This window comes from Ruegeria discodermiae (genome assembly GCF_030758345.1).
Lineage (GTDB): Bacteria > Pseudomonadota > Alphaproteobacteria > Rhodobacterales > Rhodobacteraceae > Ruegeria_C.
In genome coordinates, this window is record NZ_JAVAMO010000020.1 from 1 (window position 1) to 56,207 (window position 56,207).

Consider the following 56,207-nt stretch of genomic DNA (forward strand, 5'->3'; position numbering starts at 1 on the left):
AGACCAACCATCTTTCGGGAAGCGCAGATGCGGTGATCGGCGATGGCGAGGACAACACGATGACGTTCTTGGGCGTGGCCGAAGGGTCACTTGACGCTAGCGACTTCATCTTCTGACTCGGAACTTCCGATTTGATCGTCAGCATCGTCAGAAACCCAATCACTGGCGTTGCTGCCGATGGATCAGGTACTTTCCACCTTGAGAATGCGCTCACCCGCATGGCACTGCCGTTCGAAGGCGATGGATACACCCATGCGACGCAGGGGCTTTTGCACCGGAGAGGCGGCTGACCTGGCGCGGGAAGCTTTCGCCCGCGACCAGGCGCGTTGGAGGCTTGCGATCCGACGCACTGGGCAAGCAAGAGCCGCGCCCCAAGGTCGCCCGCGCGGCAAGGACAAGCTTGCCTAAATCGCTCCTTTCTTGTCGAACGTGTTGAGCAGGATGGCGACATGACCATGCCTGAGTTGGACAGAGCGTTGTTCGATACGAGCGGCCTTAAGGCGCACTCTGATGCAATTGGCCGACTCCTGTGCAAGCCTGGTTTCACGCATAAAATTGAGGAGGATCAGAAAACGATCCAGTGAATCGTTTTCCCGACGAACACGCTGGTCGCGACCGAGCGGCGACGCTCAGGTATAAGAAACGGCGCTACGACTGGCTCACTCACCGCCTGCCAGCCGTATCGGCGCGGCCAGCGCGTGGTGCCTTCATTCCCTTTCGTGACATTACCGCGCAATGTCCTGTCGGGCAGTGGACGAAACCTCCGTCAAAACGAACCTGACCCGCCAGCCTGGGTGGTCGTGATGTTGGGAACCGCTCGTCATGGATGCTCCCTTCGGATCCTGGGGAACGCAGACCTTTATCGCGGGTCTCAGCGCCGACGCCTTGGTTGCGCCATGGGTTATCAAAGGTGCTCTGGATGGCGAAGCCTTCGCAGCCTATGTCGAACAGATGCTGGTGCCAGAACTGGCGCCGGGATCAGCGGTCATCCTGGACAATCTCGACACTCACAGGAATGCTGCCGCATCCAAAGCAATGAGAGTTGCAGGCTGTTGGTTTCTCTTCTTGCCACCCTATGGCCCCGATCTGAACCCGATTGAGATGGCGTTCTCGAAGCTCAAGGCGCACCTGCGGGGCATCGGGACCCGAACATTCAGTAACATGTTCAGCGCCCTCTCAGACATCTGCAATCTCTATTCGCCATAAGAATGCTGGAATTACTTCAAGGCTGCCGGATACCCCTCAGGTTAAAAGTCGGAAGCTCTAAACGCATGTACTCGGCTAGCTCTTCACCTTCTAAGTGCTGTGCGGCGTCAATCAGCGTTGATACGTTCAGGGTTGCGCGACTAAGCCTTTGCCGCCGGGCTGATACCGTCCAGCACCTGCTTTGTCTCGTCCTGTGGGTCATGAAGGATAATGCGACCGGCAATTCTGCTTCAGGCGTGCATATTAACTCAAACTTAATCCGCGCCCCATTTGAGCCCAATGTGCCGCTCCAATCTTGTCGCGCAGGGAACGGGTTGCATACAGGGAGTGGGTGTTATGAGAGACCTACGCCGTTGGATCTGTGCGTTTGGGCTGGCGCTACCAATTGGTGCGGCTGCTCAAACTGACGAGTCGTTTGTCGGGTGCGGGCAAACCGAACTGAGGTTCAGCAATACTCTAATCGAGTTTGTCGGGGTCAATCCGGCCAGCGCCGGTGTTGGCGACCGCCGGATTTCTCACTGGTACCTGGAAGACCTGGGCGGGCTTTATGTTGGCGCGTTTGATGTCATCACAACCGTTTTGGGCGGTCACCAGGATATGGGGCATTACGTGAGGGTAGATGGCTCACTCGCGTTTCCAAACGGGGACATCTTTGTTGCCACCACCACGTCAATTGCTGATGCGGCAGATACCTATCGTTCGGGTGAAGCCCAGCAAGTGTACGATTGGGCCGTGACCGGCGGAACTGGTGACTTTGCGAACGCAAGCGGGATGGTGTCCGTGACGGTCCCGGAGAAGCACCAAGCCCATTTGGACAACCGGCCAATCAAGCTGGATGTTCGCTGCTAGGTCAGTTGTCATGCGCTCCAAACTGCTTGCTAGCACTTTATCGCCGCACCGATGGGCCGCTCAACCTGCTGCTGGACAGCACCGGTATCAAGTTCTTGAGCGACGGCGCCCTTTCGGCAGATTGCTTCGCAATCGCCTGCCGGGCAATGGACGGGGCCTGGGACACCCGCAGATGCCACGCCGCGATCATCGAATATAAGGACACGGCGATCACTCCGATTCGCCTCTGGAAAGAGGACTGCCCAGCGGCACGGGTCAGAAACGAATCCCTGCACGCCACACGGCACTATGGTCGTGCGCTCTGCAAAAGATGGACCAGCTACCACGCCCGCAGTCGGATCGAGGCGACCCCTTCATGGTTTGCAAGCGAACCACTGCCGGGCAGTGGTTGCGGTGCCTCAGGGCTTTCGGTGATCGTATCAGCGCAAAAGACCCCGACCGACAAACTGCAGAAATCCACATCCGCATCGCGCTTATGAACCGCTTCCCCGCCCTCGGCACCGCCGAGATCGCTCGCGTGGCTCAAAGCCAATGGGGAAAGAGGCAATCACGCCTCAAGACGGAGTTCTGCAAGTATACCCCGTGATGACCATCTTCGTTTTGGTTAAACCTCACTCTTTGTTGGGTAATACTTCAATTCTGAACATCGAAGGACCGATGCTTATGAAACGCACCGGCCCTGCAAATGGAGTTCGCTACAGAACTTCTGTTTGGCTGAACCCAAACAGGTCTCACAGCTTGTTGTAATCGCCCGATTTGCAGTGGCTAGCGCGCCCACGCGCTGGCCACGTTTGTGTTCGTCAGATAAACAGCAGGCTGTTTTCTTCGGTGTGGAAGATCGTGACAACGCCAAATGTTTCCGCGCCGTCGACTGTAATCACCAGATCGCCGTCAACGTTCTGAACGGAAATGTCGTTGTCATCGACATTCTTGAAGACCAGCTGATCCAGACCTATGCCGTCTCCGAAAATTTCATCGGCACCGAAATCGTCGACGAACTCGAAGCTGTTACCGCGTTGTGCGTTGATGAAAGTGTCGTCGCCTTCGCCGCCGAGCAACGTGTCGCGGCCACGGCCACCGTCGATGACATCATTCCCGGCGCCGCCGGCGATAATATCGCGACCCCGGCCACCCGAGAGAATGTCATCGCCATCGCCGCCGTCGATCTCGTCGCGACCCCGACCGCCGAAGATGATGTCATCCCCCCCTTTGCCGAGCAGCGTGTCACGCCCCTTGAACCCCAGGATGATGTCGTCGCCGTCATCGCCCGTCAGTTCATCGCGACGCCGGGTTCCGATCAGGAACTGACCCTCGACCTCTTCCGGGGCCTCCAGCGCAAAGCTGGCGACAATTGGTTCGTGATCCGACGCCGCATCTGCGAAGTCCACGTTGACGTGAACAAAGTCGACATTGGTGCCTTCCAACAGACTGTCGGTTACGAAGATGTGGTCCAGCGCCTGAGAGTTGCCCTGGAAGTTGAAGGTGTAGGCTTCGTCCCCTTCCAACTGGCCGATCAGGTTGGTCAGAACCATCTCATCACCGACACCCGGCAGGTCTTCGGTCAACTCGTCGGTGAAGTCGAAGGTGTTCAGGTCACCCAATACCGCGATGTTTGCCTCGGGGTCGTTGGCCAACAGGCCGTCCACCACTTCGTTAATCGCCAGCGCCTGTGCCTCGCGCTCATCCTCACCGCCCTGATTGAAGGGCTGAGGTCCGCCAAAGACCGGTTCCGAGCCGAAGCGGGACGAGAAGTGGTTGTTGATCAGCGTGATTTCCTGATCGTTGAAGGTGAAGACGCCCAGAAGCGGATCGCGTGAGCCTTCAAAGGCATCGGGGTTCGTGACGCCCATATCCGTCAGCACGTTGCTCTCCAGTGTCAGGAAGCTGTTCGCCTCAACCCGCTCTTCGTTATAGAGGAACGCGTTGCGGATATTGCCGCCCGGCACGCCGCCATTTTCACCGTCTTCGTCCACAACCGCGCTCTGGAAGCTGTAGACCGGACCACCCGCTTCCGCGATCGCATCAACGATGGCCTGAAGCGTTTCATCCGCGTCCAGAGTGCCGTCATCCGTCACACCCGAGTTGTCCTGGATTTCCTGCAAGGCGAGGATATCCGGGCTGCCCAAATTGTTGACAATCTGCTGCGCCAGCAGTGCGATCTGGTCCGCATCACCATCCGCCTCGTTCGAGGTAACGTTGAGCACGTTGTAGGTTGCAACAGTCAGTTCGCTGTCCGATCCCGCTATCTCGGTGACCTCCGCCGTGTTCGAGGTCGCCTCTTCGACGGTGAACGCTTCGGTGACGTTGATCTCGAAGTTTCCAAAGCCGTAGCCGACAACACCGGTGACGTTGCTGAGGTCGTCGCCGACATTCAAATCTGGGCCCGTGAAGCCTTCCGGCAGCAGGCCGCTGTCGTACTGGATCTGGATCCGTTCGGGGTTGAGATCACCCAAACCATCCGCATTGGCGTTCAGGTTAAGACCGCCACGGTCGTTCAGACCCGGAGTGGTGTTGACACCATCATCCGCAACAACCCAACTCTCGCCGAACCGGTTTGTGGCCGAAATGGCAAGCGGGTTGTCCACCGTGACCAGCATACCTTCGAGGCTCTCATAGAAGTCGATGCCGTCGGTTTCGGGATTGAACGTACCGGGGTCGTCCTGAAGGTTCACAGGTGTTTCATCTTCGGAAATCACAACCTCGGTCGGGATCGGACGTCCGTTTGCCCCCAGCACCAGAGCTTCCACTGTATTACCCGAGGACAGAACCTCTTCGGTATTGGCGCTGATCTGCGTGATCGACAGGTTGCCGGTTCCGGCACCGCCGGGGATGAACTCGGACACATCGCCCGAAACGGTGACCTCATCCCCCACGGCAACGGTCGGGGCCGCGCCGGTGAAGATGAAGATACCGTCCGAGGTGGCGTCATTGCCGTCACCTTCTGCGTCCTGCAGGTAGTAGCCGTTGGTATCGACTGCGGTGACGATACCGGTGGTTGTGACGGTGCGGCCCTCGAACTCCGAAATATGGCCTTCGCCCTGAATATCCATAATCGTGACGATCGGGTTAATCGAGGTCAGATCATAGACAGCCGTGGTGCCAGAGACTTCGTAGGAAACCGCAATCTGGGCATTGCCCGTGCCGCTTTCGTCTTCCGAGATGAAGGCGATCACCTCGGGTGAGTGCAGCGCCGGTTCACCCTCAGCCGCATTGTCCACATGCAGTGGCGGGATGTAATTCACGAAGAACGCATTCTCCGGCTCCGAGATGTCGTAGATCATGATGCCGCTGTCCCGCTCCAGCCCGATGAATGCATAGAGGCGGCCGCCGACTTCACCGACAGCGATGGCTTCGGGCTCGGGCCCTTTGGCGTCTGAGCGATCCTCGCCATCGTCGCCGTCGTCGTCGTTGAACCGCTCGGGCGCCAGATCGGCGATGATCTGTTCGAACTGAGACCCGGAGTCAAAGACCAGATTGCCATCCGCATCAAAGATCGAGAAGGACCGCGACGAGAAGGTGTGCAGCACGTCGATGTCACCATCGCCATCCGTGTCACCATCGATGGTCGAAACCTCCAGACGCTCCAGCCCGGTGATGTCGACGCTGGGGTCGATCAGGCCAGCTTCGGCCAGATCACCCACGCGATCTTCGTCAAAGTCGCGGCTGTCGCCTTCGTTCGCCGTGGCGATGAAGGTTTGACCGTTCACCTCGAACGAGGTGATCGCATCTGCCATTCGGAACCCGACCAGATTGTCGAAGTTGGTGATGTTGATCTTACCATTGTCGTCGGCATCCAGCGCGCTTTCGCTGCTGAAATCGACCCTGCCCAGAGAGAAGATATCAACGACCTCATTGGACACCAGATCGATCTTGGCGATGGCATTGTTTTCCTGCAGCGAAACAAAGGCCGTGCTGCCGTCAGGGCTGATCGCGATGTATTCCGGCTCGACATCCTCGGCAAAGCTGACGCCGTCCTGAATGCGGATACCGGCATCGCGAGCCAGATCTTCCAGACCATTGAACTGCGTGAAGTCCAGAATTTCGGCGCTTGGTGCAGTCGGATCGGTGGTATCGATTACCGCAACAGTGCCCAGCGGGTTGTTGTCGTTGTCGCTGTCATCGTTCTTTTCACCTTCGCCAGCAACCAGCAGCTGCGTGCCGTCTGCGTTGAAGGTTAACTGATCGGGCAGGTTGCCGACCTCGACCGTTGACAGCAGATCAAGGCTTTCAGCATCAAACAGCGCGACAAAACCCGGCTGCGCCAGCATACTCGTCTGGCCAAACACGGTCTCTTCCACCGCCGCGACCGAAATCGCAACCGCGACAACGCCGTTGCGAACCGCCACGGACTGGACGCCGTCATAGCCTTCGAGCCCGCTCAGATCGATGGTTTCGACCAGATCGGTTACAGCGCCCACTTCGTCGGGGATGGTGAAGATGTCTATCCGATCCTGGGCGCCATTGGTCACATAGAGTTTGCCGCCGTCATGGGCGACGGACTCTGCGGCGCCGTCTCCGTCGCCGGGTTCTTCGCCTTCGCCCTGGAAGATGGCGACCTGTTCAAAAACCACCTCGCCGGTCGCTTCCGGTGCTGGCTCAGACTCATCTTCAAAGATGGTGTCTTCGGTAAAGGTCAGGTTCTGGATTCGCAGATCCCCTTCCGGGCCGACATCGGCCTGATCAAAGGCGTTGTCCGCATCGCCGAAATTGTCATCGAGATACTCGGCCAGGGCATCCTGTTCGCTGCCATCGGCTGCAAATATCGCGTCACCGGTGAAGTTTTCATCATCGACACCGTCTGCATCCAGATCGATCAGATCCACCCGGTTCGGATTTGACAGGTTTGACAGGACCTCGTCACCCGAATTTGCAAGGAAGTTGAGCGTCACAACGCGGAAGGTATCAGAGTCGTCGCCAACGACCTCTCCGTCGCGCACGACCTCGGCGATGAGGTCGTCATTCTCATCGAAGATACCGGCATTAACCACACGCTCACCAGCGACCAGAATGTTGCCATCGACATCATAAGTCTGCGCGGTCTGCGTTTCATCAAACGAGAATTTGAGCCCCGAGATCTGAGGGAAGCCGCCCGAAACACCCGTTGGCAACGCCGAGACCGCGCCTTCGAGGAAGTCCTTCAGCTCTTGCGCGGTAATGTCGAGCAGGGTCAGCCCGTTGTTGAATGCAAGCGTCGTCGCGATATCGTTCTGGCTGATCCCGCCTTCCGGCTTCACCTCGACACCATTTTCATCAAGCACTGCAGAGTTCGGTTGACGCACCGCCTCGGTGCCGCCGGCTGGAACAACGATCTCGCCAATATTGGCGCGGATGCCGCCGCCGTTTTTGATCGAGATGACAACGGTGTCGTCAAAACTCTTGGCATATTCCAGATTTGCATCGGCAGTCAGGTTACCCAGGTTCGTCTCCTGGGTGCGCACGCCATCCGGATCGTCCGCCGCGAAGGTGCCTGAGCGGTTGCCGTTCAGAAACACGTTCGAGACACCAAACACATTGCTTTCGGTTGCGACGATCTGTGCCTGGATCGCATCAGTGATCGCATCGATTTCCGGATCGATCAGTCCTTCGGCGTTCAGGTCCGCAACACCCTGATCATCGGTTGCATAAGCGCCCGAGACATCTGCGTCATAGCTGGTCGGAATGATGTTGCCATCCGCGTCAAAGTCGATGACCAGCCGCCCGACATATTTGTAGTTTCCGTCCGTGTTGACAACCGCAGTGGTGGTGCCACCGGCATTGGTGATGAACTGCGGGTACTGACCCTGATCGCTGTCACCGTCACGGATGCGATCATTGTCGTCAAAGAGGCGGGTGTTCGAGCCGCCCGCAACGATGATATCAACACTCTCCAGCCGCGCAGCAAGCTCCTGCTCGATCGAGATTTGCTGCATATGCGACAACAGCACAACCTTATCCATGGTCGGATTGTCACTAAGCAACTGGTCAACTTCTGCCTGCAGAATTGCGGCAAGCGCATCCAGTTCTTCACTTGTCGGGCTGCCACTGGCCCAGTCCGGCAAGATCCCCAGATCGTCGCCGGGGCTGGAGATCGACCGGATTGTCGGGACCGTCGCGCCAACAATGCCAATGAGTTCGCCATTCACATCCGACACGCTGGATGATGTCACGACATTGCTCAGTGTCGCGGTGTCCTGACCGCCAGCCGTTTCCAGCGGCGCCAGATTCGGATCGGTCGAGAAATCCAGGTTCGCCGAAAGATATGGGAACGCCGCACCGGTGAAGTCGAGGCCGTCAAGTGCCGTACCTGTTGTCAGGGCCGAAAAATCGCCGATTGCTGAACCGTCGATCAGACCAGCCAGAAGTCCGGTGCCCAGATCGAATTCGTGGTTGCCCAATGCAATGGCCTGCACGCCCAGCTCGTTCTGGATCTGGATATCCGCGATACCCTGTGACCCGAAGACGGCCTCGGACGCATCGAAGAACAGACCCGGAATAATCGCGTCACCCGACGACAGCGTCAGGGTATTGTCGGCCATGCCATCGCCACCCAAATCCTCGGCGCGAAGCGCATTCAACACACCGGACAGGTTGTCGATATTGTCTATCGTCGCAGCGTTGGCTTCCTGATCCGCAAAATGCAGAAGTTCCAGCGTAAAGGCTGCTGCCGGAACAATAAGGGAGGCGTTAACCTCACCGAAATTCGTCGCATCAGCCGGGTTTTCGGAGAATTCGGTTACGCTGATCGAGTTGCCATTGGTATCGAACACTTCGGTGTCACCGATCACGTTGACGGCGTAGAAATCCCCGTCCGATCCGCTGCGGAAAACACGTTCCGGTTCCGCGCCTGTGAAACTAAAGTCAACCCCGCCCAGCTGTGCGCCATAGACGTAGCTCTCGTCTGATTCAGCGTCCGGGATTCCGACAGCATCAAATACCTCGGTAACGCCCAGAAGCGATAGATCAACATCCAGAACACCATCATCGTTGGTGTCAAAATCATCGCCGACGGACCCGATGAAATTATCAACCAAAACATAGGTAAAGCTGGGGTTTTCCAGATCTGGAACCTCGACCGTCAGCAAACCCGATGCATCGAAAGTGCCGTTGACTTGGAATGCGCGATCAACAGTTCCCGCCGAACCGCCCTCGTCGCTCTCAACACTTAGAAGCCACGCAGAGAAAGCCTCACCTGCGGGGCCAAAAAGTTCGATAGTCTGAGTTGAGGGGTCGGAACCAGCCGGGTTCGGTTGGAATTCACTGATCAGCGCATTCATAGCGGTGCCTTTCAAAGCCAAGAAACAAATCTTCTGTTCTGGTGGAACGTTCGGATTGCCGGACGACAACCAGCCGGAACGTTGCATCACTTTCTGAGGGTCAGGCTTCATATTTTTGACAAATTTATTGCAAAAAAATGACAAAAATGTGCATGGGTAGTGGCCGACCGGTAAGGGCGAAATACGGTTTTGAAGATGTAGACGCTCCCACTGGCCTCGAAGGGCCATTGTGCGATTGCAAACAATCTTAAGCCTCTTGTTGACGTCGTCGGATCAGCAAAAATCTCAAAAGGCAGACTACTGTTCCGATGTAGCCCATCGAACAACACCCTGCTTGGGGGAGGGTCACGCAGTTGTCACACGACCTGATTAATCCGAGGGCAAATTGACCTGTGGTTGGTGGCAGATGCTGTTCAGAACCCTCTTCCTTTCGGACATTCACCTGGGCACACGAGGGTGTCGTGCGGATTTGCTTGTTTCATTTCTGCGCAGTCACGACGCGGGCACCATCTACCTTGTTGGCGACATCTTTGACGGATGGGCCATCAAAAAACGGGGCTGGCACTGGCCGCAAACCCATAACAACGTTGTTCAAACGTTGCTTGATAAAGCGCGGCGAGGAACCCGGATCATCTTCGTACCCGGCAATCATGATGAAGTGATGCGAAACTATCTGGGTACACATTTTGGCGGGATTGAGGTCATGCAGTCCGCCGATTTCACCGGGATGGATGGAAAACGATATCTGGTCACCCACGGCGATCAGTTTGATGTGGTGGTGATGAATGCCAAGCGGCTCGCCCATTTTGGCGACACGGCCTATGACTTTCTGATTTGGCTCAACCCCAAGATCAATTGGGTCAAGTCATTGTGGGGTGGCCAATATTGGTCCTTGTCGAAATGGGCGAAACAGCAGGTCAAGTCGGCAGTCAACTTTATTGGTCAGTACGAGCACGTCCTGGCAGAAGAGGCAAAACGTGGCGGGTATGATGGTGTGATTTGTGGCCATATCCATCATGCCAACATCCGCCAGGTAAACGGCATCTCCTATATCAACACCGGCGATTGGGTCGAAAGCTGCACGGCGATAGCCGAGCACCCCACAGGCGAAATGCAATTGATCGACTGGGAGGAAAGAGCGGCGGCCACGGTGGGCGGCAAACAGCGCTTCAAGTCCCGCAGACACCTTGAAAAGTTGGATACCTGAGCAGGATAGAGACATGGCATCTGTCACCGAGCAGCTGAGCGCAGCTGTCAACCAAAACGCAACCATGACGCGCGAAGGGATGCTGGAGCGCGCCTTTGCCCGCCTGTTTCACGGGCTGGTTTATACACAGATTTGGGAAGATCCAGTCGTCGACATGGAGGCGCTTAAGATACGGCGCGACAGCAATATCGTGTGCATCGCGTCCGGCGGCTGCAACATGCTGTCTTATCTCACGCAGCATCCCGCATCCATTACGGCTGTGGATTTGTCGCCCGCTCATGTGATGCTGAACAAGCTAAAGCTTGCTGCGGTCCAACATGTACCGGATCACGCTACCCTGTTTGCGTTGCTGGGCCGGGGCGACACAGCGGCAAACATCGCGGTGTTTGACACATATATCGCACCATATCTGGACGATAAGACGCGCAGCTATTGGAATGCTCGAACCCTGACAGGGCCGCGCAAGCGCATTTTGGCGCAAGGTCTATACCATCACGGTGCTCTCGGTCGCTTTCTTGGCGTGGTCCACTTTGTCGCCAGAATGGCAGGCGTGGATTTTACCCCTCTGCTCGCCGCGCAATCGCGTGCAGATCAGGCGGACTTTTTCGAGACCCAGATTGCCCCTTTGTATGACCGCCCGCTGGTCAGGTTTTTGGCCACCCGTCGGGCATCATTATTCGGGTTGGGCATTCCGCCTGCGCAATATGACAAACTTGCAGCAGATGCGGATGGTGACATTGTTGCGATCCTTAAAGAGCGCACACGCAAGCTGTTTTGTGACTTTCCCATCCATGACAACTATTTTGCATGGCAAGCGGCTTATCGCGGATACGAACCTGTCGAAAACCCTGCCGTGCCACCTTACCTGGCGCCCGAGAATTTTCAGACGGTACGTGCAAATGCGGCGCGCGTGACGGTTCTGAACCGGTCACTGACGGACCTTCTCACGGAGCAACCGAGCGCCTCAAGGCATGGCTATGTTCTGCTCGATGCGCAGGACTGGATGAATGATGACCAATTGAACGCGTTATGGTCTGAAATCACGCGTACAGCGGCGCAGGATGCCCGGGTCATTTTCCGTAATGGCGGCAGCAGCGATATTCTTCCTGGTCGTGTAAATGACGCGATCCTTTCACGTTGGTCATATCAGGCTGATGCCTCGGACCGGGGATTCCGTAACGACCGCTCCGCGATTTACGGCGGCTTCCATGTCTATCAGTTCAAGGGGTAGGCCCGATGGCAGACACGCATAGCGTTCTGATGAACCGGGTCTATCGCAGGCAACGGTTCGTCTATGATGCGACTCGAAAATACTACCTGCTTGGTCGTGATTACGCCCTGGATCAGCTCCAACCCCCTGCCGACGCCCATATTTTAGAGGTCGCTTGCGGGACTGGTCGCAATCTGGATCAGATTGATGCACGTTACCCTGGCAGGAATCTCTATGGGCTTGATATCTCGTCAGAAATGTTGCGGTCTGCCCGAGCGAAGCTGGGCGATCGGGCCATGCTGGCACAAGGGGATGCTTGTGACTTAGATCCATCAAAACTGTTCGGATGCGCCAAGTTTGACCGCATCTTGATGTCATACTGCATCTCGATGATGCCGCTCTGGCAGTCCGCAATCAGAGAGGCCGTAAGTCATCTTTCGCCTTGTGGCGAACTGCATATAGTAGATTTCGGCGACCAATCGCAGATGCCGCATTGGTTCGACAAACGGCTCCGCAATTGGCTCGGCCGGTTTCACGTCACACCTCGCGATAACTTGGCCATGGCGCTCTGCGATATGGTCGAGTTCAACGTGACCCATAAGCCGCTGATGCACAGCTATGCGCAATACGCGTGCGTGCGTAACCGCGAGGATGCGCGCGCACCTTGAAGGTATTGCCAAACTATCCGACGTGACGCGCAAAGTGTTGTCTCGCAGGATTCAGCTTGCCATTTCAGTGGTAAATTCGTCCCCGAGGTTGGACGCATCAGAATGTGCGTATCGGTAGGAATTTGCGGTGAATTGATTCCAGCGAGGACGGTATTGCGCTGCTGATTACGAAAGTCACCGTTGGCCGGGTCACGCTCAGGGTCTCATTGACCGGGCTGTCCCCGGGGCTCGAACCGATGGCGAACGGAACGCATCTGTCCCAAAGCCCCTGACGATGGGCAAACTTGCTACCATTAAAATCTGCTCGTCGGATGAACGCTCCCCGCAAACAACGGCGGACAGGCTGTTTTGCTGGGGATTAGTCTCTAGCCACTCCAAAGAAAAAGGGCCGCCGGATGGCAGCCCTCGATAGCACGTGCTGTCGGATATCAGCCGTTCACGCTGTCTTTCAGCGCTTTTGCGATGGTCATTTTGACAACCTTGTCGGCTTCCTTGGTGAAGGTCTCACCGGTGGCCGGGTTGCGGACCTGACGCTCGGGGCGTTCGCGGCAGTAGATTTTGCCAACGCCCGGCAGGGTCACGGCGCCACCGCCCGACACTTCGCGGGTGATCAGGCCGGTGATAGCCTCCAGCGCGGCGCCGGCGGATTTCTTGTCAGTACCCATTTCTTCAGCAAGTGCTGTGACGAGCTGGGTTTTGGTCATAGGCTTTGCCATTTCTTGGTCTCCTTACAGTGCCCGAACGCTTGGGCCTCACTGCGTAACAATAACGGCATCTAGTAGGACAACACAACGAATAGTAGCGTGGAAAACCATAAAAATAGGCGATTTCTGGGGTTTTTTTGCATCACAGAAAGGCCGTTTCGTCAAATGAGCGCAATTTCCGGCTGTGTAAACGCTCTAGCGGCATCCCGCGCAGCATTTCCATGGCTCGGATTCCGATCGCAAGATGGCGCTGAACCTGGGTCGTATAGAACTCTGACGCCATGCCGGGCAGCTTCAACTCGCCATGCAGCGGCTTGTCGGAGACACAGAGCAGCGTGCCATAGGGCACCCGGAAGCGGTAGCCGTTTGCAGCTATGGTGGCGCTTTCCATATCCAGCGCGATGGCACGTGACTGGCTCAACCGATGCACCGGGCCGGACTGATCGCGCAGTTCCCAGTTGCGGTTGTCGATGGTGGCCACAGTGCCGGTGCGCATGATGCGTTTCAGGTCATAGCCTTCCAGTTGGGTAATCTGCTCCACCGCCTGTTCCAGCGCGATCTGAATCTCGGCCAGGGCGGGGATCGGCATCCAGACCGGCAGGTCGTCATCCAGCACGTGATCCTCACGCAGATACCCATGGGCCAGCACGAAATCCCCCAATGCCTGCGTGTTGCGCAGCCCCGCACAATGGCCGACCATCAGCCAGGCATGCGGACGCAGCACGGCGATGTGATCGGTGGCGGTTTTGGCGTTGGATGGTCCGACGCCGATATTGACCAGCGTGATGCCCGCCCCGTCAGGGCGTTTCAGGTGATAGGTCGGCATTTGCGGCAGTTTCAGCACCTGCTCCAGCGGAGCGTCTGCCTGCGTGATCTCGACATTCCCGGTGCTGACGAAACTGGTATAGCCGCTATCGGGATCGGCAAGCTGGGCCCTTGCATAGGTCTCGAATTCGGACACGTAGAACTGGTAGTTGGTGAACAGAACATGGTTCTGGAAATGCTCGGGATTGGTTGCGGTGTAATGGGACAGCCGCGCCAGTGAATAATCGACCCGCTGCGCGGTGAACAGCGCCAGAGGTCCGGTGTCATCCGGTGCGGTATAGGTGCCGTTGACGATATCATCATTGGTGGTTGCCAGATCGGGCACATCGAACACGTCGCGCAGGGTAAACCCCGCCGCGCCTTCCTGCGGCACCATCATGTCAGAGCGGTTGGCCACGGCAAAATGTACCGGCATTGGCGTGTCCGAGCAGCCGATTGTCACAGGTTGCCCGTGGTTGCGGATCAGCAACCCGATCTGTTGCGTCAGGTAAGAGCGGAACAGGTCGGGCCGGGTGATCGTCGTCGCATGCATTCCGGGGTGCGAGACATGGCCATAGCTGAGCCGACTGTCGACTTGCGCGTAGCTGCGGGTTTTGATCCGGATTTCGGGGTAGAAGGCGCGGTGATGCATACCCGTAGCGCCATGGCGCATCACTTCGGCAAAGCGGTCACAGAGGAACCCCGTTGCCTGATCATAGAGCTCTTCCAGCCGCTGAACGGCGGCGGCGGGGTCGGTGAATTCTTCGGGCTCCGGGGCGTCCGGTGTTATTGTTCTTGTCATCTGGTCGCTTTCAGGGGGTCTTTGACGCGCCTGCCAAGGGCTGCTTCCCCACCGACGCGGCAGAGGCGGCGTGCCCAGGTGCATCTATCGCTCGGACACAAGAAGGGGCGGCAAGGTGGGTCTTCATGGCTTACACTTTCTCAAAGCCCGCAGCTACGCAACCCCGCACGGGCCGCGTCATCAAAGTTTCACCGCATCAGATCGTGCTTGACCAGCAGGTGTAGCGTACGGAAGCTGTGCCCATGGACTATGACAAGATAGATGCGGATGGGTTCGGGCGTGCGTTGCGCGGCATTGGGTTGAACCTGCTGGTGCGTGACGTAAAGGCCGAATGCGCCTTTTTAGAGGCTGTTTTTAACATGACGGCCCATCAGATGACGGCCGATTTTGCCATCGTCACCTACGGGGATCAGGTGTTTCAGCTGCATAGTGATGGCACCTACCATTCCAACCCGCTTCTGGGGCTTTTGCCCGAGTCGCCGCCACGCGGTGCGGGTGTGGAAATCCGCCTATATGACACCGACCCCGATGCGGCCGCCGCACGTGCCGAGGTGCTGGGCGCGATGGTTCTGCAACAAGCCACCGACAAACCGCATGGGCTGCGCGAGGCCTATATCCTGTGTGAGAACGGATATGCCTGGGTTCCGAGTCGGCCGAAATAGCTTGATAAACTGAATAAGTTCTGACTCAATAAGATGAGGCCCATCGGCGTTTCTTAGCTAAGCGCCAACCTAGCAGCCCTTCTTGGGCTTAGAGCGTCGATGTGGCTTCACTGGAACCGTTTTGGGTCCCGGTTTCTTGCCCGGTCGTACAGTCCGTTTCACGGTCTTGCACTTGCTCATGCGATCACCTCCTTCCTCTGCTCAGTAGAGCAGATGTAGTAGGTGCCGATGGGCCTCAAACAAGATCGTGACTCGGTTTTGGAATCATTTCAAGTTGTTATGTGTTCTCTCTGCGTTCTTTTTTGTACGCGTGAGAAGGAATTGGGTGTTCGTAATTTCCAGATTCAACGCCATGTAATGCATCCAAAATGGTTCTACGCCAGCCTGCGGCGGTGCTCAGGTCTGGGTTGCCCCATCTTCGATTATTTCGTTACGGAGCCAGTCGGCAAAGGCAACCGCACCCGGTGTCTGCTCGGCTTGGGGTGAGAGCAGCAGGTAGTAGGCCTCTGGCATCGCTTCGCGATGTCCAAAAGGGGCAACAAGGCGGCCGTCTTCGATCAGGTGCCGGGCAATCGTGTCATGGGCCAGGCACAGGCCGCCGCCCGCCATGGCAACCGACAAGCTGACCAGATAGGTGGTGGAATAGGTGATGGGCGGGTCGGGCCAATGAAGGCCGCACGCCTCAGCCCAGTTTGCCCAGTTCGACAAAAGGTTCGAGCAATCATAGAGCGGCTGATCGGCCAGCGTGCCCAGCGTCACCTGATAACCCGGCGCGCAGACAGGGTAGTAGTGATCAGTGCGCAGCAACTCGGTGCGCACGGTATCGGCGGGGCGCAGGGAATAGCGGATTTCGACCGAGGCCCCCTCGGCCATCTCGCGAGGCTCCCACAGCTCAGTCGAGATGGTCAGCCGGATATCGGGGTGCCGGGTCTGAAATCGGGGCAGGCGCGGCGCCAGCCAGTTGGCCGCGAAGGTGATGTTGCTTTGCACCTGCACTGTGTTGCGCTGATCGCCGGTCACCGCGCGGGTCCCCTGTAGCAGCGTGCGAAACGCTTCGCGCACCACCGGCAGATAGGTGATCCCCGCCTCAGTCAGTTCCAGCGCGCGGGGTCTGCGGTGAAACAGGGGCTGGCCCAGATACCCTTCCAGCGACTTGATCTGCTGGCTGACCGCACTTTGTGTCATGTTCAGATCGCGCGCGGCACCGGTAAAAGACAGATGTCGCGCCGCAGCCTCGAAGGTGCGCAGCCAGCCGAGCGGAGGGAGGGCGTTCTTCATCGCATAACCCTGCCATAAGTTTTACTACTGCAATAGGCTCGATTTTTTCGTTGGTCAAATCTGCGCGCCGCGGTCAGGCTTTCTGACAACACAGGGAGAGCTGCCATGAGCGTTACCAATCTGCGACCAAACATGGATCACTGGGCCGGGCGTGTGGATCTGGCCGCCGCGTTCCGCTGGACCGTGCGGCTGGACATGCATGAAGGTGTGGCCAACCATTTCAGCCTTGCGGTGAACGAGGACGGCACGCAGTTCCTGATGAACCCTAACCAGATGCATTTCGACCGCATCCGCGCCTCGGACCTGCTGCTGCTGGATGCCAATGACACAGAAACGATGGAGATGCCCGGAGCGCCGGACCCGACCGCCTGGGGTCTGCATGGCTCGATCCACCGTCACTGCCCGCATGCGCGCTGCGTGATGCATGTGCATTCGATCTTTGCCACCGTGCTGGCCTCGCTGGCCGACAGCACCTTGCCCCCAATCGATCAGAACACGGCGACCTTCTACAACCGCTATGTGGTGGATGAGGAATTTGGCGGGTTGGCTTTTGAGAGCGAGGGCGAACGTTGTGCCTCGATGCTTGGCGATCCGAAAAAGCAGGTCATGATCATGGGCAATCACGGTGTGCTGGTAATCGGTCGGGACGTAGCGGACGCCTTTAACAGGCTCTATTATTTCGAACGCGCGGCCGAGACCTATATCCGCGCGCTGCAGACCGGGCAGACGCTGCGGGTGCTGTCCGACGAGATTGCCGAGAAGACCGCGAAAGAGCTGGAGGATTATCCCGATCAGGCCGAAGCGCATCTGCGCGAGATCAAAGCCATCCTTGATAGCGAAAGCTCCACCTACGCGAGTTGACCACCATGACGGGCACGCCTCAGCAGGAAGAGATGAGTCGCGAGTGGAACTACCATCCCGACTTGCCGCTGCAAAACCCCTCGATCTTTCGCTGGCCGTCTGATCCGAGCTTTCTGGCGCGTTGGCTGGTCAAGAACTGGCTGACGCTGAGCGAGCGGGTGCTGATGCTGGCCCTGGCCATCGCGCTCTGGGCTTTTTTCTATCCTTCGCTCGAGACCGCGCGCAGCTTTGCCTTTGGCTGGATTTTTCAGGTCTGGCTGGTGAACCTCGCGATGATCTTTGCCGTCGCGGGTGGGCTGCACTGGTATTTCTACATGCGCAGGGCACAGGGCAAAAAGCTCAAGTTCGAGCGTCGCGACATGGGGACCAGGAACAAGCTGTGGGACTTCAACGATCAGGTGCATGACAATATGTTCTGGTCGCTCGGATCAGGCGTGCTGCAACTGACCGGCTTACAGGTCGTGACCATGTGGCTGATGGCAAATGGCTATGCGCCTGTCATCAGTTTTACCGAACATCCGATCTGGTTCGTGCTGTGGCTGATCCTGCTGCCGATCTGGTCGGCCTTTCATTTCTACTGGGTGCACCGGCTGCTGCATCAGCCCTTCCTCTACCGCAGGGTCCACAGCCTGCATCACCGCAACGTCAATATCGGCCCGTGGTCGGGATTTTCGATGCATCCGGTTGAGCATCTGCTCTATCTATCGTCGCTTTGCATCCACTGGATCGTGCCAAGCCACCCCATCCACCTCTATTTCCATATCGTGTTTCAGGGGCCGGGCGCAGCGATGACCCATACGGGCTATGAAGACCTGCTGATCAGGGACAAACGCAGGCTGGCGCTGGGCACGTTCTATCATCAACTGCATCACCGGTATTACGAGTGCAACTACGGCAATCAGGAAATGCCCTGGGATCGCTGGTTCGGCACTTTCCACGATGGCTCGACCGAGGCCACCGCCGAGACCCGCGCCCGCAAGAAACGGATGTTTGGATAAATACCCTTATTAGAGCCTTTTTTTGCGCATTTCGCTTGGTGATTGACCGAACTCGTCGCCAAAGGCCCGTGTCATTGCACTGGCATTCTCATAACCCGCGCGTATGGCAATCTCGGATACGGGCAGATCGGTCTCGCTGACCAGTTTGCGCGCCAGATTCAATCGCATCCGACGATAGACTCGTGCGGGGCCCGCGCCCAGCTCAGCTTTCATGCGCGCCTCTAGTGCTTTCTGCGTCAGTCGCGCCTGCGTGGCGATGTTGGGGATCGCCAAGGGCTGTTCCAGGTTGGCCTGCATCGCGGCCAACGCCCGGTTCACCGGCGCGCTTGTGCCGCTGCTGGCATGAGAGCGCGCCGAGTCGCGCGTCATGAACAGTTGCGCCACTTCCAGCGCCAGCGCCTGTCCGTGATCGCGCCCGATCAGATGCATGACCAGATCAAACGCCGCCATCGCGCCGGAACAGGTGATGCGGTTGTCATCGATCACGAAGCGCTCGCGCAGCACCTCGGTTTCCGGAAACCGCTCGGCAAAACCGGTGAGTTCTTCCCAGTGAATGGTGGCTTTGAGGCCGGTCAGCAGGCCTGCCTCGGCCATAAGCCAGCTGCCTGTGTCCAGACCGGCCAGCACGGAAAACCGGCCTGCGGCGCTGCGCAGGGCGGCACCGATGCGCCAGTTCAGATAGTTCCGAAACCCATAAGACGGCATCACCATCAGCATATCGCCACCCTCATCGCTCAACCGCGCGTGCGGCGCGACGCGCAGCCCGCTGGACGAGGTGACCGGACCGGCATCCAGCGACAGGAACCGCCATTCATAGAGCGTCTTGCCCGACAGCATGTTCGCTGCGCGCAACGGCTCGATACTGTTGGCTAGGCAATGGTTGGAGAAGCCATTAAACAGCAGAACGCCGAAAGATTGACAACGCGTCGATGATTTTTGCCATTCCTGCATGATAGACGTCTAACTATGCATGATGTTGGCCGCAAGACGCGCGACTATCCCCGAAACGGATTTTCGGAGCGCGCTATGCAGTTTGGCCTGAGTGACGAACAGGAGATGATCGTCTCGACCGTCCGCAGTTTTGTGGAAAACGAGATCTATCCGCATGAGGCCGAGGTCGAGCTTACCGGGCAGGTGCCGCAGGAACTAGGCGAAGCGATCAAGCAAAAGGTCATCGACCTTGGCTTTTATGCCTGCAACTTCCCCGAAGAAGTCGGCGGCGCGGGCTTGAGCCATCTGGAATTCACGCTGGTCGAACGCGAGCTTGGACGCGGGTCGATGGCGCTGACGCATTTCTTCGGTCGTCCCCAGAACATCCTGATGGCTTGCAACGATGAACAGCGCGACCGCTACCTGCTGCCCGCGGTGCGGGGCGAGCGGATGGACGCATTGGCGATGACCGAGCCTGATGCGGGCTCGGATGTGCGCGGTATGAAATGTCAGGCGCAGCGCGATGGCGGGGATTGGATCATCAATGGCTCGAAACACTTCATTTCCGGCGCGGAACACGCGGATTTCTTCATTGTGTTCATCGCCACCGGGGTGGACGAGACACCGAAAGGGCCGAAGAAGCGGATCACGACCTTCCTCGTGGATCGCGGCACGCCGGGGTTCGAGGTGCGCGAAGGCTACAATTCGGTCAGCCACAAGGGTTACAAGAACTACATCCTCTATTTCGACAATTGCCGCCTCCCGGATGCACAGGTTCTGGGCGAGGTCGATGGTGGCTTTGCGGTGATGAATGAGTGGCTCTATGCAACACGATTGACGGTCGCGGCCTTCAGCGTGGGCCGAGCGCGGCGGTGTTTCGATTATGCGCTGAACTACGCCGCTGAGCGCAAGCAGTTCGGCCAGCCCATAGGCAAGTTCCAGGGCGTGAGTTTCCAGATCGCCGACATGATCACTGAAATCGATGCCGCCGACTGGCTGACGCTTGCCGCCGCTTGGCGGTTGGATCAGGGTCTGCCCTCAAACCGGGAAATCGCCTCGGCCAAGCTTTATGCCTCCGAGGCGCTGGCGCGGGTGACCGACACCACCTTGCAGATCTTTGGTGGCATGGGGCTAATGGATGATTTCCCGATCGAGCGGTTCTGGCGCGATGCCCGGGTCGAGCGGATCTGGGACGGTACCTCGGAAATCCAACGCCACATTATCAGCCGCGATCTGTTGCGGCCTCTGGGGGCATAATGAGCAAACCAAATATCCGCATCACCTATTGCACCGGCTGTAACTGGATGCTGCGTGCCTCCTGGATGGCGCAGGAACTGCTTTCGACCTTTGGCAGCGATCTGGGCTCGGTCACGCTGATCCCCGATGCCTCGGGCGGTGTGTTCGAAATCCACGTCGATGACCATCTGTTGTGGGAGCGCAAGCGCGATGGCGGTTTTCCGGATGCCCGCGAGCTGAAATCCCGCCTGCGTGACAGGATTGCGCCAGAGCGCGATCTGGGTCACCTCGACCGGCGCTAGGGACCGAAATGGCGCGCGATCTGTCACGTTTGCTCAACCCATCGTCGATCGCGGTGATCGGCGGCGGCGCGTGGTGCGCGTCGATCATTGAGGCCGCTCGCCAGATCGGGTTCGAGGGTGCGATCTTTCCCGTGCATCCCGCGGGCAAAGAAATCGCAGGTCTGCCCTCCTATCGCCGGATCGAGGACTGCCCCGGTCCGATTGATTCAGCCTTTGTCGGCGTCAATCGCCATGCAACGATTGACGTCGTGCGGACCCTCAGCGCGGGGGATGCAGGGGGCGCTATCTGTTTCGCCTCGGGCTTTACCGAAGCGATGGCCCAAGATCAGTCGGGCTCCGATCTGCAATCGGCGCTGGTTGCGGCGGCGGCGGGCATGCCGATCCTCGGGCCGAATTGCTATGGTTTCGTCAATGCGCTGGACCGCGTGGCGATCTGGCCCGACCAGCACGGGATGCAACCGGTTGAGCAGGGCGTTGCCATCCTGACCCAAAGTTCGAACATCGCCATCAACCTGACCATGCAGAAACGCGGGTTGCCGCTGGCCTATATGGTCACGGCGGGCAATCAGGCGCAGACCGGATTGGCCGAGATTGCCACGGCTTTGCTGCAGGACGACCGGGTAACCGCGCTGGGCCTGCATATCGAAGGTTTCGGCGATCTGCGCGCGTTCGAGGCGATGGCGGCACGCGCGGAAGAATTGGGCAAGCCGGTGGTAGCGCTCAAGGTTGGCAAATCGGCCCAGGCGCGTGCCGCCACCGTCTCTCATACCGCTTCGCTGGCGGGAGGAGATGCAGGGGCACAGGCCTTGCTGGCGCGTTTGGGCATCCCGCGTCTGAACAGCCTGCCCGCGTTTCTGGAAACGCTGAAGCTGCTGCATGTGACGGGCTGGCTGCCCTCGAACACGATCGCGACCATCAGTTGCTCGGGTGGCGAGGCCAGTCTGGCCGCTGACAGCGCGCTTGGCCGCGATCTGGTCTTCCCGTCGCTCAACGACCGCCAGCGCAGCGATTTGCGGGCCGCGTTGGGGCCAATGGTGGCGCTGGCCAACCCGTTGGATTACCACACCTATGTCTGGCGCGATGTGCCCGCAATGACGGCGGCCTTTGCTGCAATGCTGGACCCAAGCCTGGCGATGACCTTGCTGATCGTGGACTTCCCCCGCGATGATCGTTGTTCGGCAAGGGACTGGGACTGTGCCATCGAAGCGGTGATTGGCGCGCAGGGCCGGACCGGTCTGCCGATTGCCATGGTGGCGACCCTGCCCGAACTGATGCCCGAGGAGGTTGCCGAACGCCTTAGAGCGCATGGGATCGTCGCGTTTCATGGATTGGACGAGGCGCTCGCCGCGTGCGAGGCCGCCAGTCGTCCGCGCCCGACACCGCCTGCCCCCCTCCTGCTGCCCGGCGCTACGCGCGACGCGGTTTTGATCCCGGAGGCCGACGCCAAGCAACGGCTGGCACAGCACGGCTTGCGAGTGCCGAGGTCAGAGCGTTGCGTGGATGCGGCCGCCGCCGCGCAAGCGGCGGGGCGCATCGGCTTTCCAGTTGTCCTGAAGGGCGAAGGCCTAGCGCATAAGACTGAAGCGGGTGCCGTTGCCCTCAACCTCGCAACCCCGGATGCCGTTGCGGGGGCCGCAAACAACATGCCTGCCGATCGTTTTCTGGTTGAGGAAATGATCACCGGAGGTGTCGCAGAACTGCTGGTGGGCGTGCTGCATGATCCGGCGCATGGGATTGTCCTGACCCTTGCCGCCGGGGGTATTCTGACAGAGTTGCTGCAGGACAGAGCTTCGCTGCTGCTGCCCGCAAGTGACGGGATGATTGTCACCGCGTTGGACAGCTTGCGGATCGGGCGCGTGCTCGCAGGCTATCGCGGGCAGATGGGTGCTGATAAACAGGCTCTGATAAGGGCAATTCGTACGATTTGTGACTATGTCGATCTGCACAAGGACGATCTGGAAGAGATCGAGGTCAACCCGCTGATCTGCACGTCGGATGATGCGGTGGCGGCGGATTTATTGCTGCGGCAGAAGGAGTAAGTGATGACTGAGACGCCAATCAGGACCCGCCACGACGGGCCGATCCTGGAGGTCACATTGGACCGTCCCAAAGCCAACGCAATCGACCTGATCACCAGCCGCATCATGGGTGATGTGTTTCGCGATTTTCGCGACGATCCCGAACTGCGTGTCGCCATTCTGACCGGCGGGGGCGAGAAGTTTTTCTGTCCCGGATGGGACCTGAAGGCAGCAGCCGATGGCGACGAGGTAGATGGCGATTATGGCGTCGGCGGTTTTGGCGGGTTGCAGGAGCTGCGGGACATGAACAAACCGGTGATCGCTGCGGTGAACGGTATCGCCTGCGGCGGCGGTTTGGAACTGGCGCTGAGCGCTGACATGATCCTGGCTGCGGATCACGCAAGCTTTGCCCTGCCCGAGATTCGCTCAGGCACCGTTGCGGACGCGGCCAGTGTGAAATTGCCCAAACGCATCCCCTATCACATCGCGATGGAACTGCTGCTGACCGGGCGCTGGTTCGATGCGGAAGAGGCGCATCGCTGGGGATTGGTAAACGAGATCGTTGCCGCCGATCAGTTGATGGATCGCGCCTGGGAATTGGCGCGACTGCTCGCCAGTGGCCCACCGCTGGTCTATGCCGCGATCAAGGAAATCGTGCGTGATGCCGAGGATTCAAAGTTTCAGGACGCGATGAACCGGATCACCCAGCGACAGCTGCGCAGTGTCGATGTGCTTTATGCCTCCGAGGACCAGATGGAAGGGGCGCGCGCCTTTGCCGAAAAGCGTGACCCGGTCTGGAAGGGGCGCTGAGGCGGACCTGAGACGCGCAGGATCAGGATTTCTCGAACAGCGCGATGAACGCAGCATCGTCCTTGTTTTCGCCGGTCGCAAGATCGCCATAGATGCAAACCTCGGGCAGAGACAGATGCTTGATCCGATTGTCCGCCTTGAGCCGGTCCAGCGTCTCGGCAAAGCCTTTGGCCGCAAAATGCTTGGCGTTGATCGACAGGGCAAACATCGCGCCGGGTCGCGCGATGCGCAGCAACTCGTTCAGCGCGCTTGGCCCCACATGCCCATGGGTGAAGGTGCCGGATGAGACGATACCGGAATAGCTGTCGCGCGGCACCGGGACGCCTTCGTTCAGATCGGCCTCGATCGCGTCGCGGTAGATGTCCTTGCGCATCGCGCGCTCCAGCATCTCGGCGCTGATATCAGTGGCGTCCAGCGGTCCAACACCCAAATCGGTCAGCACCTCGCCGCACAGCCCGGTGCCTGCGCCAACATCCAGGGCTGGCCCCTGGCCGCCCGCGTGCACAAAGGCGCGGGCAGTGTGGACATGCAGTTGATAATCCTCGTTCAACGCGAACGCCCGATCATACTCATCCGCCCATTCCGCATAAAGCCGTCGCGAGTCGTCGGGCGTCTCCATGGCGTAGGCACTGTGCAGGTCGGGTGTTTTGCGTGTCATGCCCAATTGAAAGGCGGATGAGGGATTCGAATCAAGAAAAGATGCCAATTACTTGCATCCCGCACGTCTGCAGATCATCAAGGGTCCATGGCAAAGACACTATTTTCCTTCGGACATGGCTATACCGCGCGCGCGCTGGCGCGGGACCTGAATCCGCAACGCTGGACCATGATCGGGACAACCCGCTCGCAAGAGGCGCTGGGCGAGATCGCGGCGCAGGGCGCAACGCCGCTGCTCTGGCCGGGTGATGTGCCTGATCTCAATGGCGTGACCCATCTGCTGATCTCGATCGCGCCAAAGGCAGATGGCGATCCTGTTCTTAACGCGCTGGGGAATGAGATCGCTGCGCGCGCCGGGCAGTTCAACTGGGTCGGGTACCTGTCGACAACGGCTGTCTACGGCGATCATGGCGGCGACTGGGTGGATGAAGCCACGCCACCCAGCCCCACCGCAGAGCGGGGCCGCTGGCGGCTGGCGGCAGAGCGGCAATGGGCGGCGATCCCGGATTTGCCGCTGCACATCTTCCGGCTGGCGGGTATTTACGGCCCTGGGCGCGGGCCGTTTTCCAAGCTGCGCCGGGGTGGGCTGCGGCGGATCATCAAGCCGGGACAGGTTTTTTCACGCATCCATGTGGACGATATCTCGCAGGTGCTACAGGCCTCAATGGCGCGACCCGATCCGGGTGCGGTCTACAATGTCTGCGACGATGAACCGGTGCCACCGCAAGACGTGATCGCCTATGCGGCCGAGTTGCAGGGCCTGCCCTTGCCACCCGCCGTGTCCTTTGACGAGGCCGACCTGACGCCGATGGCGCGCAGTTTCTACTCCGAGAACAAGCGCGTGCGGAATACTCGCATCAAGGAGGAACTGGGCGTGACGCTTCTTTATCCGGATTACCGGGTCGGCCTGAACGCGCTGGCGGGTGGTGGGTTCTAGGCCCGCTGCTCGCCGATTGTCGCGACGCCCAGAACATCCAGCACCTTGGCTTCGATCTGTTCGGCGTTCATAGCGGCGGTGCCGTACATATCCGCTGGGCTCGCCTGGTCGACAAAGATGTCGGGCAGCACCATCGAGCGGTATTTGAGGCCGCTGTCAAACACGCGCTCTTCCGCCAGTAGCTGCGCCACGTGACTGCCAAAGCCTCCAATGGCGCCTTCTTCGATGGTGATCAGCGCTTCGTGACCTGCGGCGAGGTCAAGGATCAGGTCCCGGTCCAGCGGTTTGGCGAAACGGGCATCGGCGATTGTCGGGCGGATGCCGCGCGCCTCCAGCGCTTCGGCGGATTTCTGGACCTCTGACAGGCGGGTGCCAAATGACAGCAGCGCCACACGCGACCCGGTCTGGATCATCCGGCCTTTGCCGATTTCCAGCACCTTGCCGCGTTCGGGCAGGTCAACGCCGACCCCCTCGCCACGCGGATAGCGGAAGGCGATCGGGCCGTCATCATGAGCGGCGGCAGTGGCCACCATATGCATCAGCTCGGCCTCGTCAGCGGCGGCCATGACCACCATGCCGGGCAGGTTGCCCATGTAGGCAATGTCGAAACTGCCCGCATGGGTCGCGCCATCAGCGCCCACCAATCCAGCACGGTCGATTGCAAAACGGACCGGCAGGCGCTGGATCGCCACGTCATGCACGACCTGGTCGTAGCCACGTTGCAGGAAGGTCGAATACATCGCACAAAACGGCTTCATACCGCCCGCCGCCAAGGCGGCAGAGAAGGTCACGCCGTGCTGTTCAGCAATGCCCACATCGAAACAACGCGACGGGAAACGTTCGGCAAACAGGTTCAGCCCGGTGCCATCGGGCATCGCGGCGGTGACCGCCACGATCTTGTCATCACGCCCGGCCTCTTCGACCAGTGTCTTGCCAAAGACCGAGGTGTAGCTGGGGGCGTTCGAGGGCGCTTTTTTCTGCTCGCCGGTGATCACATCGAATTTGGCGGTGGCGTGACCCTTATCGCGGGCAGCTTCGGCGGGGGCGTAACCCTTGCCCTTCTTGGTCAGCGCATGGATCAGGATCGGCCCGGTGGCGCGCGCCTTGACCATGCGCAAAACCGGCAGCAACTGGTCCATGTCGTGGCCATCAATGGGGCCGAGATAGGAAAAGCCCAGCTCTTCGAACATGGTGCCGCCCATGGCCATGCCTTTCAGCATGTCCTTGGCGCGCTTCGCCCCCTCGCGGAAGGGTTCGGGCAATAGCGACACCGCACCTTTGGCAGCGGCTTTCAGATCCTGAAACGGCTCTTCGGTATAAAGCCGCGAGAGATAGCTGGAGAGCGCACCGGTGGGTGGCGCGATGCTCATCTCATTGTCGTTCAGGATGACGATCAGGCGCTTTTTCAGATGGCCTGCGTTGTTCATCGCCTCAAAGGCCATGCCCGCCGACATCGACCCGTCACCAATGACAGCGATAGCGTCGCCCAGCCCTTCGGGCGTCACACCGCCCAGGTCACGGGCCACGGCAAAGCCCAGCGCCGCGCTGATTGAGGTCGAGCTATGCGCCGCGCCAAACGGGTCATAGGGGCTTTCTTTGCGCTTGGTGAACCCGCTCAGGCCGTCTTTCATCCGCAGGGTGCGGATGCGGTCGCGGCGTTCGGTCAGGATCTTGTGCGGGTAACATTGGTGGCCCACATCCCAGACGATCTTGTCGCGCGGCGTGTCGAACACCGCATGCAAGGCCACGGTCAGTTCCACTACGCCCAGGCCCGCGCCCAGATGCCCGCCGGTCACCGAAACCGCCGAGATAGTCTCGGACCGAAGCTCGGAAGCAAGCTGCGTCAGCTGCGTATCGCTGAACCGCTTGAGATCCGCAGGGCGGTTCACAAGATCCAGCAGGGGCGTGTTCGGGCGGTCAGACATGGCGCCTCCAAGCGCGGATTAGCTGTCGCGGGCAATAACGAAGCGCGCGGCCTGCTTCAAGGTCTCGGCGGCAGATCCATAGCCGTCTAACGCGGCGTTGGCCTGTTCGACCAACTCAACCGCGCGAGATCTGGCCTGATCCAGACCCAGCAGCGAGACAAAGGTCGCTTTGCCTGCCGAGTCGTCCTTGTTCAGCCGCTTGCCTGCTTTTTCGGCATCCCCCTCGACATCAAGAATGTCGTCCGCGATCTGAAAAGCAAGCCCAAGCGCCCGGGCATATTGGCGCAGCGGAGCAGGGTCGGACCCTGCCATGACCGCGCCCACGCCGGCCGACCATTCGATCAATGCCCCGGTCTTGCCCGCCTGCAGGCGCGAGATCTGGTCCAGATTGAGCGGCACCGGCGCGGCCTCAGCAGCGATATCCAGCGCCTGTCCCAACACCATGCCTTTGGCGCCGCTGGCCTCGGATAGGCTCTGAACAAGCGAAATTCGGGTCTCTGCCCCCCCTACTTCCGGGCGCGCCACCAGATCAAAGGCAAGCGTTTGCAAGGCGTCTCCCGCAAGAACGGCGGTGGCCTCATCCCATTTCACATGCACCGTGGGCCGTCCGCGCCGCAGATCGTCATCATCCATGCAGGGAAGGTCGTCATGGACAAGGCTGTATGCGTGCAGAGCCTCAATAGCGGTGGCGGGCCATATCGCGCGCGCCGGATCGACGGCCAACAGCCGGGCGCTTTCCAGCACCAGAAACCCACGCAGCCGTTTGCCGCCCCGTGTGGCATAGGCCATCGCCTGTGTAACGGACACATTGTCGTAAGCGGCCAGAACCAGGTCGAAGTGATCCTGTATCCGCGCCGCGTCTTTCGCCAGCTGATCGCGGAACATCACATGCCTTCGACGGGTTTTGTCCCGGTTGGCGTGCCATCGCCATCCAATGTGATGGCGGCGACCTTTTCTTCGGCGCGCTTCAGCTCGTCCTCGCAGCGTTTCTTGAGCAAGGCACCGCGTTCATACAGTGTGATCGACTGATCCAGCGCCACATCGCCACGCTCCAGCTGGCTGACGACGATTTCCAGCTCTTTCATCGCCTGTTCAAAGCTCATCTGATCAACGGGCGTGTCGGTCATTGTGCTGCCTCTATCAATTCTTCCACATGCGCCCTGGTTGAGGCGGCCAGCGCGTTCAGATCATATCCGCCTTCCAGAGTCGAGACGATATGGCCCTCGCAGAGCTCTGCGGCAAGTGTGCAGATCTCGCGCGTCAGCCAGGCGAAATCGGCCGTCGACCAGTTGAGCGAGGCCAGCGGGTCGTCCTGATGCGCATCAAAACCTGCCGAGATGATGATCAGCTCGGGTTTGAAGGCACGCAGGCGTGGGAAGGCCAGCCGCTGATAGGCGTCCCGCATCTCACCCCCACCGCTGCCGGGGTTGAGGGGTATGTTAACGATGGTGTCGAAATCGCCGGTTTCATCCGGGCGACCCGAGCCGGGCCAGAGCGGCATCTGCTGTGATGTGATCACCAGCGCGCGGCGCTCGTCCCATAGCAGGTCCTGCGTGCCATTGCCGTGATGTACGTCGAAATCCACCACTGCGACGCGTGACAGCCCGTGATGGTCCAGCGCATGTTTGGCGGCCAGCGCGGCATTTCCAAACAGGCAGAACCCCATCGCCGTGTCTTTTTCGGCGTGATGACCGGGCGGGCGGATGGCGCAAAAGGCATTTCCCACCTCCCCGGTCAGCACCAGATCAACGGCGCGCGTGACCGCGCCCGCCGCGCGATAGGCTGCATCCACCGATCCCGGCGACATGAAGGTGTCGCCGTCAATCTGCGCAAACCCTTCCGCCGGGCGCGTCGCCCTGATCTGAGCGATGTAATCCGCAGGATGCACCCGAAGCAGGTCATCATCCGCAGCCAAAGGAGCCGTTATGCGTTTCAGATCCAGCGGCTCCAGCGCGTGCAGGATATGCTCCAGCCGCGCCACCCTCTCGGGATGACCGGTTGGCGTCACATGGGCAAGACAATCGGCATGAGTCAAAAGGGCGGTCTTCATCGGGGTCCGTTCTTCATCTGGCCAAAACATCCGCGCCGAAGATATGAAACCACCGCGCCGCGACTTAGTTAATCTGGCGCCAGCATATAACCCGCGCCGCGCACTGTCTGCAGGTAACGCGGCTGCTTCGGATTAGGCTCTATCTTGCGCCTGAGACGCGTGATCTGGACGTCTACGGCACGTTCCTGCGCCTGACCACGGTCGCGGCCCAGATCCTCGACCAGTTTGGTACGGCTCACCGCTTCGCCGGGTTGCGCCGAAAAAATCTTCATCAATTGGCTTTCGGTCGCGGTCAGCCGGACCAGATCCTCACCCTGCCACATCTCACCGCGCTCGATGTCGTAGCGGATTGGTCCCAGATGCAGGATTTTCGGCGCTGTATCTTCGGCGGGGGTTTCCGGCATGCGCCGCAGGATCGCGCTGATCCGCAGCAGCAATTCCTTGGGCTCGAAGGGCTTAGCCAAATAGTCATCAGCTCCGGCCTCAAGCCCTGCGATACGGTGTTCGGTTTCGCCGCGAGCAGTTAGCAGCAGGATCGGCGTGGCATGGGTTTCGCGCAGGCTGCGGGTCAGGCTGACGCCATCCTCGCCCGGCATCATCACATCCAGTACAATCAGATCGAAATCCAGCCCCGACAGCACCCGCCGCGCATGGGCGGCATCGCGCGCGGCGGTGACCAGGAACCCGTTGCGCATCAGGAATTTCTTGAGCAGATCGCGGATGCGTTCATCATCATCAACGATCAGCAGATGCGCGTCCAGATCACTCATGTGGGTCCGTCCTTCAGGTTTCGGTAGGAGCGTTGCATGCTGGTATCCATCATTGCCTCAAGCACCTGTTTAAACCCGGCGACCGCCTCAGGGCCAGCATCCTTGTAAGCCGCCCGCATCCGCGCCCGCTGCGCATCGGACAATTTGGTTTCCAGCGCGCGCCCTGCATCGGTCAGGAACAGATGCCGTTCGCGCTTGTCCACAGTGCCGACCCGGCTTTCCACCAGACCATCCGCGATCAGCGTGCGCAATACACGATTAAGAGACTGCTTGGTGACGCCAAGGATGCTCAGCAGGTTGTTGACGGTGGTGCCCGGAGCGCGGTTGATGAAATGGATCGCGCGGTGATGGGCACGGCCATAGGCCATTTCGGCCAGGATCCGGTCGGGATCAGCGGTAAAGCCACGATAGGCAAAGAACATCGCCTCGATCCCCTGACGCAATTGCTCGTCGGTCAGGAACAACAGGCTTTCGCCGCCATAGACAGGGGCGCTGCGTGCGTCCGACATCAGAGGCCTCCCGGTTGATTTCAGGCAGTTTATGTCAGTCTTGTTGACATTCCAAGAGCAAAGCGGTATCGAGTCGCAGTTTTGGCGCAATATTATGTCCGTAGCGGCCCTAAGTTGCGCAACTTTTTGTAAATTCGTCCTTTTCGGGAGGCACCCCATGGCGGGATATGATGATCGCGACGGCGTGATTTGGATGGATGGCGAACTGACCGACTGGCGAGATGCAAAGGTGCACATTCTGTCGCACGCGATGCATTACGCCTCGTCTGTGTTCGAAGGGGAACGCGCCTATAATGGCAAGATCTTCAAGAGCCGCGAGCATTCCGAGCGCCTGATTGCCTCGGCACAGGCGCTGGATATGCCGATGGAATGGTCCGTCGACGATATCGAGGCAGCCAAGGCCGAGGCGCTGAAGGCAAGCGGACTGGAAGACGCCTATGTGCGTGCTGTTGTCTGGCGCGGCTCGGGCGAGGATATGGGTGTGGCCTCGGCCCGCAATCCGGTGCATATGGCGGTCGCGGTCTGGCCCTGGGGCGCATATTACGGCGACGCCAAGATGCAGGGCGCCAAGCTGGACATCGCGGAATGGAAGCGGCCCAGCCCGGAGACAATACCGGTCCATGCCAAGGCAGCGGGACTTTACATGATCTGCACCATCTCCAAGCACAAGGCCGAGGCCAAGGGGTGTTCGGACGCGCTGTTCATGGATTACCGCGGCTATGTGGCCGAGGCGACCGGGGCCAACGTGTTCTTTGTCAAGGATGGCGAAGTGCATACGCCCAAGCCCGATTGCTTCCTGAACGGCATTACCCGGCAGACGGTGATCCAGATGCTGAAGGATCGCCAGATCCCGGTGCATGAACGCCACATCCTGCCCGAAGAAATGTCAGGGTTCGAGCAGTGCTGGCTGACCGGCACCGCTGCCGAGGTCACCCCGGTGGGCGAGATCGGACCCTACAGGTTCGAAGTGGGTGAGCTGACGCGCGACATCTCCGAAGCCTATGAACAACTCGTGCGCGCCTGATCCGGGCGCGTCAGACTTCCAGATTGGGTCCAGTGCGCCGGGGCGCATTGGACTCGGCCTTTGCACTCGCGATCTGGCGATCAGAAATCGACGCCGCGCTGGGCTTTGATACCGGCCTGGAACGGGTGCTTTACCTCGGTCATTTCGGTGACCAGATCGGCATAGTCGCACAATGCTTGCGGAGCGTCGCGCCCGGTCAGGATGACGCCGGTCTTGTTCGAGCGACCCTCCAGCCCGGCGATAACCTCATCGGCGCTCAGGTATTCATAACGCAGCGCGATGTTGATTTCGTCCAGCACCACCAGATCATAGTCGCCGCTTGCCATCAGGTCGCAGGCCTTGCCGAAGGCGGATTTGGCGGCGGCAATATCGCGGTCGCGATCCTGCGTGTCCCAGGTGAACCCTTCGCCCATCGTGTGCCAGGTGACGCCGCCATGCTCCTCGAAAAACCGCCGCTCGCCGGTCTTCCATTTGCCTTTGATGAACTGAACCACCGCTACCTTCTGGCCCCAGCCCAGTGCGCGGATCACCACCCCGAAGGCGGACGAGGATTTGCCCTTGCCCTTGCCGGTATGCACCAGCACCAGACCCCGGCCCGGGTCCTGTGCCTCGGACACTTTGGCGCGGTGCTTGGCCTGCACCTCTTTCATCTTTTCCTTGTGATCTTGGGCATCTGTCATGATCGGTCCTCGCATCTCGGTTGCGCCACCCTATTGCGCAGGCGCGAAAGGTAAAGCTCAGTTTTTCGGAAGCCGCAGGGCCCGGGTCTTGCTGCGCTCCAGCCCCAGCTGATGTTCGCGCCAGACCACCACGATATTGCCCGCAATGACCAGAGCGGCCCCGATCAGAATGACGCTTGTCGGCCATTCTCCGAACCAGACATAGCCGATCAGCACCGCAAAAAGCATCGAGGCATAGTCGATTGGTGCCAGCATCGAGGCCGGTCCGAACCGATAGGAGGAGGTCACCAGAATTTGCGCAACCCCGCCGATCACCCCGGCGGCAATCAGTTTTGTCAGTTGCTCGGGGTCTGGAGCCGCCCAGCCAAAAAACAATGTGGTCAGCGACAGAAGCGAGGCTGTGACCGAGAAATAGAAGGCAATTGCAGCCGTGTGGTCGGTTGCCACCAATTGCCGAATGTGAATCTGCACGAAAGAGCGCGCGCAGGTCGCGGCAAGGATCAGCAGCGCACCGATCGTCGCGGTATCCTGCAGCGTTCCGCCGCCACCCAACCGAGGCCAGATCATGATCAGAACACCAAGCAGCCCGATCGCTACGGCGGAGATCCGGATCAGCCTGACCCGTTCGCCCAGCATGATTGCGGCAAGGATGATCGTGAAGATCGGCGTCGCATAGCCGATGGCGGTCGCCTCGGGCAGCGGGATCAAAGCCAGCCCGGTGAATGTCAGCCCCATCGCAGTTGTTCCAAGCACCCCGCGCCAGAAATGACCCATCGGGTTTCGGGCGATCAGCCCGTGGCGCAGTTCGCCTTTCAGGATCAGCCAGATGACGATCACCGGGATCGCACAGAAGGACCGAAAGAAGACGGACTGTCCGGGCGGAATTTCCCCGTCCAGGGATTTGATCAGAGCTGCAAGCAGTGTGAACAAAAAGATCGCGCTGGTCTTCAGACCGACCGCCAACAGCGGTCGATGCGATGTTAAGGATGTCGCCATGGGCCGGACACTGCGCCTTTGGATGAAAAAGATCAATTGCTTGATTTTCCGCGACCGCTTCCGCAACTCTGCGCCAGACACATCGAAGGAGGCCGCCATGAGCGCTGAGAACCATCTGATATCTGCCCTTCACGCGGCGAGCGTGGGTCGTGGCGTGGATGTATTTGCGATGGTTCCGGGGGGCGAAGACCTAAGTTTCGGCGCGCTGTTTGCCGGGGCCGAGCGGATGGCTGCGGCCCTTGTCGCGCTTGGCGTGCAGCCGGGCGACCGCGTGGCGGTGCAGGTGAGCAAGACCGTGGAGGCGATCGAGCTCTATCTCGGGACAGTCATGGCGGGAGCCGTGTTTTTGCCCTTGAACACCGCCTATACCGGGGCCGAGGTAGGGTATTTCGTCGGCGATGCCGCACCGGCACTTGTCGTCTGTGATCCCGCTCGCAAGGCTGAGATCGACGCCATCGCAGGGGACGCACGCGTTCACACTCTGGATTCGGCTGGCGAAGGAACGCTGCGAAGCCTCGCGGATCGTCAGGACCGGTTTGATCCGGTGCCTCGGGGCGCCGACGATCTGGCGGCGATCCTCTATACTTCAGGCACGACCGGCCGGTCCAAGGGCGCCATGCTGAGCCACGCGAATCTTGTCTCTAATTCGGAGGTTTTGCGAGACTATTGGCGCTTCACGCCCAAGGATGTGCTGATACATGCCTTGCCTATCTTTCACACCCACGGGCTGTTCGTCGCTACCAATGTGGCCCTTCTTGCCGGGGCGCAGGTTGTATTTCTGCCGGGCTTCGACGTGGATGCGATCCTTGACGCAATGCCGGGCGCGACGGCGATGATGGGAGTGCCAACTTTCTACACCCGCCTGCTGGACGATCCACGCCTGACACGGGCGCGCGCCTCCAATATGCGACTCTTCATCTCGGGCTCAGCACCGCTGCTGGTGGACACGCATGAGCAATGGGAGGCGCGAACCGGCCATCGCATTCTGGAACGTTATGGCATGACCGAAACCAATATGAGCACCTCGAACCCCTATGAGGGCGAACGCCGCGCGGGCACTGTCGGCTTCCCGCTGCCCGGTGTCGAGGCGCGGATCATGCAAGACGGGGCTGAGGTCCCGACCGAAGAGATCGGCGTACTGGAAGTACGTGGCCCCAACGTGTTTCAGGGCTATTGGCAAATGCCGGAAAAAACCGCCGAGGAACTGCGCCCAGATGGGTGGTTCATCACCGGCGATCTGGCCCGGAAGGACGTAGATGGCTACATCTCGATCGTCGGTCGGGAAAAAGATCTGATCATCACCGGTGGTTTGAATGTCTATCCCAAAGAGGTGGAAAGCCTAATCGACGATTTACCGGGCGTTCTGGAGAGCGCCGTCATCGGCGTTCCGCATCCAGATTTTGGAGAAGGGGTGGTAGCCGTTGTCGCATGCAAAAACTCCAATTTAGAGCCTGATAGCGTCGCGATGGCCCTGGAAGGACGACTGGCGAAGTTCAAACAACCCAAGCGCGTTTTTCTCACGGATACCCTGCCGCGAAATACGATGGGCAAGGTGCAGAAAAAGGCCTTGCGCGCACAATATGAGGATGTGTTCGATGGCAAAGGTTGAGATTTCAGATTTCGGGCGGTTGGAGTTTGACGTCTCGGCTGGTGCAAGCTGGCGGTCTTGTTTTGCCGTGAGCGAGCTGGCGGTGTTGTCGATGGGGGCGGTGGGCTCAGCCGTCGCGGATTTGATCGCGGCGCTCGGCCTGGGATCACGGCCCACGGTAACGGTTGATCAACGTCTGGCCTCGCTCTGGTTTCAGGGGTCGATCCAGCCGCAGCGGTGGACGATCCCGCCGCTTTGGGACGCGGTCGCGGGTGATTATCCGGCGCAGGACGGGTGGATCAGGCTGCACACCAACGCCCCCCATCATCGGGTGGCAGCCCTGTCGGTTCTGGAGTGCAGGCCCGAGAAGGACGCGGTCGCCGAGGCCGTACGCGGTTGGGCAAAAGACGCGCTTGAAAAGGAGGTCGTGGCCGCAGGGGGCGCCGCCGCCGCCATGCGCAGCCGTGCGGATTGGGTGGCGCATCCGCAAGGTCAGGCGGTTGCTGGCGAACCTCTGGTGCGCTGGGCGCGACGGTCAGGGGAGTGCCGCGACTGGCAGCCCACGAACGACCGCCCCTTGGCGGGATTGCGGGTTCTAGACCTTACGCGGGTGCTGGCTGGCGCCATATCCACGCGCGCCCTGGCGGGTTTCGGCGCCGACGTGCTGCGCGTGGACCCGCCGGACTGGCAAGAGCCTGGCGTTGTGCCGGATGTGACACTGGGCAAAAGGTGCAGTCGGCTGGACCTGAAATCCGCGGAAGGGTTATCGAGGTTCGAGACACTGATCGCCGGGGCGGATGTGCTTGTCCATGGCTACCGCCCCGGCGCGCTGGATTCGATCCTGTCCCCCGCGCGCCGTGCAGCGCTGGCGCCGAATCTGATCGAGGTGTGCCTCGATGCCTATGGCTGGACCGGGCCCTGGGCCGGGCGGCGCGGGTTCGATTCGTTGGTGCAGATGAGCAGCGGGATCGCAGAGGCCGGATCGCGCTGGGCCGGGACCGACCGCCCGCATCCGCTGCCGGTACAGGCCCTGGATCATGCGACGGGGTATCTGATGGCGGCCTCGGTGATCACGGGGCTTAAACACGCTCTGGCGCAACGCGAGGTCGGAACCGCGCATCTGTCGCTCGCCCGCACTGCGGAATTGCTGGTTTCGCTTGATGGTGCAAGCAGTGCGGACTTGACCGGGCCGGTGGAGGCTGATTTCTCGGACCAGATCGAACATACGCCATGGGGACCGGCCAATCGGCTGCGCCCGGCGATCCATGTCACGGACACACCGATGCGCTGGGATCGTCCCGCTTCGAACCTCGGCAGCGTCGATCCTGCTTGGGACTAACCGCCGTTTTCGTGTGTCGCGCTGTCGACCTCAGTTACAAGTCCACGGGTTGTGTCGCAAACTTTGGTTCAGGATTGACGAGCATGTAGATTCCGACGTTTCTAGTCCGCGTATTGTTCTCCAACAGGTTTCAGCGTGATTTCCTTGAAAGGATGCCCTTTCCCCAAGGATTCCGTTTGGTACGCTGTGTCCTTGTACCTGCGGTACACGGTGTCGTATCGGGATTTGGAAGAGATCATGGCTGAATGTGGTGTGCGAATTGACCACGCCACATCGAACAGGTGGGGTGTGAAATACTCGCCGATCCTCGCTGCCCATTCGCAATCAAAGAAGCGCCCAACTTAGAATTCCTGGCGCAGGGACGAAACTTGTCTCCGCGCGCGCGCAAGTGAATGTACTTCTATCGAGCAATCGGCAAAGCGGGGAACACCCTTGATTTCATGCTGCCTGAGCAACGAAATCGCCCAGCAGCCACCAGGGTCTTTGCCAAAGTACTATTGTCAAACGATGTGTACGGCACATGTGTGGGTTCAAGTCGTTCAGATGTATAGTAGCCAAGGTAGGGATTGGCTTGATCGGCGCATCCGTTGCCCGAACGTTAGACTATCGCGGTGTCGTCCTTCGTCCCTGGATCGACCCACCAAAGATAATTGCACTGCAATGCTCCGTAATAGGGGCAGAAGCTTTGTTGGCAAAACTCAACTATACCTGACCGCCCATACCAAACTTCGTGCAGATTGCAGTGGTACCGGAAGACCCGACCGCGATGAAATATCAGAGGATGTCCATTCCATCAGAGCCGCTTCAATCGAACGAGTTGATCAAGCCCTCGCGCCCCAGAAGCGCGCGCTCGCGCTGGGCGGTGGCCTGTACCCTCGCCATCCGGTTGCGCCGATCCGAGCGCGGTGCCTCGCTATCGGTCGCTGCCAGAAACGTATCGGCGTTTTTTTGAAGGGTGGGGATGCGGGTGCTCGCGTCAACAAGGATCTCGATGATGGCGCAGATTGCCATGACCTCATCCGTTGTGCCGCGCAGACGTATGTAGCCCAGCGAGATTGCTTCAGAAACTTCCATATACCCCAGAAGAAGCGCGGTCACTGTTTGCCTGTCGGTCGCGCCGTTGGGGCTTTTCAGTTTGGCTGTTGCGCGCAACCGGGTGACCCGCAGAACCTCGTCGTGAAAACGCACGCTAACCCGGTCGTCATCCAGTACCATACGCGAAATCTGATCACCGGCGAGCTTGCGGATGGCCTGGGCACGGTGCGGCTCGGCCTCTTCCAACGCACCATAGAGCGCGATGATCCAGTCGCGCAGGTGGCTGGGGCTATTCGACATATTCAAACACCCCTACGCCTTCGGCCCGCAATAGTCTATGATCCAGTGTCGCAGCCAGCCTGCATCGACCCGCCAGTTCGTTGATAAACCCCGCGCCCGGACGCATCGGGTCAGACAGCAAAAGCTGCGCCACCGTGCTTGTTTCGAACTCCAGCTCAAAGCGGGCCATCGGACTGTCGGCGCGCAAGGTCACGGATTGCGGCAGATCGGGCGACCGGCGGTCAGGGTAGATGGCAGCCAGAGACCCCGGCAGGCGGCGCATTGTCCGGGTCGGTGCCGCCTGATAGGAAAGCGCGATCTGGTTTGGCATGAAACCGTAGACTCGGCTGCCATGCACGAGAAAGACATGCGGCGGCTGGCGATTGAAATGGGCCTTGTCCGTGCCGCGCGCCGCAACAATCGTGATGTCGTCTCCAAGCACCCATGCGCCCCATTCCCAGGCCACATCCTCGCCCCAGAACCAGCGGCCCCAGTTGTGGTCGTGATAGCCTCGCGCATTTTCAAGAGCGATCACCTCGCCATCGAGTGTCAGAGTGCCCGAGATTGAAAGGACGGGGACCGCGCTCCAGCCGATCCAGCCGCTGCCGAACGCGGCGGTCAGATCGAGGCCTGCGGCAGGCAGGAGCGGCCGGGCGACGATGTCGGCCTCAAACCCGTCCCCGGGCCGGGCGACGCGAGCGTGAAGCGCTGCGCCATCGCGCGTGACGGCGATCGAAAGCGTGCTGAGAAAGATGGCTTGCGTATCAATCGTACTGTCAGCGAAGGCAGCGACCTCGACGCCGCCGATCCAGTCACCATCGGCCGCACTTGTCAGCGCCACGCCAACCACGCGGGCGCGATTGTCCCAGGGCGCGCCGTGCAGTGACAGGTTTATCAGAACGACGCGCCCGCTCTCTGGCAGGAAGATGTTGAGATGGAACCAGTCCTTGTAGGCCGCCGCCGTCGGGTCACCGATTGCCGGTGGCCGGAGCGTATCGAAACGGGTCACCGCAGGATCGGGCCGCGATGCACGGCATCGCCGGGCTCGACCGTGTCCCCGTCCGGCGCGCTGCGGGCAAGCGCCTCGATCGATTGCACGATCTCGCGCGAATGAATCCAGAGACCCATCAGCGTATCGATAAAGGTGATCGCTGCCGGTACAGTCTTGCTGCGATGCACCTTGTTTTCCAGAGGGGCGGGGACGTTTTCGATGGTCTCGGCAAGGTCGTCAGCCAGCAACAGCGCCAGATCGTTGCGGATGTGATCCAGCACCGGTGCTGCTGGCATCCCCTCGGTCCAGCCGGTCACGCGCAGGGCGCTCCACAGCAATTCGCCATTGTCCTTGACCGCGCTGGCCTCAAGCGCGCGGCGGATGCGGGCGCCCTCGGCGGTTTTGGAAATCTCGCGCCCGGCCTCGGCCAGACCGGCGAGGGTCGATCCAATCACGCTGACCCCAGAGGTATAGTGCAGCGTGATCAGACGGCTGGCCAGCGAGGCGAAGAGGCTTGCCGTGGTGCGTCCCGCATCTTCCGGCGGGTCGATGAGGCGAATATTCGCACGGTCGGGCATGGATCAGCTCCTCAAGAGGTTTTGGTGGATTTCGCGGCCTTGCGCGTGGCGGCCTTCTTGGCCGGGGTCTTTTTAGCGGCCGTTTTGGGTTTCGCTGCAGCAGCGCGCGTGGTCTTGGCGACGGTGACTTCCAACGGAACCACTCCTTCGCTGCAGCCATAGATCATCACGGCCCCGCGATAGACCCCCACGGGCATGTCAGCGGGCGCATCCAATGCCAGCGCAAATTCCAGCACCTCATCGGTCGCCAAAAGCGCCGTGGGGGGCGAAAACGCTGTCTGCGCGAACCAGGTCGCGCCGGTATCCGACACCAAGGGCGTGATCATCGGTGTGACCATGCTGTGCACCCGCTGGCGGTTTTCCACATTCACCACCGCCTTGGCCTGCCCACCCGGTATCATTTTCAGATCGATGGTCGTGCCCTCGACCTGCTGCACCACAGTGCCCGGCGTAACCGGCCCCACGATGCCCTGCAACTGGCGCAGATACTGCATCGTGGCCTCGCTGAGGCTTTGTTGAAACGCGCTTTGCAGCTTCATCAGCTCTTCGAACGGGCTGGATGGGACGGTCCCGGGGTCGTGGTCATGTGGCATGTGTCGTCCTCACTTCAGTCTTGCGATTACATATCTGAGCACTTCGCGCAGAAACTGGCGATGGCGGGTTTCGGGCATGAAACTCAGGTTCTCCGCCTCGAATTTCAGCGCCCGCGTGATGAAATCCTGCGCCAGTTCACGCCCGTGATCGATCGAGCCCGCCTCATGCATGGCCTGCAAGAGCCAGCGCACCTCGTCCGGCTCTTTTTCCGCACGCGGCAGGGTCAGCAGCCGGATGGCGCGGCTGCGCTGACGTTTGGGGGCGGTGCGCAGGAAATGCAGCAACATGACAGTGCGCTTTCCTTCATAGAGATCGCCGCTGATCTCTTTGCCATAGAGCACCTCATCGGCGGTGAGGTTCAGCAGGTCGTCCTGCACCTGAAACCCGATCCCGGCCAGATAGCCAAGCTCCATGACATCAATCAGCGCTTCTTCGAGATCGGCGACCATCGATGGGCCAGAGCCCGCCACGATCCCAAGGCGCAAAGGCGCGATCATCGTGTACCAGCAGGTCTTTTTGTAGGCCATGCGCAGATAGTCTTCGGTCTCCAGATCGAAACGCGCATTGCGAATCCAGTCCAGCTCAATCGCCTGCCCCTCGACGGATTCGCGGCTGAGACGTTCGAAATCCTTCAGGATACGCAGCGCCTTGCGCACGCCAAGCTGCTCGACATTGTCCAGGAGCAGCGAGAGGCAGAACACGAAGGTCGCGTCGCCGGTATTGATCGCGATGGGAACGCCGTGGCGGCGGAACAGTGTCTCATCCCCGCGGCGAAAGTCAGAGATATCCTCGATATCGTCATGCACCAGCGCGCCGTTATGGAAAAGCTCGATAGCCGTGGCGGTGTTCTCGGCCTGCGCCTGCGTACCTCCCATGGCCTGACAGGCGGCATAGACCAGCGCCGGGCGCAGGCCCTTGCCCACACGGAACGGATAGTCGCTGATCTGGTCGTAAAGCACATCCATCCCCGTTTCACGGCGCGCGTCAAAAAAGCGGGTCATCGCCTTTTCGGTCCGGGCCCGCGCGGATTTGAGGACCTGCTCGATGAGGTCCCGGTCGTAGCCCGGATCATTCAAACCGGCTTCTGCGCGCAGGCGATTCCGAAACCGGGGACAAGGTCAATCCAGCCCGTGTTTTCGAACCCTGCCGCCTCAAAAAGAGCCATGAATTGTTCTGGCGTGTGGAACCCGATCCAGCCGGGATCGGCCCAGAGCGCCAGCCCTGACGAACGTTTCACGAACCATTCGGGCCCGGCATCGATCACGGTGTAGTACCCGCCGGGCCGCAGGGCGCGGAAAATCTCGCGTGTGGCGGCGGGCGGGTCGGGGTAGTGATGATGCGCGAGGCAGGAATAGACCAGATCGAACCGGTCGGTGAACACCTCGGGCAGCGCGCCCACATCGGACTGGAAAAAGGCGGTATTGTCGAAGGCCTTGGCGCGCGCCGACTTATGGGCGGCGTTGACCATGCCGGCGGCCAGATCGATGCCCACTACCTCACCCTCGGGCACCAGTCGCGACAGGCGGCAGAGCTCGCGCCCAGCGCCGCAACCGGCATCAAGCAGGCAGAAATCGGGCTTGATATAGGCCGATAACTCCTCAACGGCAGCGTTCATGATCGGGGTCGAGAACGGACGCACATAGGCGTCGTAGATTTCGCCCATGCGATCAAATTCTGAAACCAGCGGATCGTTTTCCGTGGCATGGCCCAGCAGGACCGGGCGATCATAGGTCTTGCAGAAATGCTGGCCCAGACCGTCGCGATTCAGCGGGACGGGCAGCGTACCCATGCTCGTCCGCTCGATCAGTCCCGCATTGCGCCCCTGTTCATAGGGTTTCATCACCAGCGCGGAATAGAGGTGCATGGCCTGTACCAGAATGCCTTCGGCCAAGATGCCTCCTGGGGCGCTCATGACTTCTTGGCTTTCGCGGCAGCGGCCCCCGGCAGGCGGCGGAGGACAACCGGGATCTCTCGATTGCCGAAGGGGTGAACGCTGACCGAGCCGTGAATGTCCTGATCCAGCTTCATCTTGCCAGTTGGTTTTCCCTTCAGCGTGAACACCGCCTCTTCGCCATGCGCCACCATGCGACCTGCGGGCTCGACCTTCACGCCCGCTGCGGCGAGAACATCTGAAACGGCGGGGTCCGCAGCGACCTCCTTGCCGGTGTTATTGGTCACCGCAAAGCTGGCCGAGGCGATTTTGTTGGCCTGCGCAGCCAGGATCAGCGGCTGCACTGCGGGGGCTGCAGGCGCGGGTCGCGGCGCGGGCGGCGTATCGGCCGCCGCCCCCTTTTCAGCGAGATCGCGCAATGAGCCCAGATAGTCGCGGGTCACGTCGAACAAGCCGCCGTAATACTTCATATTCAGGCGCATGGCCTGGCCGAACAGCTCCTTGAATTGCGAATTTGACATGGCTTACCCGACCGTATCCTTGCCCGGCGTCGGGCGCGTGGACCGGCCGTAACAAGGGCGGACACAGTAGAAATGGTCGTACCAGTGGTGTTCATAGTCAGGCTGATCGAAGACTTCGACATGATGGCAGCAGGCGCGCGCGGTCTTGCCTACATCCACTGTCCAGCGCAGGTAATGGCTGTGGCAGCCGACGATCCAGATCAGCGCCTCGAACTCCGCGCAATGGACTGAATCGTCCAGTTTCGTGTCAAACTCTGCGCGTATCGTGCGGCGTTCTTTGGGGCCAAGGTTAAAACTGTTGGGGGAAAGCTTGACGCGCCCGGCATCAGGTCCCGCTGCAACGGCAGTAAAATTGCGCGGGCGGAAATCGGTATTGGTCACCCGAATCTCGATGATGCCGGGGCTGCCGGGGCAGAGATCGCAATGGTATTCGCCAAGATCCTTCGGCATCCAGCACGGTTCCGGGATGTCACAGCAATTATGCGTCTTCTGGCCCTGCGTCAGCGACGACAGAAAGCGCTGCGCGGTCCCGGCCAGGCTGTCGACGATCTCTCCGGTCAGGTCCATCTGCCGCAGCATCATATCGGACATGCTGTCCATGGTGTCGCGCATCTCCTGCGCGGTGTCCTTGTGCTTTTTCTTCATCTGCTGTCCCCTTTCTTTTTCGGAGCGCTCAGGGTCACGCGGACCACAAGCCGCAGGTGCTGCATGACCAAAGTGGCGTGGAACCGGCGACCGGTGCCAAGCGGTGTGCCGGGGTTCAGTGGCTCGGGCAGCGTGAACTCTCCGGTGATGTCGCGCGCCTCGCGGGGGGGTAGCGGTTTCTTGCTCTTGGCAGTCAGTTTGACGTGCATCAGCCCCAGATATGACCGGCGCAGGCCCAGAATGAACTCACCAAACACCTCCAGCGGTGCTTCGGTGTTCGAGCCATAAGCGGCGGCAAACGCCCCGGCCAGCCCGTCAGACGCAAAAAGCCCGGCGACACCGCCAGCGGGCACCGTTAGTGCGACATTGCCCGTATTCTTAACCAGAAACGACGCCTTCACGCGGTCGCCCGGACGCCCCGTGATCTCTATCGAGGAGGGGGACAATCGCAGCTTTTTCTTTTCGGGCACATCCACGACAACCGGAAATTCGCCCGCGTCGCTGACCAGCACGGCCTTGTGCGTTCCCGGCGGCGCGTCGGTGCCGATCCGGGCCCTGATCCGTGTCTGACCCTTGCGAGGCAGAAGCCTGGCTTTGACCTCTGCGCCAAGCTCGGACTTCAGATCGCCGTCAAGTTTCAGGACGGCCGATTGCGCGCGCTGCACCTGGAACGGTGCGATGCCCTGGCCCTTGAGCAGGCTGATAGTGTCGCCGAGATCAGCCATCGTCTTCAACGAGGTCTATGCGGTTCACGCTGCCTGCGATGGCCCCCACGCTGTTGGTGCTTCCGACCGGCCCGCAGATTTCGCAGGGGTTGGGCTTGTAATCCTCGGTGATGACCTGGGCCTCGCCACACAGATTGATGCAGAGCAGCTCATTGCCGAGCAGCGAGAGGCCGACCTTAAAGTTCGCAGGCAGATGCGCCCGGATCGCGGGGATTTCCTTAAGCCTGAGCGAGAGGTCAATCGGGTCGACGCCCAGTTGCACTTTGGGTAATTCCGTAACGCCGATTTTGATCTCGGGCAGTTCCAGCACCTTCAATTCGATTGTGGGCAATTCACGAATTCGAAGGTCCGTATCCAGGGACAGATCGCCGTCAATTGTCGTTCCGCCGCTGAGGGTGAGGTCGATCTCATAGTCGTCGGGTATGTCAACGCCCATGGTATTCTCCTTATTCGGGTCGGACCAAGGTATTGACGTTAGGTTAACAGAGATTCGAGATTCTGCGAAGGACGGCGTCAAGATGACCTGCGAGCGGGTTTGTTGTCACCCAATCATCGGAGCTGAAAGTGCATCGTGAATTCGTGCAGCATCTTAGAGACTGCCGTCCCAAAACGCACAATCACGGCCCGCGCTGACCTGTCTGGTCAGGCCAGGACTTATCAGAGCGGCCCGTGAATGAAGATCAGAGCGGGCGTTTCGGCGATGGCGGGCGGATGAGGGTGGCCGCGCTCGGCGAATTGGTAGGCCCCGGCTCCGAAGGTCTGCGATCCAATCCTCAGCGTTCCTTCCAGCACCACGCAATGTTCGTCGACAGGATGTTCGTGCCTCGGGAGCTGACTGCCCTTGGCAAGTTCCACAAAGTAGCTGGCGCGCCCGGCATCGGCATCGATATGCACGATCTTGCGGCGCAAACCGTCACCGAGCGTTTCCCAGATACCATCGTCGCTTTGCACGGTACGGATTCCCGGAGCGATGTCGGTTTGTGTGGCGATCGACTCCCACAATGCCGCAGGCGGTGGTGGTGCATCGCCGGTCTCAAATGCCAGAAAGTGGTCGGCCCAGGCCAATATGTCCGCCTCGGCGGGCTCGTCCCGATCCTGGTTATCGCCATCCAGCCCCAAATATCGCAGCGCTGCGTCCGCATCCGGCGCATCCTTGGGTTTTGTTTCGCGATCACTCATCTGGTCAGGCATTCCTTCAATGCAATCAAGCCACGCCGAAGTTGACTTTTCAATGTCCCAAGCGGCAGGTTCAGACTTTGGCTCAACTCTCTGTGGGTCAGCCCATAGAGATAGGCAAGGCGGATGGCGGAACGGATATGTGGCGCGAGCTCTTTCAGGCACTGCTCCAGCGCCATCCTCTCTTCCGAACCGGTCGCGTGCGACGGGCCAGCCTCATCGGGCTGAAGCGCAATCTCCCTGCGCAGCCAGGGGCTTGCTCTCAACCTGTCCAGTGCACGCCGCCGGACGATGGTGCATATCCACCCCATTGCCGATCCGTTTTCGGGACAAAAGCGCCCGGCACTTTGCCAGATCGATACAAACGCGTCATGCACCGCTTCCTCGGCCAGATCATCGCGACCCAGAATGCGTCTGCAAATGGCGAGTTGAAGTGCCGCGGTCCGGTCGTAGAGCGCCTTGAAAGCGGCCATGTCACCATCTGATGTCAGGCTGAGCAGGTCTTCGAGCGATGGCTCTTCGCGGTGCACAAGCTGGCCCATTCCGGTCTCCGGTCGCTACCTTTATGGTAGGCCAATTCGGGCAAGCTGGCTAGGTCGAGGGCTGCACCCCGACACCTGGTCGGGATGCAGCGTCTTGCGGCCCAATTAGGGCTTTATGCACCGGAACAAGAATCTGCGGGCCGTACGGAACGGATTGACCGCGTCACCTATCAGCGTAGCCCGTTCATTTGTCATTCCAACGATCCGCACGCGGCAGTTGGGTTCGCAGCGTCTCTTGGCTTCCTGCATGGCGTTGGCCATCGCGTCTTTCAGCGCCAGTTGCTCGGTCGCGCCGCTTCCACCGATGATGAAACCCCTGACACCAAGGGCCGCACAAGGATCAACCGGCGGCGCTGGCGGTGCTGGCGGTATGGTTGGCGGCGTGCCCGGGGTCGTCGGCGTGCTCGGCTGGGACGTGCCGCCCGTGCCAGGCAGCTTGAGCCCGCCCTGTCCGCGACGGTCGATGAGGATCAGAACGTTCACAATCGTAATGACAAGGAATTCGGTGTCACGGCGGCGCAGGAACACGACGACCGTCACCAGAATAATGATGATCTTGATCATTGTCGGCGGATGCAGCCCGACCTCAGAAAGCGGAATGCCAAAGGTGGCAAGACATTCGACAAGTTCCGCCCTTTCAGGTGTCGGGCGAACCTGCAACGCGGCGGGTGTCAGTTCCAGCACGCGAAACAACGCCTCCTCGCTTTGCCCGAGAAACCCGGCGAAGACGGCCATGTCATCCATATCCGGAAGCGAGGTCGCCCCGCTCGCAGCGTCCTCGCAAAAGACATCGATGAGTGTTCTCAGCGTGTCTATCGCGGGCGCCACGCGCTCCCCAAGTTCGCCAACGCCCTCATCACCCGGTTTGACCGGAGAACCCAGCCTGCCGTTCAACGACTTGACCGCCAACGTGAGCTTGTCGGCAGCCGTCACGACACCAACATCGCTGTCATCTTCGAAAGGCATCAACTTCACCGCATCCGCAAACCGCTCGGTCTCTGCTGCAAAGGTCAAAAATGGTCTTGGTAGCTCAGGTGTATTGATCTTAGGCATTTGTAATCTCCTAGTGAAAATACGAAGCCTCTGTTGAGTGCTTCACCCACTAAATCGAGCGCGGGGACGAAATGGATGCATTGCGCTTGCAAAAAATCTGAAAGGCGCGCTGCAAAGATGCCGGCGCACCTGAGTATCAACTGGTGAGATTGGCGCTGATTTGTGCTATATTTTGCTTGTTTGTTACTGTCAGCGCTTGGCCGCTGAGGATTTTTATTGACCATATCGGAGGCTTTTTTCATGCCGAAAATTACACTGAACGATCTCCGTCAAATGATTTTGGATGAAACGGTTTCTGATGAGGAAATCGCCCAATACCTGATGGAAGACACAGACGCGCCTCCTGCATTTTCGCCGCGGGTCAGCATCAATCCCGAGATGGTCGACGACCAGGGGCTTGAAGCTGACGTTGCAATGGCCGCCTTTAATTCCTGGTCCAGGCGGCGGAGACAACGGAAATACCGCCGCAAGATTGCAGGTGGTTGGACTGGGTTGAAAATAGTCTCGGAAGGCGACTCGTGGTTTCAGTATCCATTCCTGCTGAAGGACACGATTGATCATCTCTTTGATGACTATGCCATATTCAGTCTCGGGGCAGCAGGAGATCTGGTCTCTGCTATGCTTGCACAGGACGAAATGCACGACGCGATCCGGGCCGAAAATCCGCATGTTTTTCTGCTGAGCGGCGGCGGCAATGATCTTTTGGGCGACGGGCGGCTTGCCACGGCCGTGCACCCGTTCGACCCCGCACGCGAGGCGGAGGATTATCCGAACCAGAATTTTGCCGCGCGCCTCAACGAGGTTCTTGGGATTATGCGCCAGATTTTTGGAAGTCTGACGGCGGAGTTTCCATCGCTGAAAATCCTCTGCCACGGGTACGATTATGCAATACCGGACCGGGGCAAATGGCTCGGGCGACCGATGGCGCAGCTTGGTATTGAAGATAGCGGGCTTCAGGCTGCGATCGTGCGTGTCATGATCGATCGCTTCAATGCCGGTCTTGTTGACCTCAGTGATGAATTTCCCGGCAGGGTCCATCGGGTAAACTGCACCAACGCGGTTGGTGCCGATGAATGGCATGATGAGCTTCATCCCGACCGGGACGGATTTGGAAAGGTTGCGGATCGGTATCGAGACCTGATCAATCATCTTTTCTCGGGGCGAGAGAGCCTGCGCAAACCGGCAGAGCCGCTCTCCCCCGGACGAGAGGCGATGATCGCAACCGCCAAAGATCTCGGCGCATCGGAGTTCCGCGCCCTGGTCGATCACCGCGGCAGGGAACTGTTATCCAAGCCACTTGCGCCAACAGCAAAGGAAGGCACCCGGCGAGAGATCGAACGCGAGATTTCTGATCATTTCGAAAAGATCTCGGGCGGGGCTGATTTCTTACCCGCGCATTTCCTCAGCAGGGGCGATACCCGCGCCCGGGCGGTGTGCAAAATCAACCTGCCTGGCGGCTCCGGATCCGGCTTTCTGATTGGCGAGCGCGGCTTCATCATGACAAACAACCACGTTATCGCATCGATAGATGAAGCCCGGGACGCCATGGCGGAGTTCGACTTTGAAGAGGGATCATCCAGTTTGACGGTAACACTGGAACCTGACCGGTTCTTCGTCACGTCGGTTGAGCTTGATTTCACCATCGTCGGCTGCGACCCCTCGGCGGTATCGGAAATCGAGCCGATCGCTCTGTTGCGAAGCCCGGCAACAATCACGCGGAACGAGAGGGTGAATATCGTCCAGCACCCTCGCGGACGGCAAAAAGAAGTCGCCTTGCATGACAACAAGGTTAAACGCGTCAAAGACAAAGTCGTTTGGTACACCACGGATACCGAGCCGGGATCATCGGGGTCACCGGTTTTCAACAACGAATGGGGTTTGGTCGCCCTGCATCACGCGGGCTGGTTTGAAGCGGATGGAACAACCACCAACGAAGGCGTGCGAATGGCCGCCATCGTCTCGCACCTCATCGCGCTGTCTGCCGCGAATGAAAGCTCGTCAAACGGATTGCGAGACCTGCTTGCAACAATACCTGACACCTCTCCGCATCTCGGTTTCTTCGACATTATGGGTATCACCGGCGCTGGTGTGCATGAGGTCGAGATTCCCGAATACCGCGGATCTCAGGAATTTGCGGATGTGGGGTTCTGGAATATCGAGCATTTCAACGACCGGATTTCAGATGCCAGGGTCGACCAGGTTGCCGAGGTGCTGGCACATCTGTCACTGGACGCCATCGGACTGGTCGAGGTGCAGCGCGACGCGATGGAACGTGTAACCGCCGCGTTGCAGCGCCTGGGCTACAGTTATGATTTCAAATATCTGAACGTACGCGGCAGCCAGGATCTGGCAGTTCTGTTTGACAGTTCGACGACTGAGGTCACGATCGCGCAGGACCTGTTGAACCGCCATCGTGATGCCTGGAATGCAAGAACCGCCTCAGGGCACAGCGCCTTTCCTCGCCGTCCGATGATCGCCCGGGTCAAGATCGAACATAAGGTTGCAACCACTGCGACCAGCGACAACGCCACAGTCGAGTTCATCATGATTGCCGTTCATCTCAAGGCATTCGGAGATCCCCAAAGCCGTTCGCGACGGCGACTGGCCTCGAACATTCTGGCCGAAGTCATAGAGGATATTCGCACAAGCGAGAACCTGCCTGTCGTATTGGGCGGAGACATGAACGAGACACTTAACACAGACGTGCTGAACGCCCTTACCGAGGCGCCCGATCTGATCGCACTTACGAGCGATGATGCCGACGATAATGCCCTTTCTTATGTCGGGCCGCGTCACCGGTCTTTGATTGATCACATTGTTGTCTCTGATGACGTGAAGCTCGCGGAGATCAGCGGCGACGATGCGGCCATCGTTCGACTGGACAAAAGCGTTTCCGATTTCGTTTCCGATATTTCGGATCACGTCCCTCTGGTGATCAGGATGATCAGCCGGGATAGCCCCCTGCAATTCAATTGAAGCGCTTTGTGGCGCGTTCAGCGGAACATGTGGCTGCAGTTCCCGCGGCACAAAGATTTGCTAGGCCCCAGGTCGCGATTGCCATCCGATCAAACTGAAGCAGGCAAACAGAATTGCGGCGACGCAGACGATGGATGGGCCTGCCGGTGTGTCGAACAGGTAAGCTGATCTCAGCCCGGCGACAGCGGAAAACGCGCCAATCGCCGCCGCGATCAAAGCCATCGATTCAGGGGACCGCGCCAAACTACGTGCGGCGGCGGCCGGGATGATCAACATCGCAGCAATCAGCAAAACACCCACGACCTTGATCGCAACCGCCACGGTTACGGCAAGCGACAAGGTCAGGATCAACTGCTCGCGCTTGGGATCAAAGCCACTGGCATAGGCCAATTCTTCGTTCAAGGTGGCCGTCAGCAGTTGCGACCAGCGCCACGCGATCAGAGCCACGACAAGTGATGCCCCGCCCCAGATCACCACTAGGTCAGCACGTGACACGGCCAGAATGTCGCCAAACAGATAAGCCATCAAATCGATGCGCACCCCAGACAGGAACGAGACGGCAACAAGACCAAAGGCCAGTGCAGAATGCGCCAGAACGCCCAGCAGCGTATCCATGGCATAGCCACGGCCAGTCAGCAGTGTCACCGTCAGCGCCATGATCAGCGCAACCGCCAGCGCACCCGCAAATATCGACATTTGAAACGTTAGCGAGAGCGCAACGCCGAGGATCGCCGCATGCGCAGTGGCGTCCCCGAAATAGGCCATGCGCCGCCACACGACAAAGCACCCAAGCGGTGCTGCGGCAAACGCAACACCAACCCCTGCAAGCGTTGCACGCGTCATAAAATCATCAAGCATTATTCTGCGGCTTCCTTGGGGTCTTCACCGTGGTCATGATGGTGATCGTGATGGTGCTGATAAAGAGCAAGCGCGCCGCCCGTGCCGGTTCCAAACAGAGCGCGGTATTCCGGGGCCGAGGCGACGACGGCAGGCGAGCCTTCGCAACACACATGCCCGTTGAGGCAAATGACCCTGTCTGATGCGCTCATGACCACATGCAATTCGTGGCTGATCATCAATATGGCGCAGCCGGTTTCGCGGCGCACCGTTTCAATCTGTTGGTAGAAGGCCGCTGATCCTCGCTGGTCCAGACCTTGCGTCGCCTCGTCCAGCAGCAGAATGTCGGGCTGATTTATCAGCGCCCGCGCCAGCAGAACCCGCTGAAACTGCCCACCCGAAAGCTGTGACATCTGGCGCTTCAGCAGATCGGGGACGCCAGCAGAGTCGAGCGCATCCATGCAGCGTTGCCGCGACACAGGGTTGGTCAGGCGCATGAACCTTTCAACCGTGATCGGCAGCGTCGGATCGATATGCAGTTTTTGCGGAACATACCCGATCTTGAGCCCCGGCTTCTGGATGACGCGCCCTGCATCGGGTTTCGTCGCGCCAATGACCGCGCGCAACAAACTGGTTTTGCCAGACCCGTTTGGCCCGACGATGGTTACGATCTCGCCGGGTTCGATTGTCATGTCGACATGACGCAGAACGGTATTGGCGCCATAGCGGACGCTCAGACCTTCGACGGAAACAAGGGACATCTTCAAGCTTTCTTGGTGCAATCGGGGCAGATGCCTTCGGCTTCCACAACCGTTCGCTCAATCTCAAACCCAACCGCGCGGGCAGCAGCGCCAAGCGCCCCTTTGGCCGGGGCAGATTGCGCCTCGACCACCGCGTCACATTTGCGGCAGATCATGAAGGCAGGTGAATGGGTCGCTCCGGGATGTGCGCAGGCAACAAACGCATTCAGGCGTTCGATCTTATGCACAAACCCGTTCTCGACCAGAAAATCAAGTGCCCGGTAAGCCACCGGTGGCTGCGACCCGAATCCTTCCTCGCGCAAGCGATCAAGGATCGCATAAGCCCCAAGTGCCCGATGCTCCTGAACCAGCATCTCCAACACCTTGCGCCGCACGGGAGTCAAACGCAGCCCTTCTGCCCTGCATCTCTCCTCGGCAGTTGCCAAGGCTGTCTCAACACAGGACTCGTGGTCATGCTTTTGAAACCCGATCAGGGCCGAGTTCTCGACCGGCACGGGCCGCGTATCACTTGTCATGTTATTCCATATCATGTATGCCGCCGATAATGTTATACAATCACATAGAGGGTCTGATGTCCAGAAAGCTGCTTCCAGTTTCAATCACCGCTGCGTTAATGGGTGGAACGGCAATGGCGGATGTTCCGAATGTCGCGGTTGATATCGCGCCGGTGCATTCGCTGGTGGCGCGTGTCATGGATGGGGTTGGAACGCCTGATCTGATTATCCCGCCGGGTGCCTCGCCCCATGAGTACAATCTGCGCCCCTCCGAGGCCGCCGCGCTGCAAGAGGCCAACCTTGTGTTCTGGCTTGGCGAAGATCTGACGCCCTGGATGGAGGGTGCCGTTGAAACCCTCGCTGACGGCGCAACTGTCACGACCCTGCTGGAGTCCGACGGCACCGTACTTCTGGACTTCCGCGAAGGGGCTTTGTTCGAAGCGCACGACCATGATCACGGCGATGACGAGCATGGCCATGATGATCACGATGATCATGACGCGCATGCCGAAGACATAGGACATGACGATCACGATCATGAAGAGCACGCCGAAGACCATGGGCATGACGACCACGATCACGAGGACCACGCCGAAGACAAGGATCATGACCACGGCGACGAGCATGCCGAAGACAAAGAGCACGCGCATGACGACCACGATGGGCATGAAGACCACGCCGGGCACGATGATCATGGCCATGGCGATCACGACCCTCACGCCTGGTTGTCACCTGAAAATGCCAACACCTGGCTGAACCTGATCGCGGCGCAGCTCTCCACTGCCGACCCGGACAATGCAGGGGCGTATTTTGCCAATGCAGCAGCGGCTCGCGCGGAAATGGATGCGCTTTCCGCAGAGGTGACTGCAACACTTGAACCGGTGCGCGGGGGCAGCTTCATCGTGTTCCACGATGCCTATCAGTATTTCGAGGATGCCTTCGATTTCCCGGCCTCGGGTGCGATCTCAATCGGGGACGCGTCTGACCCAAGCCCCGCACGCATTGCCGAGATTCAGGCACGCATCAAGGGTGAGGGCGTTGACTGCGTCCTGACTGAGCCGCAATTCAACCCCGGAATTGTCGAAACCGTACTCGACGGAACCGATGCCAAGACCGGTGTGATCGACCCGCTTGGATCCGATCTGAACCCCGGATCGGACCTGTATCCGCAGGTGATCCGCAACTTGGCAAAGACCCTCGCCGAGTGCCTTTGAACCACGTGATCGGCCCGGTCGAAGTGATCCTTCGGCCGGGCCAAGCAACGTCAGGGACAGCACAGGTTAACGAGTACCGTGCCTAAAGCGTCGCCGTTGTCCCTGACGCCAAATCGCTTGATCACCACCCTTTTCAACTCGAACCACCCCGATGATTTGGCCCACTTGTTTTTTCTTCGCAAGAAATGTGATGATATTACATAATGAGTCGAGGAGAGAGCCGTGATTTCCCAAGCAACAAACAGTGTTGAGGACATAACAGACCGGCGGATACCGGTCACCGTTCTGACGGGCTTCCTCGGGGCTGGAAAGACGACGCTGTTGAACGCGGTGCTGTCCGAATCCTCGACCGGGAAAATCGCTGTGATCGTGAATGAATTCGGCGAAGCCGGGCTGGATCACGACCTGATCGAATCTGTTGAAGACGAGATCGTGCTGATGCAGTCGGGCTGCCTGTGTTGTTCCATTCGCGGCGATCTGTCCGGGACCATCGCAGATCTGATCGAGCGGCGGGATGATGGAATTCTTCGTTTTGAACGGATCGTCATTGAAACGACCGGGCTTGCCGACCCGGGCCCCATTCTGCAGACGCTTCTGGTCGATCCCGAATTGGCGCGCGCCACGCGCATCGACGGGCTGGTCACCGTTGTTGACGCGGCCAACGGGCCAGCAACACTGGACGCGCAGTTCGAGGCCGTTTCCCAAGTTGCGATGGCTGATCTCATCCTGCTCAGCAAGACAGATCTGGTCAAACCTGCCGAAGCGGATGCGCTTGCACTCCGCCTGAGTGGCCTGAACCCCACCGCACGGATCGAACGACCGGTTGGCGGGCGCTTCAAACTCAATAAACTGTGGGGGCTGAGCGGCCTGCGCAAGGACATCAGCCCGAAAGATGCGATTGCGTGGACCACACCTGCGCTACCGCCTGAAATTGACCCGCTTGGCAACCTCTCTGGCCTCTCCGGCCCCAAGGCATCGCCCATGGCCACGCCTCCTCATGACAAACGGATCAGCTCGGCCTCGATCGTGCTGGACGCGCCGCTGAAAGACGCGGCTTTTGACCTTTGGCTGGACTCGCTGATCGCGCTCAAGGGCCCGGACATTCTGCGCGTCAAGGGCATCGTGTTTCTTGAGGGGCTCGAAACGCCCTTCGTGTTCCATGGTGTCCAGCACATTTTCGACCCGCCCATCCCGATGAAAAACTGGGAGGGTAACGACCGCCGCTCACGCATTGTGGTCATCGCCCGTGACCTTGGCCGTCCCGAGTTGCAGCGCAGCCTCGACATGCTGCGCGCCAACCAATCCGATTCCACCACAAAAGATAAGGTGTTTCTGACCCATGACTGATACCCGTCTTCCCGTCACCGTCTTGTCCGGCTTCCTGGGTGCCGGAAAAACTACCTTGCTGAACCGCGTGCTGAACAACCGCGAAGGCAGGCGTGTCGCTGTGATTGTCAACGATATGTCCGAGGTGAATATCGACGCCGATCTTGTGCGCGCCGAAACCGAACTGAGCCGCACCGACGAGACGCTTGTCGAGATGTCGAACGGCTGTATCTGCTGCACCCTGCGGGATGATCTGCTGGCCGAAGTCCGGCGGTTGGCTGTTGAAGGCCGTTTCGATTACCTGTTGATCGAGTCGACTGGCATCTCTGAACCCTTGCCCGTGGCTGCGACCTTTGACTTCCGCGACGAGCATGATGAAAGCCTGTCGGATGTCGCCCGTCTGGACACGATGGTTACGGTCGTGGACGCGGTGAACCTGCTGAACGATTTCTCAAGCCATGATTTCCTGCGCGACCGTGGTGAAACACTCGGGGACGAGGATGAACGCACGCTGGTTCACCTGCTGACGGACCAGATTGAATTTGCCGATGTCGTCATCCTCAACAAGGTGGACGACGCAGGCCCGGGCCGCACCGATGCCGCACGCAAGATCATACGCAGCCTGAATGCCGACGCCCAAATCATCGAGACGAACCATTCCGAAGTTGCAAGTACGGCAATCCTGGATACCGGGCTATTCGACTTCGACGCCGCCCACGAACATCCGATGTGGGCAAAAGAGCTCTATGGCTTTGCCGACCACGTCCCGGAAACGGAAGAATACGGCGTTTCATCTTATGTATACCGCGCGCGCCGTCCGTTTGAGCCCGAGAAAATCCTTGCCGCGCTGAACGACGACATGCCCGGCGTGATCCGCGCCAAAGGTCATTTCTGGATCGCATCCAGACCCGCTTGGGTTGCCGAATTCTCGCTTGCCGGTGCGCTGTCAAGCGTCAAACCGATCGGAACCTGGTGGGCATCGGTGCCAAAGGAACGCTGGCCCGAGCACCCATCGGTGTTGGACTATATTGAGCAGCATTGGATGGCCCCCTGGGGCGATCGGCGGCAGGAGATCGTCTTTATCGGCGCAGATATCGATTGGCTGGCTTTGAAAGCCAGGCTCGACGGTTGCCTGCTGCCCGAAACCCTCGCCTCGGACCCGGAGGGCCTTCCGCAAGATTTGCCGGATCCGTTTCCCCTGTGGCGTCGCGTGGAGGATGCCGCATGAGCTACGCGAGAGCCGAGATCAAGAACCCAGCGGTGGGTGTTGGCGTCACTGACACACCAGATGGGTTGGCACGGATTTCTCAGCCCGGATGCGCGGCAACGCTCTGGCGTCGCCAGCTTGCTTCCGAATTTCAATCTTGGATCAACGCACTGGATCCTTCGAAACTGCCCAAGGCGCGGCTCGTGCTGCGCCCGGACGCCGTGAAAGATGCAGTGCGCCACCTGTGCGATATAAAGGGTATCGAAGATGTCCCGGAACGCGCCTGGCTTGAAGAGGATATCTCTGACCTCACCACGCGTTTTGCTGAGATGATGCGCGCGCCCTATCTGCGCCTTCGTCTGGATGTGATCACCACGGACGCGTGCAGGAAGTTCCATATCGATGCGATTCATGCCCGGTTGATCTGCACCTATCGCGGGACTGGAACCCAATATGGGGTTTCGCCAGATGGTGAAGACCCAAAACGGGTCTTCACCGTCGGCACCGGAGCGCCAATGGTCTTGCGCGGCACGCTTTGGCCGCAAAACCCACCCTCTGGCCTGCTACATCGTTCGCCCCCCATCGCAGGTACGGGCGAAACAAGACTGGTTCTTGTGCTTGATCCGGTTTTTGACACCGATGAGGTCGATTGATGACTCGCAACCTTGGTCAGACAAAACTCCGCAAGCGACGCCGCACAGAAGACCCGATGCGCGAGTTTGACCGGCTCCCACCGGTTTTGCGGAACTGGATCACCCAGGCAGCCTTGCCTTGGCGGCCGCGGTCGGTCCTACGTGCCTACAACAAGGCGCTTGCCCGGACAGGAGATCAGAGCCGGGCATTGGATGAATTGAGGCACCTAGAGGCGGCACACCTGGCAAAAGACAGCCAGTTGGCATAACCAAGAAATCCTGGTTCTGAATCTTTTTTTAAAGGCGTCCCGATCCGGGCACCTAGTGCAGACCCCGCCGACATTTACCGGCAGGGTAAGGGGCAGAAGCCTGTTAGAAATGCACAGACCGGCTCAGGGCGGGTTTCGCCAGCGGCGGTGCGAACTTTGTCAGATCGATACCCTCAACGGCGACCTTG

55 protein-coding genes and 1 pseudogene (1 of these 56 running past the window's edge) are annotated in these 56,207 nt (G+C 59.6%); 25 read left to right on the forward strand and 31 right to left on the reverse strand.

The features are described from left to right. The first annotated feature begins 131 nt into the window (after nt 1-131). The 4 genes and pseudogenes from Q5Y75_RS24820 to Q5Y75_RS24835 all read left to right on the forward strand — a co-directional run. Nucleotides 132-290 (forward strand): hypothetical protein, encoded by a 159-nt coding sequence (locus Q5Y75_RS24820; protein ID WP_306202594.1) that lies wholly within the window; start codon nt 132-134, stop codon nt 288-290. 532 nt (nt 291-822) lie between these two features. Further along, on the forward strand, nt 823-1,206 hold the full coding sequence (locus Q5Y75_RS24825; protein ID WP_306202596.1) for a transposase: 384 nt from the start codon (nt 823-825) through the stop codon (nt 1,204-1,206). Nucleotides 1,207-1,542: 336 nt separating this feature from the next. Beyond that, nucleotides 1,543-2,055: a hypothetical protein gene (locus Q5Y75_RS24830; RefSeq protein WP_306202598.1), complete on the forward strand. Its 513-nt coding sequence runs from the start codon at nt 1,543-1,545 to the stop codon at nt 2,053-2,055. 149 nt (nt 2,056-2,204) lie between these two features. Beyond that, a pseudogene (locus Q5Y75_RS24835) lies at nt 2,205-2,578 on the forward strand (IS5/IS1182 family transposase); the annotation flags it as partial. Nucleotides 2,579-2,855: 277 nt separating this feature from the next. On the opposite strand, the gene Q5Y75_RS24840 reads toward Q5Y75_RS24835, so the two are convergent. Further along, on the reverse strand, nt 2,856-9,308 hold the full coding sequence (locus Q5Y75_RS24840; protein WP_306202600.1) for a choice-of-anchor I family protein: 6,453 nt from the start codon (nt 9,306-9,308) through the stop codon (nt 2,856-2,858). 406 nt (nt 9,309-9,714) lie between these two features. On the opposite strand from Q5Y75_RS24840, the gene Q5Y75_RS24845 reads away from it, so the two are divergent. From Q5Y75_RS24845 to Q5Y75_RS24855, 3 genes are read left to right on the forward strand one after another with little or no spacing between them, the layout of a single operon-like run. Beyond that, nucleotides 9,715-10,515: a UDP-2,3-diacylglucosamine diphosphatase gene (locus tag Q5Y75_RS24845; RefSeq protein WP_306202602.1), complete on the forward strand. Its 801-nt coding sequence runs from the start codon at nt 9,715-9,717 to the stop codon at nt 10,513-10,515. A gap of 13 nt (nt 10,516-10,528) precedes the next feature. Next, the gene (locus tag Q5Y75_RS24850) at nt 10,529-11,746 is read left to right on the forward strand and encodes a BtaA family protein (protein ID WP_306202604.1); all 1,218 of its coding nucleotides are present in this window, start codon (nt 10,529-10,531) and stop codon (nt 11,744-11,746) included. Nucleotides 11,747-11,751: 5 nt separating this feature from the next. Next, nucleotides 11,752-12,393 carry a class I SAM-dependent methyltransferase gene (locus Q5Y75_RS24855; protein ID WP_306202606.1) on the forward strand — a complete coding sequence of 214 codons (642 nt, stop codon included), beginning with the start codon at nt 11,752-11,754 and terminating at the stop codon, nt 12,391-12,393. 428 nt (nt 12,394-12,821) lie between these two features. Here the strand turns inward: Q5Y75_RS24855 and Q5Y75_RS24860 are convergent, their stop codons facing one another. After that, nucleotides 12,822-13,109, reverse strand: a complete 288-nt coding sequence (locus tag Q5Y75_RS24860; protein ID WP_249708941.1) for an HU family DNA-binding protein — start codon at nt 13,107-13,109, stop codon at nt 12,822-12,824. 130 nt (nt 13,110-13,239) lie between these two features. Beyond that, the gene (locus Q5Y75_RS24865; RefSeq protein WP_306202609.1) at nt 13,240-14,703 is read right to left on the reverse strand and encodes an AMP nucleosidase; all 1,464 of its coding nucleotides are present in this window, start codon (nt 14,701-14,703) and stop codon (nt 13,240-13,242) included. A gap of 242 nt (nt 14,704-14,945) precedes the next feature. On the opposite strand from Q5Y75_RS24865, the gene Q5Y75_RS24870 reads away from it, so the two are divergent. Then, the gene (locus Q5Y75_RS24870) at nt 14,946-15,365 is read left to right on the forward strand and encodes a VOC family protein (RefSeq protein ID WP_306202611.1); all 420 of its coding nucleotides are present in this window, start codon (nt 14,946-14,948) and stop codon (nt 15,363-15,365) included. A 396-nt stretch (nt 15,366-15,761) separates the two neighbouring features. Here the strand turns inward: Q5Y75_RS24870 and Q5Y75_RS24875 are convergent, their stop codons facing one another. Then, complete coding sequence (locus Q5Y75_RS24875) at nt 15,762-16,643, reverse strand: LysR substrate-binding domain-containing protein (RefSeq protein ID WP_306202613.1); 882 nt, start codon at nt 16,641-16,643, stop codon at nt 15,762-15,764. Between the two features lie 105 nt (nt 16,644-16,748). On the opposite strand from Q5Y75_RS24875, the gene Q5Y75_RS24880 reads away from it, so the two are divergent. Next, nucleotides 16,749-17,504: a class II aldolase and adducin N-terminal domain-containing protein gene (locus Q5Y75_RS24880; RefSeq protein WP_306202615.1), complete on the forward strand. Its 756-nt coding sequence runs from the start codon at nt 16,749-16,751 to the stop codon at nt 17,502-17,504. Between the two features lie 5 nt (nt 17,505-17,509). After that, nucleotides 17,510-18,502 carry a sterol desaturase family protein gene (locus Q5Y75_RS24885; protein ID WP_306202617.1) on the forward strand — a complete coding sequence of 331 codons (993 nt, stop codon included), beginning with the start codon at nt 17,510-17,512 and terminating at the stop codon, nt 18,500-18,502. A gap of 9 nt (nt 18,503-18,511) precedes the next feature. Here Q5Y75_RS24885 and Q5Y75_RS24890 read toward each other — a convergent pair whose 3' ends face one another. Beyond that, nucleotides 18,512-19,354: a GlxA family transcriptional regulator gene (locus Q5Y75_RS24890; RefSeq protein WP_306202619.1), complete on the reverse strand. Its 843-nt coding sequence runs from the start codon at nt 19,352-19,354 to the stop codon at nt 18,512-18,514. Between the two features lie 174 nt (nt 19,355-19,528). Here Q5Y75_RS24890 and Q5Y75_RS24895 point away from each other — a divergent pair, with 174 nt between their 5' ends. From Q5Y75_RS24895 to Q5Y75_RS24910, 4 genes are read left to right on the forward strand one after another with little or no spacing between them, the layout of a single operon-like run. Next, nucleotides 19,529-20,689 (forward strand): acyl-CoA dehydrogenase family protein, encoded by a 1,161-nt coding sequence (locus tag Q5Y75_RS24895; RefSeq protein ID WP_306202621.1) that lies wholly within the window; start codon nt 19,529-19,531, stop codon nt 20,687-20,689. Then, nucleotides 20,689-20,970, forward strand: a complete 282-nt coding sequence (locus Q5Y75_RS24900) for an Rdx family protein (protein WP_306202622.1) — start codon at nt 20,689-20,691, stop codon at nt 20,968-20,970. The genes Q5Y75_RS24895 and Q5Y75_RS24900 overlap by 1 nt, the downstream gene beginning before the upstream one ends. Before the next feature lie 8 nt (nt 20,971-20,978). Then, the gene (locus Q5Y75_RS24905; RefSeq protein WP_306202624.1) at nt 20,979-23,009 is read left to right on the forward strand and encodes an acetate--CoA ligase family protein; all 2,031 of its coding nucleotides are present in this window, start codon (nt 20,979-20,981) and stop codon (nt 23,007-23,009) included. Nucleotides 23,010-23,012: 3 nt separating this feature from the next. Beyond that, the gene (locus Q5Y75_RS24910; protein WP_306202626.1) at nt 23,013-23,798 is read left to right on the forward strand and encodes a carnitinyl-CoA dehydratase; all 786 of its coding nucleotides are present in this window, start codon (nt 23,013-23,015) and stop codon (nt 23,796-23,798) included. A 22-nt stretch (nt 23,799-23,820) separates the two neighbouring features. Here Q5Y75_RS24910 and Q5Y75_RS24915 read toward each other — a convergent pair whose 3' ends face one another. Then, complete coding sequence (locus Q5Y75_RS24915; protein ID WP_306202629.1) at nt 23,821-24,456, reverse strand: class I SAM-dependent DNA methyltransferase; 636 nt, start codon at nt 24,454-24,456, stop codon at nt 23,821-23,823. Between the two features lie 87 nt (nt 24,457-24,543). Between Q5Y75_RS24915 and Q5Y75_RS24920 the strand changes: the two genes are divergently transcribed. Then, a complete protein-coding gene (locus Q5Y75_RS24920) occupies nt 24,544-25,392 on the forward strand; it encodes an SDR family oxidoreductase (RefSeq protein WP_306202631.1) in 849 nt (282 codons plus the stop codon). On the opposite strand, the gene dxs is transcribed toward Q5Y75_RS24920, so the two are convergent. From dxs to Q5Y75_RS24950, 6 genes are all read right to left on the reverse strand, one after another. Then, nucleotides 25,389-27,317 (reverse strand): 1-deoxy-D-xylulose-5-phosphate synthase, encoded by a 1,929-nt coding sequence (gene dxs / locus Q5Y75_RS24925; protein WP_306202633.1) that lies wholly within the window; start codon nt 27,315-27,317, stop codon nt 25,389-25,391. The genes Q5Y75_RS24920 and dxs overlap by 4 nt on opposite strands. An 18-nt stretch (nt 27,318-27,335) precedes the next feature. After that, nucleotides 27,336-28,202 carry a polyprenyl synthetase family protein gene (locus Q5Y75_RS24930; protein WP_306202635.1) on the reverse strand — a complete coding sequence of 289 codons (867 nt, stop codon included), beginning with the start codon at nt 28,200-28,202 and terminating at the stop codon, nt 27,336-27,338. After that, complete coding sequence (locus tag Q5Y75_RS24935; RefSeq protein WP_306202637.1) at nt 28,202-28,444, reverse strand: exodeoxyribonuclease VII small subunit; 243 nt, start codon at nt 28,442-28,444, stop codon at nt 28,202-28,204. Before Q5Y75_RS24935 ends, Q5Y75_RS24930 begins: the two co-directional genes overlap by 1 nt. Beyond that, nucleotides 28,441-29,367, reverse strand: a complete 927-nt coding sequence (locus Q5Y75_RS24940; RefSeq protein WP_306202639.1) for a histone deacetylase family protein — start codon at nt 29,365-29,367, stop codon at nt 28,441-28,443. The genes Q5Y75_RS24935 and Q5Y75_RS24940 overlap by 4 nt, the downstream gene beginning before the upstream one ends. Before the next feature lie 68 nt (nt 29,368-29,435). Then, the gene (locus Q5Y75_RS24945) at nt 29,436-30,137 is read right to left on the reverse strand and encodes a response regulator (protein ID WP_306202641.1); all 702 of its coding nucleotides are present in this window, start codon (nt 30,135-30,137) and stop codon (nt 29,436-29,438) included. Further along, a complete protein-coding gene (locus tag Q5Y75_RS24950; RefSeq protein ID WP_306202643.1) occupies nt 30,134-30,646 on the reverse strand; it encodes a MarR family winged helix-turn-helix transcriptional regulator in 513 nt (170 codons plus the stop codon). The genes Q5Y75_RS24945 and Q5Y75_RS24950 overlap by 4 nt, the downstream gene beginning before the upstream one ends. 157 nt (nt 30,647-30,803) lie before the next feature. Between Q5Y75_RS24950 and Q5Y75_RS24955 the strand changes: the two genes are divergently transcribed. After that, a complete protein-coding gene (locus tag Q5Y75_RS24955; RefSeq protein WP_306202645.1) occupies nt 30,804-31,670 on the forward strand; it encodes a branched-chain amino acid aminotransferase in 867 nt (288 codons plus the stop codon). Between the two features lie 80 nt (nt 31,671-31,750). Here the strand turns inward: Q5Y75_RS24955 and cobO are convergent, their stop codons facing one another. Beyond that, nucleotides 31,751-32,350, reverse strand: a complete 600-nt coding sequence (cobO, locus tag Q5Y75_RS24960; RefSeq protein WP_306202647.1) for a cob(I)yrinic acid a,c-diamide adenosyltransferase — start codon at nt 32,348-32,350, stop codon at nt 31,751-31,753. A gap of 57 nt (nt 32,351-32,407) precedes the next feature. After that, on the reverse strand, nt 32,408-33,346 hold the full coding sequence (locus tag Q5Y75_RS24965; RefSeq protein WP_306202649.1) for a DMT family transporter: 939 nt from the start codon (nt 33,344-33,346) through the stop codon (nt 32,408-32,410). A gap of 97 nt (nt 33,347-33,443) precedes the next feature. Here Q5Y75_RS24965 and Q5Y75_RS24970 point away from each other — a divergent pair, with 97 nt between their 5' ends. The 3 genes from Q5Y75_RS24970 (at nt 33,444) to Q5Y75_RS28600 (ending at nt 36,824) form a co-directional block, all read left to right on the forward strand. Beyond that, nucleotides 33,444-34,955 carry a malonate--CoA ligase gene (locus tag Q5Y75_RS24970; RefSeq protein ID WP_306202652.1) on the forward strand — a complete coding sequence of 504 codons (1,512 nt, stop codon included), beginning with the start codon at nt 33,444-33,446 and terminating at the stop codon, nt 34,953-34,955. After that, on the forward strand, nt 34,942-36,273 hold the full coding sequence (locus Q5Y75_RS24975; RefSeq protein WP_306202654.1) for a CoA transferase: 1,332 nt from the start codon (nt 34,942-34,944) through the stop codon (nt 36,271-36,273). Before Q5Y75_RS24970 ends, Q5Y75_RS24975 begins: the two co-directional genes overlap by 14 nt. Nucleotides 36,274-36,665: 392 nt before the next feature. Next, a complete protein-coding gene (locus tag Q5Y75_RS28600; protein ID WP_371933308.1) occupies nt 36,666-36,824 on the forward strand; it encodes a DDE-type integrase/transposase/recombinase in 159 nt (52 codons plus the stop codon). Nucleotides 36,825-37,077: 253 nt separating this feature from the next. On the opposite strand, the gene Q5Y75_RS24980 is transcribed toward Q5Y75_RS28600, so the two are convergent. The 13 genes from Q5Y75_RS24980 to Q5Y75_RS25040 form a co-directional block, all read right to left on the reverse strand. Next, complete coding sequence (locus Q5Y75_RS24980; protein WP_306202656.1) at nt 37,078-37,608, reverse strand: hypothetical protein; 531 nt, start codon at nt 37,606-37,608, stop codon at nt 37,078-37,080. Continuing rightward, on the reverse strand, nt 37,598-38,596 hold the full coding sequence (locus Q5Y75_RS24985) for a hypothetical protein (RefSeq protein WP_306202657.1): 999 nt from the start codon (nt 38,594-38,596) through the stop codon (nt 37,598-37,600). The genes Q5Y75_RS24980 and Q5Y75_RS24985 overlap by 11 nt, the downstream gene beginning before the upstream one ends. Continuing rightward, nucleotides 38,593-39,156 (reverse strand): hypothetical protein, encoded by a 564-nt coding sequence (locus Q5Y75_RS24990; protein ID WP_306202659.1) that lies wholly within the window; start codon nt 39,154-39,156, stop codon nt 38,593-38,595. Before Q5Y75_RS24990 ends, Q5Y75_RS24985 begins: the two co-directional genes overlap by 4 nt. An 11-nt stretch (nt 39,157-39,167) precedes the next feature. Continuing rightward, complete coding sequence (locus tag Q5Y75_RS24995) at nt 39,168-39,749, reverse strand: hypothetical protein (protein ID WP_306202660.1); 582 nt, start codon at nt 39,747-39,749, stop codon at nt 39,168-39,170. A gap of 9 nt (nt 39,750-39,758) precedes the next feature. Beyond that, a complete protein-coding gene (locus Q5Y75_RS25000) occupies nt 39,759-40,826 on the reverse strand; it encodes a polyprenyl synthetase family protein (protein ID WP_306202662.1) in 1,068 nt (355 codons plus the stop codon). Further along, nucleotides 40,823-41,662 (reverse strand): class I SAM-dependent methyltransferase, encoded by an 840-nt coding sequence (locus tag Q5Y75_RS25005; protein WP_306202664.1) that lies wholly within the window; start codon nt 41,660-41,662, stop codon nt 40,823-40,825. Before Q5Y75_RS25005 ends, Q5Y75_RS25000 begins: the two co-directional genes overlap by 4 nt. Then, the gene (locus tag Q5Y75_RS25010; RefSeq protein WP_306202666.1) at nt 41,659-42,162 is read right to left on the reverse strand and encodes a hypothetical protein; all 504 of its coding nucleotides are present in this window, start codon (nt 42,160-42,162) and stop codon (nt 41,659-41,661) included. Before Q5Y75_RS25010 ends, Q5Y75_RS25005 begins: the two co-directional genes overlap by 4 nt. Before the next feature lie 3 nt (nt 42,163-42,165). Then, nucleotides 42,166-42,807 carry a hypothetical protein gene (locus tag Q5Y75_RS25015; protein ID WP_306202668.1) on the reverse strand — a complete coding sequence of 214 codons (642 nt, stop codon included), beginning with the start codon at nt 42,805-42,807 and terminating at the stop codon, nt 42,166-42,168. Next, nucleotides 42,804-43,532, reverse strand: coding sequence for a hypothetical protein (locus Q5Y75_RS25020; protein ID WP_306202670.1), 729 nt, complete (start codon nt 43,530-43,532; stop codon nt 42,804-42,806). Before Q5Y75_RS25020 ends, Q5Y75_RS25015 begins: the two co-directional genes overlap by 4 nt. Further along, complete coding sequence (locus Q5Y75_RS25025; RefSeq protein WP_306202671.1) at nt 43,525-43,968, reverse strand: hypothetical protein; 444 nt, start codon at nt 43,966-43,968, stop codon at nt 43,525-43,527. Before Q5Y75_RS25025 ends, Q5Y75_RS25020 begins: the two co-directional genes overlap by 8 nt. 221 nt (nt 43,969-44,189) lie before the next feature. Further along, nucleotides 44,190-44,711: a cupin domain-containing protein gene (locus Q5Y75_RS25030; RefSeq protein WP_306202672.1), complete on the reverse strand. Its 522-nt coding sequence runs from the start codon at nt 44,709-44,711 to the stop codon at nt 44,190-44,192. Then, nucleotides 44,708-45,250, reverse strand: a complete 543-nt coding sequence (locus Q5Y75_RS25035) for a sigma-70 family RNA polymerase sigma factor (protein ID WP_306202674.1) — start codon at nt 45,248-45,250, stop codon at nt 44,708-44,710. The genes Q5Y75_RS25030 and Q5Y75_RS25035 overlap by 4 nt, the downstream gene beginning before the upstream one ends. A gap of 105 nt (nt 45,251-45,355) precedes the next feature. Further along, nucleotides 45,356-46,303 carry a hypothetical protein gene (locus tag Q5Y75_RS25040; protein ID WP_306202676.1) on the reverse strand — a complete coding sequence of 316 codons (948 nt, stop codon included), beginning with the start codon at nt 46,301-46,303 and terminating at the stop codon, nt 45,356-45,358. Nucleotides 46,304-46,543: 240 nt separating this feature from the next. Here Q5Y75_RS25040 and Q5Y75_RS25045 point away from each other — a divergent pair, with 240 nt between their 5' ends. Further along, a complete protein-coding gene (locus Q5Y75_RS25045) occupies nt 46,544-49,279 on the forward strand; it encodes a trypsin-like peptidase domain-containing protein (RefSeq protein ID WP_306202677.1) in 2,736 nt (911 codons plus the stop codon). A gap of 60 nt (nt 49,280-49,339) precedes the next feature. On the opposite strand, the gene Q5Y75_RS25050 is transcribed toward Q5Y75_RS25045, so the two are convergent. From Q5Y75_RS25050 to Q5Y75_RS25060, 3 genes are read right to left on the reverse strand one after another with little or no spacing between them, the layout of a single operon-like run. Continuing rightward, complete coding sequence (locus Q5Y75_RS25050; protein WP_306202679.1) at nt 49,340-50,137, reverse strand: metal ABC transporter permease; 798 nt, start codon at nt 50,135-50,137, stop codon at nt 49,340-49,342. Next, nucleotides 50,137-50,877 carry a metal ABC transporter ATP-binding protein gene (locus tag Q5Y75_RS25055; protein ID WP_306202681.1) on the reverse strand — a complete coding sequence of 247 codons (741 nt, stop codon included), beginning with the start codon at nt 50,875-50,877 and terminating at the stop codon, nt 50,137-50,139. Before Q5Y75_RS25055 ends, Q5Y75_RS25050 begins: the two co-directional genes overlap by 1 nt. A gap of 2 nt (nt 50,878-50,879) precedes the next feature. Beyond that, nucleotides 50,880-51,392 (reverse strand): Fur family transcriptional regulator, encoded by a 513-nt coding sequence (locus tag Q5Y75_RS25060; protein WP_306202683.1) that lies wholly within the window; start codon nt 51,390-51,392, stop codon nt 50,880-50,882. A gap of 56 nt (nt 51,393-51,448) precedes the next feature. On the opposite strand from Q5Y75_RS25060, the gene Q5Y75_RS25065 reads away from it, so the two are divergent. From Q5Y75_RS25065 to Q5Y75_RS25085, 5 genes are all read left to right on the forward strand, one after another. Then, nucleotides 51,449-52,585, forward strand: a complete 1,137-nt coding sequence (locus tag Q5Y75_RS25065) for a zinc ABC transporter substrate-binding protein (protein ID WP_306202685.1) — start codon at nt 51,449-51,451, stop codon at nt 52,583-52,585. A gap of 222 nt (nt 52,586-52,807) precedes the next feature. Continuing rightward, nucleotides 52,808-53,932: a CobW family GTP-binding protein gene (locus Q5Y75_RS25070; protein ID WP_306202687.1), complete on the forward strand. Its 1,125-nt coding sequence runs from the start codon at nt 52,808-52,810 to the stop codon at nt 53,930-53,932. Next, nucleotides 53,925-55,139 (forward strand): GTP-binding protein, encoded by a 1,215-nt coding sequence (locus Q5Y75_RS25075; protein WP_306202689.1) that lies wholly within the window; start codon nt 53,925-53,927, stop codon nt 55,137-55,139. The genes Q5Y75_RS25070 and Q5Y75_RS25075 overlap by 8 nt, the downstream gene beginning before the upstream one ends. Then, a complete protein-coding gene (locus tag Q5Y75_RS25080; RefSeq protein WP_306202691.1) occupies nt 55,136-55,771 on the forward strand; it encodes a DUF1826 domain-containing protein in 636 nt (211 codons plus the stop codon). Before Q5Y75_RS25075 ends, Q5Y75_RS25080 begins: the two co-directional genes overlap by 4 nt. Beyond that, nucleotides 55,771-56,019 (forward strand): DUF6525 family protein, encoded by a 249-nt coding sequence (locus tag Q5Y75_RS25085; RefSeq protein ID WP_306202693.1) that lies wholly within the window; start codon nt 55,771-55,773, stop codon nt 56,017-56,019. The genes Q5Y75_RS25080 and Q5Y75_RS25085 overlap by 1 nt, the downstream gene beginning before the upstream one ends. Nucleotides 56,020-56,122: 103 nt before the next feature. On the opposite strand, the gene Q5Y75_RS25090 is transcribed toward Q5Y75_RS25085, so the two are convergent. Continuing rightward, nucleotides 56,123-56,207, reverse strand: the 3' portion of a protein-coding gene (locus tag Q5Y75_RS25090) for a bifunctional aconitate hydratase 2/2-methylisocitrate dehydratase (RefSeq protein ID WP_306202695.1). Its footprint extends 2,708 nt past the window's final position; only the last 85 of its 2,793 coding nucleotides appear in the window; its start codon lies off the right edge, out of view; its stop codon occupies nt 56,123-56,125.

Coding starts and splice junctions, on each gene's coding strand:
- Q5Y75_RS25060 (WP_306202683.1), bottom strand. CDS start 51,392: ATGACAAGTGATACGCGGCCCGTGCCGGTCGAGAACTCGGCCCTGATC.
- Q5Y75_RS24885 (WP_306202617.1), top strand. CDS start 17,510: ATGACGGGCACGCCTCAGCAGGAAGAGATGAGTCGCGAGTGGAACTAC.
- Q5Y75_RS24990 (WP_306202659.1), bottom strand. CDS start 39,156: ATGCCCGACCGTGCGAATATTCGCCTCATCGACCCGCCGGAAGATGCG.
- Q5Y75_RS24995 (WP_306202660.1), bottom strand. CDS start 39,749: ATGCCACATGACCACGACCCCGGGACCGTCCCATCCAGCCCGTTCGAA.
- Q5Y75_RS24920 (WP_306202631.1), top strand. CDS start 24,544: ATGGCAAAGACACTATTTTCCTTCGGACATGGCTATACCGCGCGCGCG.
- Q5Y75_RS24910 (WP_306202626.1), top strand. CDS start 23,013: ATGACTGAGACGCCAATCAGGACCCGCCACGACGGGCCGATCCTGGAG.
- Q5Y75_RS24865 (WP_306202609.1), bottom strand. CDS start 14,703: ATGACAAGAACAATAACACCGGACGCCCCGGAGCCCGAAGAATTCACC.
- Q5Y75_RS25075 (WP_306202689.1), top strand. CDS start 53,925: ATGACTGATACCCGTCTTCCCGTCACCGTCTTGTCCGGCTTCCTGGGT.
- Q5Y75_RS24930 (WP_306202635.1), bottom strand. CDS start 28,202: ATGTTCCGCGATCAGCTGGCGAAAGACGCGGCGCGGATACAGGATCAC.
- Q5Y75_RS25015 (WP_306202668.1), bottom strand. CDS start 42,807: ATGAAGAAAAAGCACAAGGACACCGCGCAGGAGATGCGCGACACCATG.
- dxs (WP_306202633.1), bottom strand. CDS start 27,317: ATGTCTGACCGCCCGAACACGCCCCTGCTGGATCTTGTGAACCGCCCT.
- Q5Y75_RS24830 (WP_306202598.1), top strand. CDS start 1,543: ATGAGAGACCTACGCCGTTGGATCTGTGCGTTTGGGCTGGCGCTACCA.
- Q5Y75_RS24895 (WP_306202621.1), top strand. CDS start 19,529: ATGCAGTTTGGCCTGAGTGACGAACAGGAGATGATCGTCTCGACCGTC.
- Q5Y75_RS25020 (WP_306202670.1), bottom strand. CDS start 43,532: ATGGCTGATCTCGGCGACACTATCAGCCTGCTCAAGGGCCAGGGCATC.
- Q5Y75_RS25055 (WP_306202681.1), bottom strand. CDS start 50,877: ATGTCCCTTGTTTCCGTCGAAGGTCTGAGCGTCCGCTATGGCGCCAAT.
- Q5Y75_RS25045 (WP_306202677.1), top strand. CDS start 46,544: ATGCCGAAAATTACACTGAACGATCTCCGTCAAATGATTTTGGATGAA.
- Q5Y75_RS24850 (WP_306202604.1), top strand. CDS start 10,529: ATGGCATCTGTCACCGAGCAGCTGAGCGCAGCTGTCAACCAAAACGCA.
- Q5Y75_RS24875 (WP_306202613.1), bottom strand. CDS start 16,643: ATGAAGAACGCCCTCCCTCCGCTCGGCTGGCTGCGCACCTTCGAGGCT.
- Q5Y75_RS24955 (WP_306202645.1), top strand. CDS start 30,804: ATGGCGGGATATGATGATCGCGACGGCGTGATTTGGATGGATGGCGAA.
- Q5Y75_RS24940 (WP_306202639.1), bottom strand. CDS start 29,367: ATGAAGACCGCCCTTTTGACTCATGCCGATTGTCTTGCCCATGTGACG.
- Q5Y75_RS24945 (WP_306202641.1), bottom strand. CDS start 30,137: ATGAGTGATCTGGACGCGCATCTGCTGATCGTTGATGATGATGAACGC.
- Q5Y75_RS25030 (WP_306202672.1), bottom strand. CDS start 44,711: ATGAGTGATCGCGAAACAAAACCCAAGGATGCGCCGGATGCGGACGCA.
- Q5Y75_RS24965 (WP_306202649.1), bottom strand. CDS start 33,346: ATGGCGACATCCTTAACATCGCATCGACCGCTGTTGGCGGTCGGTCTG.
- Q5Y75_RS24980 (WP_306202656.1), bottom strand. CDS start 37,608: ATGTCGAATAGCCCCAGCCACCTGCGCGACTGGATCATCGCGCTCTAT.
- cobO (WP_306202647.1), bottom strand. CDS start 32,350: ATGACAGATGCCCAAGATCACAAGGAAAAGATGAAAGAGGTGCAGGCC.
- Q5Y75_RS24950 (WP_306202643.1), bottom strand. CDS start 30,646: ATGTCGGACGCACGCAGCGCCCCTGTCTATGGCGGCGAAAGCCTGTTG.
- Q5Y75_RS24975 (WP_306202654.1), top strand. CDS start 34,942: ATGGCAAAGGTTGAGATTTCAGATTTCGGGCGGTTGGAGTTTGACGTC.
- Q5Y75_RS25085 (WP_306202693.1), top strand. CDS start 55,771: ATGACTCGCAACCTTGGTCAGACAAAACTCCGCAAGCGACGCCGCACA.
- Q5Y75_RS24970 (WP_306202652.1), top strand. CDS start 33,444: ATGAGCGCTGAGAACCATCTGATATCTGCCCTTCACGCGGCGAGCGTG.
- Q5Y75_RS24855 (WP_306202606.1), top strand. CDS start 11,752: ATGGCAGACACGCATAGCGTTCTGATGAACCGGGTCTATCGCAGGCAA.
- Q5Y75_RS24840 (WP_306202600.1), bottom strand. CDS start 9,308: ATGAATGCGCTGATCAGTGAATTCCAACCGAACCCGGCTGGTTCCGAC.
- Q5Y75_RS28600 (WP_371933308.1), top strand. CDS start 36,666: ATGTACTTCTATCGAGCAATCGGCAAAGCGGGGAACACCCTTGATTTC.
- Q5Y75_RS25010 (WP_306202666.1), bottom strand. CDS start 42,162: ATGTCAAATTCGCAATTCAAGGAGCTGTTCGGCCAGGCCATGCGCCTG.
- Q5Y75_RS24915 (WP_306202629.1), bottom strand. CDS start 24,456: ATGACACGCAAAACACCCGACCTGCACAGTGCCTACGCCATGGAGACG.
- Q5Y75_RS25080 (WP_306202691.1), top strand. CDS start 55,136: ATGAGCTACGCGAGAGCCGAGATCAAGAACCCAGCGGTGGGTGTTGGC.
- Q5Y75_RS25040 (WP_306202676.1), bottom strand. CDS start 46,303: ATGCCTAAGATCAATACACCTGAGCTACCAAGACCATTTTTGACCTTT.
- Q5Y75_RS24860 (WP_249708941.1), bottom strand. CDS start 13,109: ATGGCAAAGCCTATGACCAAAACCCAGCTCGTCACAGCACTTGCTGAA.
- Q5Y75_RS24905 (WP_306202624.1), top strand. CDS start 20,979: ATGGCGCGCGATCTGTCACGTTTGCTCAACCCATCGTCGATCGCGGTG.
- Q5Y75_RS25035 (WP_306202674.1), bottom strand. CDS start 45,250: ATGGGCCAGCTTGTGCACCGCGAAGAGCCATCGCTCGAAGACCTGCTC.
- Q5Y75_RS24825 (WP_306202596.1), top strand. CDS start 823: ATGGATGCTCCCTTCGGATCCTGGGGAACGCAGACCTTTATCGCGGGT.
- Q5Y75_RS24935 (WP_306202637.1), bottom strand. CDS start 28,444: ATGACCGACACGCCCGTTGATCAGATGAGCTTTGAACAGGCGATGAAA.
- Q5Y75_RS25050 (WP_306202679.1), bottom strand. CDS start 50,137: ATGCTTGATGATTTTATGACGCGTGCAACGCTTGCAGGGGTTGGTGTT.
- Q5Y75_RS25005 (WP_306202664.1), bottom strand. CDS start 41,662: ATGAGCGCCCCAGGAGGCATCTTGGCCGAAGGCATTCTGGTACAGGCC.
- Q5Y75_RS24870 (WP_306202611.1), top strand. CDS start 14,946: ATGGACTATGACAAGATAGATGCGGATGGGTTCGGGCGTGCGTTGCGC.
- Q5Y75_RS24845 (WP_306202602.1), top strand. CDS start 9,715: ATGCTGTTCAGAACCCTCTTCCTTTCGGACATTCACCTGGGCACACGA.
- Q5Y75_RS24880 (WP_306202615.1), top strand. CDS start 16,749: ATGAGCGTTACCAATCTGCGACCAAACATGGATCACTGGGCCGGGCGT.
- Q5Y75_RS25025 (WP_306202671.1), bottom strand. CDS start 43,968: ATGGGCGTTGACATACCCGACGACTATGAGATCGACCTCACCCTCAGC.
- Q5Y75_RS25065 (WP_306202685.1), top strand. CDS start 51,449: ATGTCCAGAAAGCTGCTTCCAGTTTCAATCACCGCTGCGTTAATGGGT.
- Q5Y75_RS24900 (WP_306202622.1), top strand. CDS start 20,689: ATGAGCAAACCAAATATCCGCATCACCTATTGCACCGGCTGTAACTGG.